This is a genomic window from Streptomyces sp. NPDC054770, assembly GCF_053611985.1.
This window is the reverse complement of the sequence record NZ_JBSHBL010000021.1, coordinates 42062-99732: the sequence shown is the minus strand read 5'-3', so window position 1 is coordinate 99732 and position 57671 is coordinate 42062. Positions and strand designations below refer to the sequence as shown.

General features: G+C 69.0%; 45 protein-coding genes and 2 tRNA genes (1 of these 47 cut by a window edge). 18 read left to right on the top strand and 29 right to left on the bottom strand.

What is annotated here, in order from left to right; all coding sequences use genetic code 11:
• On the top strand, window positions 1–656 hold the final stretch of the coding sequence (locus ACWGKQ_RS20460; RefSeq protein ID WP_453293339.1) for an amidase. 751 nt of this gene lie to the left of the window's left edge; the window shows 656 of its 1407 coding nt (coding positions 752–1407); the start codon falls outside the window, past its left edge; it ends in the stop codon at window positions 654–656.
• A 327-nt stretch (window positions 657–983) separates the two neighbouring features.
• Here ACWGKQ_RS20460 and ACWGKQ_RS20455 read toward each other — a convergent pair whose 3' ends face one another.
• Window positions 984–1478, bottom strand: a complete 495-nt coding sequence (locus ACWGKQ_RS20455) for a DUF3830 family protein (protein WP_453293338.1) — start codon at window positions 1476–1478, stop codon at window positions 984–986.
• Between the two features lie 47 nt (window positions 1479–1525).
• On the opposite strand from ACWGKQ_RS20455, the gene ehuB reads away from it, so the two are divergent.
• The 6 genes from ehuB to ACWGKQ_RS20425 all read left to right on the top strand — a co-directional run bounded on the left by ehuB (window position 1526) and on the right by ACWGKQ_RS20425 (window position 5809).
• Window positions 1526–2464, top strand: a complete 939-nt coding sequence (ehuB, locus tag ACWGKQ_RS20450) for an ectoine/hydroxyectoine ABC transporter substrate-binding protein EhuB (protein WP_453293337.1) — start codon at window positions 1526–1528, stop codon at window positions 2462–2464.
• Window positions 2461–3177, top strand: a complete 717-nt coding sequence (ehuC, locus tag ACWGKQ_RS20445; RefSeq protein WP_453293336.1) for an ectoine/hydroxyectoine ABC transporter permease subunit EhuC — start codon at window positions 2461–2463, stop codon at window positions 3175–3177. Before ehuB ends, ehuC begins: the two co-directional genes overlap by 4 nt.
• Entirely contained in the window at window positions 3174–3824 is a 651-nt protein-coding gene (gene ehuD, locus ACWGKQ_RS20440; protein WP_453293335.1) for an ectoine/hydroxyectoine ABC transporter permease subunit EhuD, read from the top strand. Before ehuC ends, ehuD begins: the two co-directional genes overlap by 4 nt.
• Window positions 3814–4596, top strand: coding sequence for an ectoine/hydroxyectoine ABC transporter ATP-binding protein EhuA (ehuA, locus tag ACWGKQ_RS20435; protein ID WP_453293334.1), 783 nt, complete (start codon window positions 3814–3816; stop codon window positions 4594–4596). The genes ehuD and ehuA overlap by 11 nt, the downstream gene beginning before the upstream one ends.
• Before the next feature lie 270 nt (window positions 4597–4866).
• Entirely contained in the window at window positions 4867–5625 is a 759-nt protein-coding gene (locus ACWGKQ_RS20430; RefSeq protein WP_453293333.1) for an IclR family transcriptional regulator, read from the top strand.
• Between the two features lie 110 nt (window positions 5626–5735).
• Window positions 5736–5809, top strand: a tRNA-Lys gene (locus tag ACWGKQ_RS20425).
• 67 nt (window positions 5810–5876) lie between these two features.
• Here ACWGKQ_RS20425 and ACWGKQ_RS20420 read toward each other — a convergent pair.
• The 6 genes from ACWGKQ_RS20420 to ACWGKQ_RS20395 form a co-directional block, all read right to left on the bottom strand.
• Window positions 5877–6833, bottom strand: coding sequence for a DUF4331 family protein (locus ACWGKQ_RS20420; protein ID WP_453293332.1), 957 nt, complete (start codon window positions 6831–6833; stop codon window positions 5877–5879).
• A gap of 58 nt (window positions 6834–6891) precedes the next feature.
• A complete protein-coding gene (locus ACWGKQ_RS20415) occupies window positions 6892–8544 on the bottom strand; it encodes a long-chain-fatty-acid--CoA ligase (RefSeq protein WP_453293331.1) in 1653 nt (550 codons plus the stop codon).
• Between the two features lie 283 nt (window positions 8545–8827).
• Window positions 8828–9304, bottom strand: coding sequence for a DUF3592 domain-containing protein (locus ACWGKQ_RS20410; RefSeq protein ID WP_453293330.1), 477 nt, complete (start codon window positions 9302–9304; stop codon window positions 8828–8830).
• Between the two features lie 129 nt (window positions 9305–9433).
• On the bottom strand, window positions 9434–10039 hold the full coding sequence (locus tag ACWGKQ_RS20405) for a lytic polysaccharide monooxygenase auxiliary activity family 9 protein (RefSeq protein ID WP_453293329.1): 606 nt from the start codon (window positions 10037–10039) through the stop codon (window positions 9434–9436).
• A gap of 97 nt (window positions 10040–10136) precedes the next feature.
• Window positions 10137–11267 carry an SPFH domain-containing protein gene (locus tag ACWGKQ_RS20400; protein ID WP_453293328.1) on the bottom strand — a complete coding sequence of 377 codons (1131 nt, stop codon included), beginning with the start codon at window positions 11265–11267 and terminating at the stop codon, window positions 10137–10139.
• 64 nt (window positions 11268–11331) lie between these two features.
• Window positions 11332–12630 (bottom strand): peptidoglycan-binding protein, encoded by a 1299-nt coding sequence (locus ACWGKQ_RS20395; protein ID WP_453293327.1) that lies wholly within the window; start codon window positions 12628–12630, stop codon window positions 11332–11334.
• A gap of 186 nt (window positions 12631–12816) precedes the next feature.
• Here ACWGKQ_RS20395 and ACWGKQ_RS20390 point away from each other — a divergent pair.
• The 3 genes from ACWGKQ_RS20390 to ACWGKQ_RS20380 all read left to right on the top strand — a co-directional run bounded on the left by ACWGKQ_RS20390 (window position 12817) and on the right by ACWGKQ_RS20380 (window position 17233).
• Window positions 12817–12890 (top strand) — tRNA-Lys (locus ACWGKQ_RS20390).
• 435 nt (window positions 12891–13325) lie between these two features.
• Window positions 13326–15299, top strand: a complete 1974-nt coding sequence (locus tag ACWGKQ_RS20385) for a glycosyltransferase family 2 protein (protein ID WP_453293326.1) — start codon at window positions 13326–13328, stop codon at window positions 15297–15299.
• The gene (locus ACWGKQ_RS20380; protein WP_453293325.1) at window positions 15296–17233 is read left to right on the top strand and encodes a galactose oxidase-like domain-containing protein; all 1938 of its coding nucleotides are present in this window, start codon (window positions 15296–15298) and stop codon (window positions 17231–17233) included. Before ACWGKQ_RS20385 ends, ACWGKQ_RS20380 begins: the two co-directional genes overlap by 4 nt.
• Before the next feature lie 521 nt (window positions 17234–17754).
• On the opposite strand, the gene ACWGKQ_RS20375 is transcribed toward ACWGKQ_RS20380, so the two are convergent.
• The 9 genes from ACWGKQ_RS20375 to ACWGKQ_RS20335 all read right to left on the bottom strand — a co-directional run bounded on the left by ACWGKQ_RS20375 (window position 17755) and on the right by ACWGKQ_RS20335 (window position 26718).
• Window positions 17755–18792 (bottom strand): glycoside hydrolase family 6 protein, encoded by a 1038-nt coding sequence (locus tag ACWGKQ_RS20375; RefSeq protein ID WP_453293324.1) that lies wholly within the window; start codon window positions 18790–18792, stop codon window positions 17755–17757.
• 344 nt (window positions 18793–19136) lie between these two features.
• A complete protein-coding gene (locus ACWGKQ_RS20370; RefSeq protein ID WP_453293323.1) occupies window positions 19137–19817 on the bottom strand; it encodes a class F sortase in 681 nt (226 codons plus the stop codon).
• Window positions 19818–19830: 13 nt separating this feature from the next.
• Window positions 19831–20373 (bottom strand): hypothetical protein, encoded by a 543-nt coding sequence (locus ACWGKQ_RS20365; RefSeq protein WP_453293322.1) that lies wholly within the window; start codon window positions 20371–20373, stop codon window positions 19831–19833.
• 194 nt (window positions 20374–20567) lie between these two features.
• Window positions 20568–21347 carry an HAD-IIA family hydrolase gene (locus ACWGKQ_RS20360; RefSeq protein ID WP_453293321.1) on the bottom strand — a complete coding sequence of 260 codons (780 nt, stop codon included), beginning with the start codon at window positions 21345–21347 and terminating at the stop codon, window positions 20568–20570.
• A 152-nt stretch (window positions 21348–21499) separates the two neighbouring features.
• On the bottom strand, window positions 21500–22192 hold the full coding sequence (locus ACWGKQ_RS20355) for an HAD family hydrolase (protein WP_453293320.1): 693 nt from the start codon (window positions 22190–22192) through the stop codon (window positions 21500–21502).
• 101 nt (window positions 22193–22293) lie between these two features.
• Window positions 22294–23418, bottom strand: a complete 1125-nt coding sequence (locus ACWGKQ_RS20350) for a TIGR03364 family FAD-dependent oxidoreductase (protein WP_453293319.1) — start codon at window positions 23416–23418, stop codon at window positions 22294–22296.
• A gap of 140 nt (window positions 23419–23558) precedes the next feature.
• On the bottom strand, window positions 23559–24314 hold the full coding sequence (locus tag ACWGKQ_RS20345) for a GntR family transcriptional regulator (RefSeq protein WP_453293318.1): 756 nt from the start codon (window positions 24312–24314) through the stop codon (window positions 23559–23561).
• Between the two features lie 28 nt (window positions 24315–24342).
• Window positions 24343–25311 carry a hypothetical protein gene (locus ACWGKQ_RS20340; RefSeq protein ID WP_453293317.1) on the bottom strand — a complete coding sequence of 323 codons (969 nt, stop codon included), beginning with the start codon at window positions 25309–25311 and terminating at the stop codon, window positions 24343–24345.
• Between the two features lie 288 nt (window positions 25312–25599).
• Window positions 25600–26718 (bottom strand): ROK family transcriptional regulator, encoded by a 1119-nt coding sequence (locus tag ACWGKQ_RS20335; protein WP_453293316.1) that lies wholly within the window; start codon window positions 26716–26718, stop codon window positions 25600–25602.
• A gap of 48 nt (window positions 26719–26766) precedes the next feature.
• On the opposite strand from ACWGKQ_RS20335, the gene ACWGKQ_RS20330 reads away from it, so the two are divergent.
• Both ACWGKQ_RS20330 and ACWGKQ_RS20325 read left to right on the top strand, forming a co-directional pair.
• On the top strand, window positions 26767–27843 hold the full coding sequence (locus ACWGKQ_RS20330) for a Gfo/Idh/MocA family oxidoreductase (protein ID WP_453293315.1): 1077 nt from the start codon (window positions 26767–26769) through the stop codon (window positions 27841–27843).
• On the top strand, window positions 27843–28343 hold the full coding sequence (locus ACWGKQ_RS20325) for a heme-degrading domain-containing protein (protein WP_453293314.1): 501 nt from the start codon (window positions 27843–27845) through the stop codon (window positions 28341–28343). Before ACWGKQ_RS20330 ends, ACWGKQ_RS20325 begins: the two co-directional genes overlap by 1 nt.
• Window positions 28344–28450: 107 nt before the next feature.
• Here the strand turns inward: ACWGKQ_RS20325 and ACWGKQ_RS20320 are convergent, their stop codons facing one another.
• The 4 genes from ACWGKQ_RS20320 to ACWGKQ_RS20305 form a co-directional block, all read right to left on the bottom strand.
• Complete coding sequence (locus ACWGKQ_RS20320) at window positions 28451–29308, bottom strand: fumarylacetoacetate hydrolase family protein (RefSeq protein ID WP_453293313.1); 858 nt, start codon at window positions 29306–29308, stop codon at window positions 28451–28453.
• 129 nt (window positions 29309–29437) lie between these two features.
• The gene (locus ACWGKQ_RS20315) at window positions 29438–30166 is read right to left on the bottom strand and encodes a YidC/Oxa1 family membrane protein insertase (protein WP_453293312.1); all 729 of its coding nucleotides are present in this window, start codon (window positions 30164–30166) and stop codon (window positions 29438–29440) included.
• A 111-nt stretch (window positions 30167–30277) separates the two neighbouring features.
• Window positions 30278–30598, bottom strand: coding sequence for a DUF6412 domain-containing protein (locus ACWGKQ_RS20310; protein WP_453293311.1), 321 nt, complete (start codon window positions 30596–30598; stop codon window positions 30278–30280).
• 32 nt (window positions 30599–30630) lie between these two features.
• Entirely contained in the window at window positions 30631–31158 is a 528-nt protein-coding gene (locus ACWGKQ_RS20305) for a winged helix-turn-helix transcriptional regulator (protein WP_453293310.1), read from the bottom strand.
• 68 nt (window positions 31159–31226) lie between these two features.
• On the opposite strand from ACWGKQ_RS20305, the gene ACWGKQ_RS20300 reads away from it, so the two are divergent.
• The gene (locus ACWGKQ_RS20300) at window positions 31227–32675 is read left to right on the top strand and encodes an MFS transporter (RefSeq protein ID WP_453293309.1); all 1449 of its coding nucleotides are present in this window, start codon (window positions 31227–31229) and stop codon (window positions 32673–32675) included.
• 39 nt (window positions 32676–32714) lie between these two features.
• On the opposite strand, the gene ACWGKQ_RS20295 is transcribed toward ACWGKQ_RS20300, so the two are convergent.
• The 4 genes from ACWGKQ_RS20295 to ACWGKQ_RS20280 form a co-directional block, all read right to left on the bottom strand.
• A complete protein-coding gene (locus ACWGKQ_RS20295; RefSeq protein ID WP_453293308.1) occupies window positions 32715–33737 on the bottom strand; it encodes a hypothetical protein in 1023 nt (340 codons plus the stop codon).
• 47 nt (window positions 33738–33784) lie between these two features.
• On the bottom strand, window positions 33785–38308 hold the full coding sequence (locus ACWGKQ_RS20290) for a DUF6531 domain-containing protein (RefSeq protein WP_453293307.1): 4524 nt from the start codon (window positions 38306–38308) through the stop codon (window positions 33785–33787).
• Window positions 38309–38319: 11 nt separating this feature from the next.
• On the bottom strand, window positions 38320–38631 hold the full coding sequence (locus tag ACWGKQ_RS20285; RefSeq protein WP_453293306.1) for a hypothetical protein: 312 nt from the start codon (window positions 38629–38631) through the stop codon (window positions 38320–38322).
• A gap of 119 nt (window positions 38632–38750) precedes the next feature.
• Window positions 38751–39542, bottom strand: coding sequence for a class E sortase (locus ACWGKQ_RS20280; protein WP_453293305.1), 792 nt, complete (start codon window positions 39540–39542; stop codon window positions 38751–38753).
• A 252-nt stretch (window positions 39543–39794) separates the two neighbouring features.
• Between ACWGKQ_RS20280 and ACWGKQ_RS20275 the strand changes: the two genes are divergently transcribed.
• The gene (locus tag ACWGKQ_RS20275) at window positions 39795–41267 is read left to right on the top strand and encodes a beta-1,6-galactanase (RefSeq protein WP_453293304.1); all 1473 of its coding nucleotides are present in this window, start codon (window positions 39795–39797) and stop codon (window positions 41265–41267) included.
• A 71-nt stretch (window positions 41268–41338) separates the two neighbouring features.
• On the opposite strand, the gene ACWGKQ_RS20270 is transcribed toward ACWGKQ_RS20275, so the two are convergent.
• Window positions 41339–41629 (bottom strand): DUF1905 domain-containing protein, encoded by a 291-nt coding sequence (locus tag ACWGKQ_RS20270; RefSeq protein ID WP_453293374.1) that lies wholly within the window; start codon window positions 41627–41629, stop codon window positions 41339–41341.
• Between the two features lie 75 nt (window positions 41630–41704).
• Between ACWGKQ_RS20270 and ACWGKQ_RS20265 the strand changes: the two genes are divergently transcribed.
• The 3 genes from ACWGKQ_RS20265 to ACWGKQ_RS20255 all read left to right on the top strand — a co-directional run bounded on the left by ACWGKQ_RS20265 (window position 41705) and on the right by ACWGKQ_RS20255 (window position 45542).
• On the top strand, window positions 41705–42715 hold the full coding sequence (locus ACWGKQ_RS20265; RefSeq protein WP_453293303.1) for a hypothetical protein: 1011 nt from the start codon (window positions 41705–41707) through the stop codon (window positions 42713–42715).
• Window positions 42716–43128: 413 nt separating this feature from the next.
• A complete protein-coding gene (locus ACWGKQ_RS20260) occupies window positions 43129–43542 on the top strand; it encodes a very short patch repair endonuclease (protein ID WP_453293302.1) in 414 nt (137 codons plus the stop codon).
• Between the two features lie 428 nt (window positions 43543–43970).
• Window positions 43971–45542 (top strand): DNA cytosine methyltransferase, encoded by a 1572-nt coding sequence (locus ACWGKQ_RS20255; RefSeq protein WP_453293301.1) that lies wholly within the window; start codon window positions 43971–43973, stop codon window positions 45540–45542.
• A 387-nt stretch (window positions 45543–45929) separates the two neighbouring features.
• On the opposite strand, the gene ACWGKQ_RS20250 is transcribed toward ACWGKQ_RS20255, so the two are convergent.
• From ACWGKQ_RS20250 to ACWGKQ_RS20235, 4 genes are read right to left on the bottom strand one after another with little or no spacing between them, the layout of a single operon-like run.
• Window positions 45930–47051: an AAA family ATPase gene (locus ACWGKQ_RS20250; RefSeq protein ID WP_453293300.1), complete on the bottom strand. Its 1122-nt coding sequence runs from the start codon at window positions 47049–47051 to the stop codon at window positions 45930–45932.
• Window positions 47048–48949: a DrmB family protein gene (gene drmB / locus ACWGKQ_RS20245; protein WP_453293299.1), complete on the bottom strand. Its 1902-nt coding sequence runs from the start codon at window positions 48947–48949 to the stop codon at window positions 47048–47050. The genes ACWGKQ_RS20250 and drmB overlap by 4 nt, the downstream gene beginning before the upstream one ends.
• A complete protein-coding gene (locus tag ACWGKQ_RS20240) occupies window positions 48946–52107 on the bottom strand; it encodes a helicase-related protein (RefSeq protein ID WP_453293298.1) in 3162 nt (1053 codons plus the stop codon). The genes drmB and ACWGKQ_RS20240 overlap by 4 nt, the downstream gene beginning before the upstream one ends.
• The gene (locus tag ACWGKQ_RS20235) at window positions 52104–53720 is read right to left on the bottom strand and encodes an NERD domain-containing protein (protein WP_453293297.1); all 1617 of its coding nucleotides are present in this window, start codon (window positions 53718–53720) and stop codon (window positions 52104–52106) included. The genes ACWGKQ_RS20240 and ACWGKQ_RS20235 overlap by 4 nt, the downstream gene beginning before the upstream one ends.
• Before the next feature lie 106 nt (window positions 53721–53826).
• On the opposite strand from ACWGKQ_RS20235, the gene ACWGKQ_RS20230 reads away from it, so the two are divergent.
• Complete coding sequence (locus tag ACWGKQ_RS20230) at window positions 53827–57453, top strand: sigma-70 family RNA polymerase sigma factor (RefSeq protein ID WP_453293296.1); 3627 nt, start codon at window positions 53827–53829, stop codon at window positions 57451–57453.
• Window positions 57454–57671 lie beyond the last annotated feature (218 nt).

Sequence of the window (57671 nt, the reverse complement as noted above, 5' to 3'; positions counted from 1 at the left end):
CCCTGGCCGGTGGCGTCCGCGGCCTCCGGGTGGCCTTCTCGCCCTCCCTGGGCGGCCAGGTGGCGGTACGTCCGGCGGTCGCGGCGGCGGTACGGCGGGCGGTGGCGGGGCTGGCCGCGCTCGGGGCGTACGTCGAGGAGACCGACCCGGACTTCAGCGACCCGGTGGAGGCGTTCCAAGCGCTGTGGTTCGCGGGCGCGGCCCGGGTGACGCAGCGTTTCACCCCCGAGCAGCGGAAGTCGCTCGACCCGGGGCTGCGGGAGATCTGCGGGGTCGGCGGCCGGCTGTCCGCGCTGGACTATCTCGCGGCGGTGGACGTCCGGATGGACCTGGGCCGGCGGATGGGCCGCTTCCACGAGCGCTACGACCTGCTGGTGACACCGACCCTGCCGCTCACGGCGTTCGAGGCGGGGGTGGAGGTGCCGAGGGGGTCGGCCCACCGGCGCTGGACGGGCTGGACCCCCTTCACCTACCCCTTCAACCTGACCCAGCAGCCGGCGGCGACGGTCCCGGTGGGTACCGACGCCGACGGCCTCCCGGTGGGCCTGCAGATCGTGGCCGCCCGCCACCACGACGCCCTCGTCCTACGAGCGGCCCACGCCCTGTACGAGACAGAGACGGCCTCGGCACCGCCGGTCAGCGACGCCGTGACTTAACGCCGTTGCGGCGGAAAACAAGAAACAGCGGCAGCGCGGGAGGAGGACGCGCAGCGCCACGGAAGAAGGACGAGCAGCGCGACGGCGCGGACGAGTTCGGCACCGCCGAGCAGCGCCGTTGTGGCTTAGCGCCGTCGCGGCGGGAAAACAAGAAACAGCGGCAGCGCGGGAGAAGGACGCGCAGCGCCACGGAAGAAGGACGAGCAGCGCGACGGCGCGGACGAGTTCGGCACCGCCGGACGGCGCCGTTGTGGCTGAGCGCCGTCGCGGCGGAGAGGTACGAGAGCGGCAGCAGAAAGCGCCGGAAGCGGGCGATGGAGATCTCGGTCAGAGCGCCCGGAAGGAGAGCCGTTCCCCCGCTGCGCCGTTGCGCCAGAGGTCGTTGCAGGCCTCGGCCAGCTCCGGCAGCCCCTCGACCACCTGCCCCCACACGATCCCGGGCACCCACCCCACGTCCCCGTTGAGCAGGAGGTTGTTGCGTTCGTAGAAGAGGGCCAGGTCGACCAGTGTGGTGCCGGGGCGTACCTCGCGGTCGTAGCCGTAGGCCTTCGTGGCCAACTCCGTGCCGGCGAAGGAGAAGTAGCAGAGGTCGCCGGGGATGGGGGTGACCGTCGGGTTCTCCAGGGGCGGTTCCGTCGGTGCGAATGGCGGGAACAGGGCGTAGATCTCGTTGCGGGCGTACTTGGCGTGGTAGACGTCGCCGGACAGCGGCAGGGCGTCCCAGACGGCGGCGCAGGTCAGCGGTGCGCGGTCGTCCAGGAGCCGGGCCTTGGCGGTGACACCGCGGCTGACCAGCGAGACTTCGATGAATCGTTCGGTCATGCCTTCCATGGTGCATAAGTCGGTTGGGGTCGGGTAGCCGCGCCGCCATGGCTCCACCACACGGGAACGAATCAGACACATCAAGGTATGAATCCAGACACAGTCGGCGGGCCGTGCTCGCGGGTGCCGCCGCGGTCGGCGCACTCGGCGCGCTGGGCGCCGCCGGCTGTACACGCGTGGCCACCGCGTCCGGCACCGACGGCGGTGACCTGCTGCAACGGCTGCGCGCCCAGGGTGTCGTACGGCTCGGCATCGCCGGTGAGATCCCCTTCGGATACATCGACAAGGACGGGCACCTGACCGGTGAGGCGCCGGAGCTGGCGAAGGCGATCTTCAAGCGGCTCGGGGTGGACCGGGTGCAGCCGGTGCCGACCGAGTTCGGTTCGCTGATACCCGGGCTCAACTCGCAGCAGTTCGACGTCGTGGCCGCCGGGATGTACGTCAACCCGGAGCGCTGCCAGCAGGTGATCTTCGCGGATCCGGACTACCAGATGCTCGACTCGTTCATCGTGCGGAAGGGCAATCCCAAGGGGCTGCACGACTACAAGGACGTCGTCGCGAAGAAGGCGAAGTTCGCGACGGGGACCGGGTACGCGGAGATCCAGTACGCGGTCGAGGCCGGGTACAAGGAGAGCGACATCCTGATCGTTCCCGACCAGGTCGCCGGGCTCAACGCGGTGGAGGCGGGGCGCGTCGACGTCTTCGCCGGTACGGCGCTCACCACGCGTTCGGTCGTCAAGAAGTCGGCGAAGGCGGAGGCGACCAAGGCGTTCGCGCCGCTCGTGGGCGGGAAGCCGCACGTGGACGGGGGCGCGTTCGCGTTCCGGTCGGCGGAGACGAGGCTGCGGGACGCCTTCGACGTGGAGCTGCGCAAGCTGAAGAAGAGCGGCGAACTGTTCCGGATCCTGCGGCCGTTCGGCTTCACCGAGGACGAGATGACCGACCTGACGGCGAAGGAGCTGTGCGGGGGAGGGAAGAGCGGATGACCTCCGGACTGTGGGACCTCGTACTCAGGGGCGTCTGGACGACCATTCAACTGCTCGTGCTCAGCGGGTTGTTGATGACGGCCGTGGCCCTGGTGGTGGGCGTGGCGCGGACGAACCGGCACTGGATCGTCCGCTTCCTCGCCGGTTTCTACACCGAGGTGTTCCGCGGCACCTCGGCGCTGGTGATGATCTTCTGGGTGTTCTTCGTGCTGCCGGTCGCCTTCGGCTGGCAGCTGGTGCCGCTGTGGGCGGGCACCCTCGCGCTCGGGCTGACGTACGGCGCGTACGGCTCGGAGATCGTGCGCGGGGCGCTGGGCGCGGTCGACCCGGCGCAGCAGGAGGGCGGGATCGCGCTCAGCTTCACGCCCTGGCAGCGGCTGCGGCTGATCCTGCTGCCGCAGGCGGTGCCGGAGATGATCCCCTCCTACTGCAACCTGCTCGTGGAGCTGCTCAAGGGCACCGCCCTGGTGTCCATCACCGGCATGGGTGACCTGGCGTTCAGCGGGAACCTGGTGCGGCTGGCGCTGCAGGAGAGCGCGCACATCTACACGTATCTGCTGGTCATCTACTTCGCGATCGCCTTCGTCATCACCCGGCTGATGCGCGGTCTGGAGAAGCGGCTGCGGGCCGGGATCGGCAAGGAGCCGGACGACGAGCTCGCGGCACGGACGCGCAAGCGCAGGGAGACGACCGGGGTCGGTGGTGTCGCATGACGTGGGACTGGAGTGCCGTACGGGAGTTCATGCCGCACTTCTGGGACGGCCTGTGGGTCACCCTGGAGGCGCTGGCCCTCGGTTCGCTGATCTCGTTCTCGCTGGGGCTGGTGTGGACGCTGCTGATGCGGACGCCCACGAGGTGGGGGCGCTGGCCGGTCGGGGTGCTGACCGAGTTCGTGCGCAACACCCCGCTGCTGGTGCAGCTGTTCTTCCTCTTCTACGTGCTGCCCGAGTGGGGGCTGACGTTCTCCGCGCTGACCACCGGGGTCTTCGCGATCGGCCTGCACTACTCGACGTACACCATGCAGGTCTACCGGGCCGGTATCGAGGCGGTGCCGGTCGGGCAGTGGGAGGCGGCCACCGCGCTCAGCCTGCCGGCGCGGCGGACCTGGTTCGCGGTCATCCTGCCGCAGGCGCTGCGCCGGGTCGTGCCGCCGCTGGGCAACTACGTGATCTCGATGCTCAAGGACACGCCGATCCTGATGTCGATCACCGTGCTGGAGATGCTCGGCCAGGCCCGGCTCTTCTCCCAGCAGCACTTCCAGTTCACCGAGCCGGTGACGGTGATCGGCGTCGCCTTCATCGTCATCTCCTACCTCGCCTCCCTTCTCCTGCGCACCCTGGAGCGTCGCCTTGTCCGTTGAGACCAGCAAGCAGCCGAGTACGTCCGATACGACGTCCGACGAACTGATCCGCATCGAGGGGGTGACCAAGCGGTTCGGGGACAACACCGTCCTCGACGGCCTCGACCTCACCGTGCAGGCGGGCCGGCACGTCACGCTGATCGGGCCCTCCGGCTCCGGCAAGACCACGATCCTGCGGCTGCTGATGACCCTGACCGAGCCGGACGCGGGCACCATCACCGTGGACGGGCAGCGGCTCTTCCCGGCGTCCGAGAAGGAGGTCCGGGAGGTCCGCAAGCAGATCGGGATGGTGTTCCAGCAGTTCAACCTGTTCCCGAACATGACCGTGCTGCGCAACATCACCGAGGCCCCGGTGACCGTGCTCGGCCTGCCGAAGGAGGAGGCGGAGGCGCGGGCCCGGGAACTGCTCGACCTGGTGGGCCTCGCCGACAAGGCCGACGAGCGGCCGACCCGGCTCTCCGGCGGGCAGCAGCAGCGGGTCGCCATCGCGCGGGCGCTGGCCATGCGGCCCAAGGTGCTGCTCCTGGACGAGGTGACCTCGGCGCTCGACCCGGAGCTGGTCGCGGGCGTCCTCGACCTGCTCAGGGACATCGCCCGCAGCACCGACATCACCATGCTCTGCGTGACCCACGAGATGAACTTCGCCCGGGACATCTCCGACCAGGTCCTGATGTTCGACGCGGGCCGGATCATCGAGGCGGGCCCGCCGGAGCGGATCTTCAGCGAGCCGGAGCACGAGCGGACCCGGGAGTTCCTCAGCGCCGTGCTGTAGATATTTCCACCGCCGGCGCCGTAAAAGTTTCCCCGTGCGGCCGCCCGGCTACAGGAAGTGAACGCTCGATCACCCGAGGTCCGAGCGGCGGGTCATTCCACTGGCATATGCCAGCGGGTCTTCGTCGCAGCTGAGAGGGCCGGAATCTCGCCAACACCCCCTCCGTTTCGGGCGCTTGCCCGTTATCGTGGAGAGGATCCGCCGTCCGGATCGCGGCCCAAGCAGTGCACTGCCGAAGCAGTACCGCCGAGCGAGCGCAGGGGGACCACCGTGGCGCTGATGCACGAGCCGACCGCCCCGTACCACTCCACCCAGGACGCCCTGCGGGTCCTGGAGACGGTGGCGGGGCACCCCACCGGCGTCACCGACACCGAACTGGCCCGCCGCACCGGCCTGGACCCCAACCGGCTGACCGCGCTGCTGCGCATGCTGCGGCGGGAGGGCTATGTCGAGCAGGTCGCCGACGGCGCGTACGTGACCGGCGAGACCCTGCGCCGGCTCGGCTCCGCGCACGAGCGGGAGCAGGCGCTCGGCGATCAGCTCCAGCAGACCCTCGACCGGCTGCGCGACTCGGTCGGCGCCGCGATCTATCTCAGCCGGTACGTCGACGGCGAGGTGAGGATCGGCCAGTACGCGGCCGGCCCGGCCACCCCCGCGGTCAACGAGTGGGTGGACTTCCGCTCCTCCGCGCACGCCACCGCGATCGGCAAGAGCCTGCTCACCCAGCTCGACCACAACGCGCGCCGCGACCACCTCTCCCGGCACAAGATGGCCCGCCTCACCTCGCGCACCATCACCAGCGACAAGCTGCTGCTCTCCCGCCTGGAGGCGCAGCCGCCGACGGTCCCCGTCCTGGACCTCCAGGAGTACGCGATCGGCACGGTGTGCGCGGCGGTGCCGATCACCGCCGGCTCGGCCGTGGGCTGCCTGGCGCTCTCCCTGCCGGTCGAGCACGCGCACCGGCTCCGCCAGGCCGCCGAGACCCTGAACCGCAGCGCGGCTCCGGTCCTGCTGTCGCTGGCCATCTAGCGACCGGTCCGGCGGTGGTCGGAAGCACCCCGCCGGACCAGGTACTATTTTCTTCGTCGCCAGCCGCGAGACACAGTCGAGAGACGATTCGAGCGGTCGGCGGGAGTCATGCGCCGCTAGCTCAGTTGGTTAGAGCAGCTGACTCTTAATCAGCGGGTCCGGGGTTCGAGTCCCTGGCGGCGCACCTACGATGACCTGGGGTTTCACCACCCCGGGTCATTTTTTTTGCAGGCCATGCACGCCCTGGTGCCCTAGTGCGGGTCCCCCAGGAAGGGGAACTCGGAGCGCAGGTCGTCGTGGGGCCGCAGCCCGTCGTGGGGCGCGGCGCCGTTGGTCAGCAGCGCGATCCCCTCGTTGATGACGTCGTCGGTGAGATTGCGGCCGTTCGGGTAGCCCGCGGCGCTGGAGTAGTCGTACGTCACGAGGTCGGGGAGCAGGCCCTCCGCGAGGGCGAGTGCCTGGTCCGCGGAGTAGCCCCCGTGCTCCAGGACGTGCGCGAACTTGTCGAGGAAGAGCTCGCGGTCGTTGTCCGGCTCCTGCTGGTTCCAGACCCGCTTGTCGTCGTCGCTGTGGTTGAAGTTGTTGTCGATCCCGGGCCGCCCCGCCCGGTCGCCCTGGACCAGGCGGCCGTCGTGCGGGACCAGGACCCGGGCCCAGACGCCGACCTGCGGGGTCGGGCCGAGCACGCTGTTCGGGACGTCCAGCACGATCCCGAACACGTTCTTGTCGAGGAAGAAGTCCTTGCCGGTCCACTGGAAGTCGTTCCCGGCCCCGACCGGGTCGGCGAAGAACGGGTCGCTGCGGAGCCCGGCGAAGAACCCGATGCCGCCGGCCGTGGTGATCTCCGGCTCCTTGCCGAAGGTGACCGGGGCGTCCGCGATGACCGTCTCCCCGGCGTCGACGTCGGCCGCGGGGCCCCGGCCGGTCGCCAGCTGCACACTGGCGCTCTGCGTGTCCGCCACCACCGGCGAGAAGCGCACCCGGAAGGCGACGTCGTTGACCGCGTCGCCGTCGTTGTCCACGCCGAACTCGTAGACCGACTCGTGATCGACGGCATCGGCGGTGATCGGCGAGTACGGGTTGATCCCCATCACCAGGATCGTCCGGTCCGCATCACCCGGCTTCTGGAACACGTAGAGGTCGGTGATGTGACTCCTGGGGTCCGCGCTCGTGGGGCTGACACCCAGGCCGGAGACGTGGTGCGCCATGTCGATGGCTCCTCTCGGATGGCCGTCCAGGTCGGCTTTCGCGCACGCTAACACGGGGTCAATTGCCCAAGTGCCCACGTATATAGGGCCCTTCGGGCAGGGCACCGTCGCCCCGGACCGCGGTCAAGGCGTCCTTCGCGGTCAGCCTGCGGTACGTCTGCTCGCCCGGCGGCCGCCACCACACCGGGTCGGCACACCGCACCCCCTCCCGCCGCAGCGCCGCCCGCTGGATCTTGTTGGTCGCCGTCACCGGCATCCGCTCCACCACCCGCACGAACCGGGGCGCCATCTTCGTCCCCAGATCGGGCTGGGCCAGCAGGAACTCGGCGAAGTCCAGGGGCTCGAACCGCCCAGCGACGGTCGCCATCACCTGGTCCCCGGTCACCGGATCCGGCACCCCGTACACGGCGACGGCCTCCGCGCCCTCGTACCGGGCCACGATGTTCTCGATCATCGCGGCGGCCAGGTTCTCCCCGTCGACCCGGATCCGGTCGTCGGTACGCCCCGCGAAGTACAGGTAGCCCTCCCCGTCCCGGTAGAAGAGATCCCCGGTCCAGTACCAGCCGCCCCGCCGCCGCTCCGCCTCCGCCTCCGCGTTCCGCCAGTACCCCTCGAACGGGTTCGGCGCCCGGTTCACCAGCTCCCCTATCGCCCGCTCCCCGTTCAGCAATCGCCCCCCGGAGTCGAAAACAGCAGGCGGGCACTCCTCCCCCGACTCCTGGTCGAGTACGGCGAGCCCCGGCCCGGCCCGCCCCACCGCCCCGGCCGGCGTCCCCGGCGACCACTGGATCGCCGCCCCGCCCTCCGAGGACCCGTACCCCTCCACCAGCCGCACCCCGAACCGCTCCTCGAAGGCCGCCGCGTCCACCGCCCCGGCCTCCGTGCCGAACCCGAGCCGCAGCGGATTGTCCCGGTCGTCGGGGCGCGGCTCGGTGGCGAGGACGTACTGCACGGCCCGGCCGACGTAGGTGAAGTAGGTGGCCCGGTAGCGGCGCACGTCGTCCAGGAACCCGGAGGCCGAGAACCGCCGCCGTAACGCCACCCCGGCGCCCGCCACCAGCGCGGGCGCCCAGTCGGCGATCACGGCGTTGCCGTGGAACATCGGCATGCAGATGTAGTGCACGTCGTCGGGCCCGACCCCGAACTGCCGCACGAGCGACCACCCGGCCGCCGCGAGCCGGCCCTGCGAGCAGAGCGCGGCCTTGGGGGCGCCGGTGGAACCGGACGTGAAGTAGAGCAGCATCCGGTCCCGCGGGGTGGCCCGGAAGGCGTCCGGGAAGGCGCCGAGGTAGGGGGCGAGGAGGTCGTCGTACGCGGGATCGTCGGTGACCAGAACCCGGACGCCGGGCAGCTCCAGCCCCGCGAGCAGAGGCAGCTGGGCCCGCTCGGTGACCAGGACCGGGCACTCGGCATGCAGGATGTCCCGGGCGAGTTCGGCCCCCCGCCGGGTCGGATTGACCCCGGCGACGGCAGCACCGGCGAGCGCGGCGGCCCCCAGCCAGAGCGGGAACTCCGGGGTGTTGTCGAGGAGAACACCGATGTGGGGCGTGGCACCAGGGGGCAAGAGGTCGGCGATCAGCCCCGCCCGAGCAGCAGCCCCGCCGGCCACCTCGTGATGCGTCAGCACCTGCCCCTCGAACCACAACCCGGGCCGATGATCCCCCCACCGGGCGGCGACGGCTTCAGCAACGGTGCGCCCATTGGACTCCATGGAGAAGCAGAGTAATTGACACTCCGTCAGATGTGCAGCGCCCCGTCAGAGGCGCGGGACCGTATCAACCTGCGGCTGCCGCCGCGCAGGCGCGCCCCACAGCACTCCGCAACGCCGCAAGCGCAACCCCCCAGGGGCGCGGGACCGTATCAACCTGCGGCTGCCGCCGCGCAGGCGCGCCCCACAGCACTCCGCAACGCCGCAAGCGCAACCCCCCAGGGGCGCGGGGAACTGCGCGACCAGCCCCCACCGCGCCGCACCCGCCGACGACCTCACCCGGCTCTCACGGACTGACAACCCCGTCCGCCGCCGAAAACATGAAGTGCGCCACCCCCATGAAGGCCAGCGCGAACCCGATGAACACCGCGAAGAACGCCACCATGCACCCGGTCCCCGCGGCCAGCTTCCCCTGCGCGGGCGGCTGCGCCGTCGCCTTCTCCGGGTTCTCCGGCAGGTAGTACACCGTGACGAAGTCCCCCTCGACGACCGTGGACCGCCCGTTCCGCTCGTCGATGCGGACGGTACGCCCCTCGGCCGTCGTGAACTCGAACACATGGTGCAGCGTGGTCGTCACGGACGTGTCCCCGCCGCCCCCGCTGGTCGTCGTGTACGACCGCAGACAGCGGGCCTCGGCGGTACGCCCGTGACGCCACGCCCGGCTGATCTCGCTCGACCGCCGCAGCGTCCTGACCAGCCCGAGGACACCGACGACGACGAAAATGCCGGGAAGGATGTAGAAGAACGCTTCCATCAGGCCCATGAGAGTCCCCCGCCTCCGAACACCGGTCGAACTGACCGGTGTGGCGGGAACGTACCCCCGCGGCCCGCGGCGGGTCCTCAAGCGAAGCTCAGATCAGCCCGGTGTTACCCAGTCGTCGAACGACGCCGGTCAGAACGTGACGTCCGAGCAGGCATAGAACGCGTTGCCCGTGTCGGCGATCGTCCAGACCGCCACGATCACGTGGTGACCGCTCAGCCCCGTCGGCAGGGTGCCGCTGTGGCTGAGGGTGGTCGGCGGGCGCTGGCCGTTGTAGGGGACGGTGAGGAACGGGGTGGTGTTGAGGTCCGAACGGGCGAGGGCGTGGTTCTGGTTCCAGCCCTGCTTGGTGACGTAGTACTTGAAGTCCGTCGTGGCGTGCACCGCCGTGAACTGCCAGCGGAACGTGTACGTCTGGCCGCCGGTCAGCTTCGTCGTCGGCCAGGCACCGCCCGACGGCGTGGTCGGCGAGCTGAGCTGGGCGAACCTGCTCAGCCCCCCGTTGCAGATCTGGCCGTCGGCGGGACCGGCCGCCGGGAAGCCCTTCGGGCCCTCGACGCTCTGCGGCTCGTACTGGATGTCGCCGCAGTTCGTCACCGTGCCGTTGGCGCAGAGCTTCTGCCGGCTGACGGGGAGGTCGGTGTAGCCGTGCCCGCTGGCGCCGCCGGTGGAGAGTGCGAAGGCTCCGGCGGTCGCCACGCCGAGCACGACGGCCGACACCTTGGTCCGTTTACGCATGCTGCCGCTCCTGGTGAACGTGGGGGAAGTTCGATGAGCCGTGCAGGTCTAGACCAAGTCCCAGATTATTGCCATGAATTGAGCATGTCCATACCAATCACGGCGTGGACCCGGTACGCCCCGAGCAGAACGCCACCGTCAGGTCCCGCACCAGCACCTTGCGCTCGTAGTCGTCGAGATCGACGAGTCCGCGCACGGTCAGCCGGGTCACCGTGTCCTCCACCGAGTCCACGACCGAGGTGAGCATGGCGGCCCGCTGCTGCGCGTCGAGCGCGGCGATCCGGCGCCGGTGCATGGCCGCGGCGACCTCCGGGGCGTACTCCACCCGGACCGGCTGCACGGAGAACACCTCCACACCGATGCCCGCCGCGTCCGCCGTGACCAGCCGGGTCAGCGCGTCCGTGGCCATCTCCACCGAACCCCGGGCGGTGCCCGGCGGCTCCACCGGCACCCGGGCCAGCGCGGCCTCCACGCACTCGCGCAGATACGTCTCGTGGTCCTCGACGCCGAGCGCCGCCCGCGCGGTGTCCCGGACCCGCCACACCACCAGGACGACGACCCGCAGCGCGACCCCGTTGCCGTCCGCGGCCGGCATCTCCTCGCTGCGCCAGTGCCGCAGCCGGACGTCGACCCGGCGGCGCAGCAGCAGCGGGTTGACCCAGAGCAGGCCGGTGCGCCGTACCGTCCCCCGGTAGCGGCCGAACAGGCCGAGCACCCAGGCCCGGCCGGTCGCCCCGCGCGCGAGCCCGGCGAAGCCGAACAGGCCGAGCGCACTCGCTCCGGCATACGCGGCCCACTGCGCCGGCCCGAGCCCCGCACCCCCGTGCGCCGGCAGGCGCAGCGCGTGCGCCGCGAACGGCGACAGCACCCCCGCCCACCAGGAGGTGGCGAGCCCCCCGGCCACCCCGCCGAGCCCGGCGCACACGCCGACCGCGCCGGGCAGCACCCGGGCCGGCCGCTCCACCAGCTCGGGGTCGACGGCGGCGACCGGCCGGGGCTTGGCCGGGAGCGGGCGGCGCAGCCGGGGCTGTTCGCCGGTGCCCTGCCGGCGGCCGACCACGGCGGGCCGCAGCGGCACCGACACCGGGTCGGGGTCGTCACGGAACAGCAGGTGGACGGGGATCTCGGTGGTGATCTCGTTCTGGATCAGCCGGGGGACCGGACGGGACGGCGGCCCGCCGTCCGGCGGACCGTCCGAATCAGGGGTGTGTGCGGTGGTCGTACTCATGCCTGCCTCCAGCCTCCGCGCCAGATGCTTCAGGTGATGGTCGATCGTCGGAGTGGTCGGGTGGTCACAGGAACAGGCGGCGCCAGGTCTCCGGCCCCGGGTAGCCGTCGGCCGCGCCGCCGCGCCAGCCCTGAGCCCGCTGGAACGCCTCGACGGCCCTGCGGTCCGCCTCGCCCCAGGCGGGATGCGGGCCGTCGGGATAGAAACGGCCGTAGCCCTTCCTGACCAGCTGTCTGCCGAGCCGGGTGACGTAGTCGCTCGCGGCGCCCGGACGGAAGAGGTTCTTGCCGGGGTAGCCCGGGACCCCGTGCGAGGCGGGGGCGGGCCGGGCCGCGGCGGGCTTGATGCTCTTGCCCCGGCCGGTGGCGAGCAGTTCCCAGGTGCGCGGCCCCGGCAGGCCGTCGGCGGCGGCCCCGGTCCAGCCCTGGGCCCGCTGGAAGGCCTGGGTGGCCCGCTGGTCGGACGGGCCCCAGACCGGCCCCGGGCCCTTGGCGTAGTGGCCGCCGGCGCCCCGGGAGATCAGCAGCTGCCCGAGGAGGGTGACGTACTTGTTGTCGGCGCCGGGCCCGAAGTAGGCCGCCCCCGGGAACGGCACCGACGTCTTCCCGGCCAGCGCGCCCGCCGTGGCCGGGTCCGCGATCAGGCCGTTGTAGCGGTAGGGGACGTACTTGGCCGAGTTGGTCCAGTAGGCGTAGGGCGTGGTCTGGCGGCGGGCGCGCGGGGGCGTCTGCTCGTACGCCGTGTAGTAGGTGTGCGTGTAGTCCGTCCAGCCGCCGAAGATCACCACATGGGAGCCCTTCTCGGGGTTGTCCGGGTTGTGGAAGAGCAGGATGTCGCCGGGCTGCAGCTCCTCCTTGGTGATCTTCGTGCCGAACTGGTCGAGGCTCCCGGTCCACTCGTTGCCGGTCAGCCCCCAGGCCATCGAGACATAGCCGGAGCAGTCCTGCCGGTACCCGTCCGTCCAGTAGAGGGACATGCTGTACGGCACCTGGGCGGCGACCCAGGTCTTGGCCCGGTTGATGATCTGCGTGCGGGTGATGGGGGGCGTGGTGACCGGGCCGCGCGCGGGTTTGCCGCCCGGCCCGTGCAGGGGGGCCCTGGCGCCCTGCGGGTTCTCGGGCTCCGGGTCCACGGGGGCGGCGGACCGGTGCGGGGCGGGCGGGGTGCTGTGGGCGGCGGCCGTCGGGGCGGTCGCGGCGAGGGCGGCGGACGCGGCGGCGGCCACGACCAGGACACCCCGGGCGGCCGGGTGCCCACCGAAGCGGCCGGGCAGCGGGGAGGGACCCACCCGCCGCCAGTGGACGCATCCGGGGCATTCACAGTTGTTCGCGGGGTCGAATTCCTCGAATACCGGGGCCGGCATGCGATTCCCCTCACACTTCGTGTTGATATGTCCGGGACTGTACACATTGATGAGTTTCCCAACTGTCACCCCGGTGCGCATGCTGACGGTCCGAATGATGTACGGCAGGGGTCGGACGGGGGTCGCCCCGGTGCCCCGCGGTCAGGAGCACGGCCCCTCGTCGGGTAGAGTTCTCGATGTCAGCAGGCGCCGCTAGCTCAGTTGGTTAGAGCAGCTGACTCTTAATCAGCGGGTCCGGGGTTCGAGTCCCTGGCGGCGCACAGACACCCAGAAGGCCCTCCGCAGCAGCGGGGGGCCTTCTGTCGTACAGACACCCCGCCGCCCCTTATGTCAACAACCGACACGAACGGTCCACACAATCCCTACACGCTGCGCAATGAACGCCTATGCGCGGTAAACACCGTGTTTCGCTCTTGCGATCATGCTGAGCACCGTAGAACCCTGGATGTCCAAAGTGCTGGTGTTTCGCGGCACTTGGGGGGTAGATAGCCGGTTGCCAGATCTGCGGGGTGAGGGGCCCCGGTCATGACTCGGTGCCGAGGGGGGCACCATGCAACCGGACGGTCACGGTCCGTGTCCATATTCTGTGGGACGACTGTGCCCCGCCATTGACACGCCCGGCAGGGTCGAGGGGGATCCGAGCGGGCGGTCGGACCGATGAAACACGCGCTGATCTGCGTGTGGGGGGATGACTCATGACGTCGACGCCGATGGGCGCCCGGCAGGAACAGGAATACGACCCGTCACGGACCGCACAGCTCCGTATGCCCGCGCACCGCACCGCCACCGCCCTGGGCCGCATCAAGAAGACACTGCCCAGATACGACTACGAACACTACAGCCGGCTCGCGGGCCCCCTCACCCAGCCCGACCCGAGCAGGCCGTACCGGGTGCAGTACCGCTCGCTGCTCTCTCAGGAACCGCACCGCGTCCGCGCCGCCCTGATGCTGGGCGCGGCCCCGCTGCTCTCGCTGGTGCTGCTGACCTGGCTGCTGCAGCCCGAGCACTGGACCCAGCGGGACTACCCGGCGTACGACTTCCTGCCGGCCCTCGACATCGTGATGCTGGTGTCGATCGGCCTGATCGAGTTCTTCCGCTGCATGAACGTGCTGTCCAACGCGCACGCCACCCTGGTCGCCCGCGACCCGGTCCCGGTGGTCCCGGAGACCGGCACCCGGGTCGCCTTCATCACCACGTTCGTGCCCGGCAAGGAACCCCTCGACATGGTCACCCGGACCCTTCAGGCGGCGGTCCGGCTGCGCCACCGCGGGCTGCTGCACGTCTGGCTGCTCGACGAGGGCGACGACCCGGAGGTGAAGGAGGTCTGCGCGCGCCTGGGCGTGCACCACTTCACCCGCAAGGGCGTCGAGAAGTGGAACCAGCCCAAGGGCCCGCACCGCGCGAAGACCAAGCACGGCAACTACAACGCCTGGCTGGAGGCGCACGGCGACGAGTACGACTTCTTCGCCTCCGTCGACACCGACCACGTGCCGCTGCCCAACTACCTGGAGCGGATGCTGGGTTACTTCCGCGACCCGGACGTCGGCTTCGTCATCGGCCCGCAGGTCTACGGCAACTACGACACGTTCGTCACCAAGGCCGCCGAGTCCCAGCAGTTCCTCTTCCACGCCCTGATCCAGCGCGCCGGCAACCGCTACGGCGCCCCCATGTTCGTCGGCACCTCCAACGCCGTACGGATCAGGGCGATCAAGCAGATCGGCGGCCTGTACGACTCGATCACCGAGGACATGGCGACCGGCTTCGAGATGCACCGCGCCAAGAACCCGGCGACGGGCCGGAAATGGCGCTCGGTGTACACCCCGGACGTACTCGCGGTCGGCGAGGGGCCGGGCGCCTGGACCGACTTCTTCACCCAGCAGCTGCGCTGGTCCCGGGGCACGTACGAGACGATCCTCAAGCAGTACTGGAAGGGCCTGTTCAGCCTGGGTCCCGGCAAGCTCTTCAACTACACGATGATGATCATCTTCTATCCGATGTCGGCCCTCAACTGGATCCTGGCAGCGCTGAGTTGCGCGCTGTTCCTGGGCCTGGGCGCCTCGGGCGTGAACATCGACCCCGCCGTGTGGCTGATGCTGTACGGCAACGCCTCCGCGCTCCAGATCGGCCTCTACATCTGGAACCGCCGGCACAACGTCTCCCCGCACGAACCGGAGGGCTCCGGCGGGATCGCCGGCATGGTGATGTCGGCCCTGTCCGCGCCGATCTACGCCCGCTCGCTCATGGACGCGGTCCTGCGCCGCAAGAGCAGGTTCGTCGTCACGCCGAAGGGCGAGTCGACCAGCCCGGACACGCTGTTCGGGACGTTCCGCATCCACTGGTTCTTCATCCTCGTCTTCGGCGGATCGCTCGCCGCCGGTTTCGTCGAGGGCCACTCGCAGCCCGCGATGATCACCTGGGGCACGCTGGCGCTGCTGATCACGGCCGCGCCGATCTTCGCCTGGCAGTACACGCTGCGCAAGGAGCGCGGGGCGCCCGTGGCGGTGGCCGAGCCGGAGGACGCGGTGCCGGCCGGATACGCCCCCGCGGGGCACGCACCGCAGCAGCGGCCGACCTGGACGCCGCCCGCCGGCACCCCCGCGGAGCAGACCATGCGGATCGCGCTCGGCGGACTGGGCGGACGGGGCGGACTGGGGGGACCTGAGGAATGAACGACAGTGCCGGCCGCCGCCGGGCTCGTCGGCTCGCGATCAGTACGGTGGTCGTACTCGCCCTGGCCGGGATGAACGGGCCGTGGCTGTACCGCTTCGGGACCGACCGGTACCACCAGTACAAGATCAACAGACCGGAGTACAAGGCCGAGAACGGCCACTGGGACATCATCGAGTTCCCGAAGGAGTACCGCCAGGACACCATCCACGCGGTACTCCTGCACACCGGAAAGGTGCTGCTGGTCGCGGGCTCGGGCAACAACCAGGACAACTTCGACGCGAAGATCTACGACAGCAGGATCTGGGACCCGGTCAAGGGCACGATCAAGAAGGTGCCCACCCCGGCCGACCTGTTCTGCACCGGGCACACCCAGCTCGCCAACGGAAACATCCTGATCGCGGGCGGCACCAAGCAGTACGAGAAGCTCAAGGGCGACGTCAAGAAGGCCGGCGGCGTCATGATCCTCTACAACGAGAACCCGGACAAGCCGATGACCCTGCCCAAGGGCACGCGGTTCACCGGCAAGCAGAACGGCAAGACGTTCCTCTCCGACGACTCGGCGCTGATCCCGCGCGCGACGAAGGTCTTCGACAAGAAGACCGGCAAGTTCCTGCGCAACAACCCCGGTTACGCGCGGGTCGTCGTGGAGGCGCCCAAGCAGGGCACCAAGTACGAGACCGGCACCCAGGACAACTACAGCATCGCGGGACTGACCGGCGCCGACGCCCGCAACACCTACGGCATCGCCAACAAACTCGGCATGGACAAGCGGGACTTCGAGGGCATCAAGAACGCCTACGAATTCGATCCGGTCGCCGAGAAGTACATCAAGGTCGACCCGATGAACGAGGCCCGCTGGTATCCGACGCTCACCACCCTCTCGGACGGGAAGGTGCTCAGCGTCTCGGGGCTCGACGACATCGGGCAGCTGGTGCCGGGCAAGAACGAGGTCTTCGACCCGAAGACGAAGACCTGGACGTACACGAAGTACAAGCGCCAGTTCCCGACCTATCCCGCGTTGTTCCTGCTCCAGAACGGCAAGCTCTTCTACTCGGGGTCCAACGCCGGGTACGGCCCGGACAACGTGGGGCGTGACCCGGGCATCTGGGACGTCGACACCAATCAGTTCACCAAGCTGTCGGGGCTCAGCGACCCGAACATGCTGGAGACGTCCGGGACCGTGCTGCTGCCGCCGGCGCAGGACGAGAAGTACATGGTGGTCGGCGGCGGCGGGGTCGGCGAGTCCGCGCTGTCAACGAACAGGACGCGGCTGATCGACCTGAAGGACCCCGACCCGAGGTTCACGGACGGTCCGTCGCTGGAGAAGGGGACGCGGTACCCGCAGATCTCGGTACTGCCGGACGACAGCGTCCTGGTCTCGGGCGGCTCCGAGGACTACCGGGGCCGCGGCGCCTCCGACATCAGGCAGGCGCGGATCTACGACACCGCCACCGACTCCTTCAAGCGGGTGGCCGACCCGCTGGTGGGCCGCGACTACCACTCCGGGTCGATCCTGCTGCCGGACGGCCGGGTCATGTTCTTCGGGTCCAACCCGCTCTTCGCGGACAAGGCGAACACCAAGCCGGGCGTCTTCGAGCAGCGCATCGAGATCTACACGCCGCCGTACCTGTACCGGGACTCACGGCCGTCCCTGAGCGGGGGGCCGCAGACCATCGCCCGGGGCGCGTCGGGGACGTTCACGTCACAGCACGCGGCGACCATCAAGAAGGCGCGGCTGATCCGTCCCAGTGCGACCACGCACGTGACGGACGTGGACCAGCGGAGCATCGCGCTGGACTTCAGGACGTCCGGGAACAAGGTCACCGTGACCGTGCCGGGGAATCGGAACCTGGTGCCGTCGGGGTGGTACATGCTGTTCGTGGACGACGACCAGGGAACGCCGAGCGAGGCGCAGTGGGTGAAGGTGCCGTAGCGCTCCCGCGGGTTGGGACTTGGGGTGCGGGAGCGCGGTGGCTGGTCGCGCCCGCGAGGCGGAGCCGCAGACTGGCTCCGCCTCGCGCCCTTAGGCCGGCTGCACCACCGCCACTCCCCCACCTCTCCCGCCACACCCCAACGCTGCCCCTGCGCCCCGGCGCTTACCCCCTTCCGCCGCCACGGCGGCGGTATCCGGCGGTGCCGAACCGGGCGGTGGTCACCTGCGGGCCGGTGGGGGCTGATCGCGCAGTTCCCCGCGCCCCTAGGCCAGTTGCACCACCGCCACTCCCCCGTGCCCCGGCGCCCCTCTTCGCCGCCGCCACGGCGGCGGTATCCGGCGGTGCCGAACCGGGCGGTGGTCACCTGCGGGCCGGTGGGGGCTCGTCGCGCAGTTCCCCGCGCCCCTAGGCCAGTTGCACCACCGCCACTCCCCCGTGCCCCGGCGCTCCTCTTCGCCGCCGCCACGGCGGTGGTCACCTGCGGGCCGGTGGGGGCTCGTCGCGCAGTTCCCCGCGCCCCTTAGGGGGTTGATCCCTGCGCCAGCTTCAGGGCGTAGCTCGGCCACCAATTCCCCGCCTGCGGACCCCCCTTGCACGTGCCGTCCGACTCCCCGGGGCGTTTGACCCACAGGTACGCGTCCACCAGGGGATCCGCCGTCTTCGTCGTCGGCGTCTCCCCCAGGGCCCTGCCCGGCGGGTTGCACCAGCGTTCGTCCGGATCTCCGCCCGCGTACGGGCCGTTGCCGTTTCTGCTGGTGTCGATGACGAAGTGCTTGCCGCCGACCTTTTCCGACAGCTGCTTGCCGTAGGTGATGGAGGCCTGGGTGGAGTAGAAGTTGGAGACGTTGACCGCGAAGCCGTCGGCCTGGCTGACGCCCGCCTCCTGGAGGGGCTGGTAGATCTGGTCGGGGTGGCCCCAGCCGGCGTTGCCCGCGTCCAGGTAGACCTTGGTGTTCTTCAGGGACTTGAGCTTCGTGATCGCGCCGCGCAGCAGGTCGTAGCGTTCCTCGGCGAACCGGGCCGGGGTGCAGCCGTCCACCAGGTGCAGTACCGCGTCCGGTTCCAGGACGATCGTGGCCGGGCGGTCCTGGATGCCGTTCGCGACCCCGTCGATCCAGGCCCGGTAGGCGTCGCCGTCGGCCGCGCCGCCCTGGCTGTACTGGCCGCAGTCGCGGTGCGGGATGTCGTAGAGGACCAGGAGGGCCGTGCGGTCGGACTTCTGGGCGGCCTCGGTGAAGCCGCGCGCCTCCTGCTCCGGGTTCTCCGGGCCGATCCACTCGCCGGTCGGCTGGGCCGCTATCTTGCGGATCTGCCCGGCGTCGCCGTCCTGGCCGGCCTTCGCGTAGGCCTTCACCTGACGGGCCGCGTTGGAGTCCGGGTTGACCCAGAACGGGTCTGCCTCCTTGGGCTGTTGGGTGATCGCCGCCCGTGGGCTCGCGGTCGGCTTGTCCCCGCCGCCGCCTCCGCCGCCGCCCGCGGAGCAGCCGGCGAGCAGCAGTGCCGCCGCCCCCAGCGCTCCGGCCCTGGCCGCCGAGCGGCCCCCCTTGCTGTCGTACATCCAATTCCCCCCTGGGTGCACTGGCCAGAGCCCAATCGTGACATACCCACCGCACTCACCACGAGATCGCCCAACTCTTGTCGGTGAGCCGTTACAGCCCGGGTTGACGGGCGGGTTGACGAGTGGAGAGAGGCTTGGCGAACGCGAACCTAGGCCCGGGCGCCCGTTGCCCTCTAGAGTCGCTTGCGGGCGGCCCGGGCCCCAGCCCGTCCTCCCAGCCTCCCGCGCCTGCCGCCGGGTTACTCCCGCAGCCCGAGCGCGCGCGGTCGAGGACCGGCCCGGTCGGCGGCCTCAGGGGAGCGGGCCGCCGACCGGGCGACAGGTGGGTGCGCGGTGCTCCGGCCCTATACGGCGGTGCCGGTGGTGCCGGTGAGGTACGCCGAGACGACCACGTTCGCCGTGTAGCTGCCGGTCGTCCGGTCGAAGGCGCCGCCGCAGGTGATCAGGCGGAGTTCGGCGCGGCCCGACTCCCGGGTGCCGTACGCCTGTTGGGCGTCGAAGTGGTCGCGGGGCAGGACTCGGACGTCGTCGACGGTGAACTCGGCGACCGTGTTGTCGGCGCGGACCACGCGGATCGTCTCGCCGGGGCGCATCGCGCTGATCTTGTAGAAGACGGCGGGCCGGGTCTCGGTGTCGACGTGCCCGACCAGGACGGCGGTGCCGGCCGCGCCGGGGTCGGTCCCGGAGCCGTACCAGCCGACCACGCCCGGCTGGTCGAAGGGCGGCGGGTCGACCCCGCCGTCCCGGTCGAGGCCGCGGGCGACCACGGGGGCCTGCACGCCCAGTTCCGGTATGTCGACGCGCTCGGGCACGGCCGAGGTCAACGGCTTGGCAGCAGGCGGGAGTTCGGGGTTCGACGGGGGGCGGCCGACGGCGGCCACGTCGCCCGTGGTGGGTCCCGTCATGCCGTCGGGTACCTCGGTCACCCCGCGGCCCCACAGCCACAGCCCGAGCAGCAGAATCGCCCAGGCCACCCCGGTCAGCAGCCGTCCGGTGCCGGGGGAACCTTCGGTGTCTTCGGCCATCGTGGTCCCGTCCTCAGCGCGAGCCGGGGCCGCGGCGGCGGGCACTCAGCAGTCCGACGGCGGCCGCGGCGAACGCGGCGAGGAGCAGGCCGGTCACCGCCTGCGCGGTGTCGGGACCGGTCGAGCGGGACTCCACCGAGGCGAGCGGGGCGGCGCCCCCGCCGCCCGCGTGCACGGGCGCGAACGGCGAAGCGGGCGCGTCCGGTTCGGACGACGACTGCGGTACGACGGTGACGCTGCCGGTGACGGCGCTGCCGGCGCAGCTGACCTGCACGTCGTAGGTGCCGGCGCCGATCGCGGAGCGGACCTGGGCCTGGCCGGTCAGGTCGCCGCCGGTGCCGGCGAGGCGGGCGTCCGAGACGAAGGCCGTCGAGACGGCGGTGCCGGTCGCACCGGAGCAGCCGCTCACCCGGAGCGCCACGACGGACCCGGCGGGCGGCGAAGCCGGGATCACGGTGACGGCCTGGCCGTCCGCCGCGCAGGCGGCGGCCGCCGGGGCGAGGCCGACGGCACAGGCCAGGAGTCCGGTACAGAGAGTGAGGCGAAGTGAGCCCATCGTGAACCTCCAGATATCTGGAGGCTCCCCCGCACCCGGTGCCCCCGCATCCTCGGGGGGCGCCTTGTTGCTCCGTACGGGTGGTGACAGGTTTGGTGGCCGCCGGTCGGAGGCGGTTCGCAGACGGCGCGGCGGCGGTGCGGTGGCGGTTCGACGGCGGTTCGACGGCGGTTCGGCGGCGGTGCGGCGGCGGTTCAGATCCGGTCGACGAGGTCCGCGATCGAGTCCACGACCTCGGAGGGCCGGAACGGGTAACTGTCGACGTCGGCCGGCTGGGTGACGCCGGACAGCACCAGGAAGGTGCGCATCCCGGCCTCCAGGCCCGCGAGGACGTCGGTGTCCATGCGGTCGCCGATCATCGCGGAGTTCTCCGAGTGGGCGCCGATCGCGTTGAGGCCCGCCCGCATCATCAGCGGGTTGGGCTTGCCGACGAAGTACGGCTTCTTGCCGGTCGCGGCGGTGATCAGCGCGGCGACCGAGCCGGTGGCGGGCAGGTCGCCCTCGACGGACGGGCCGACGTTGTCGGGGTTGGTGGCGATGAACCGGGCGCCGTCGTTGATCAGCCGCACCGCCTTGGTGAGCGCCTCGAAGGAGTAGGTGCGGGTCTCGCCGAGGATGACGAAGTCGGGCTCGTGGTCGGTGAGGATGTACCCGATGTCGTGCAGTGCGGTGGTCAGGCCGGCCTCGCCGATGACGTAGGCGCTGCCGCCGGGCCGCTGGTCGTCCAGGAACTGGGCGGTGGCCAGCGCCGAGGTCCAGATGTTCTCCACCGGTACGTCCAGGCCCATCCGGCGCAGCCGTGCGTGCAGGTCACGGGCGGTGTAGATGGAGTTGTTGGTGAGCACCAGGAAGGGCCGTCCGGACTCCCGCAGCTTCTTCAGGAAGGCGTCCGCTCCGGGGATCGGCACCCCCTCGTGGATGAGAACCCCGTCCATGTCGGTGAGCCACGACTCGATGGGCTTGCGCTCTGCCATGTGGTGCGTCTCCTGGCCTGCGGGATGGCGTGGGTGCGGTCATGCGTCAGCTGGGGGGCGCCGGAACCACGGCGTACCGACGCCCCCCAGCCTAGACACAGCGGGGATCACCCGGGAACGCCCTGCTCACCTGCTGGTCGGCGGTCCGCCGGTCACAGGCGAGCGAGCACGTCCGGCAGGCCGGCCACCGAGTCCAGCACCAGGTCCGCCCCGGCCGCCCGCAGCGCGGCCGCGTCGTGCGCCCCGGTCAGGACACCGGCGACCAGCCCCGCCCCCGCACGCACCCCGCTGAGCACGTCGTACGAGGTGTCGCCCACGACGGCGACCTGTCCGACCCCGTCGGCGGCCCGCGTCCGCAGGAACGCCGTGAGGACCATGTCGGGGTACGGCCGTCCGCGGCCCCCGGCGTCGGCGGGGCACAGGGTGAGCGGCACCAGGTCCTGCCAGCCGAGGGCGGCGAGGACGGCGTCCTGGGTGGCGCGGGCGAAACCGGTGGTGAGGACGACGGTACGGCCCTGCCCCTGGAGTTCCTCGATGGCCTCGCGCGCTCCGGGCAGCGCCTCGACCCTGCCCCCGTCGACGAGTTCGGCGTAGGCCGCCTCGAAGGCCCTGTTGGCCTCCCGCGCCTTGTCCTCCGCCCCGAACAGGTGCCGGAAGACGGAGATCTTGGACTCGCCCATGGTGGCGCGGACATGGTCGATCATCCGGTCGGGTTCGGCGCCCAGCCGCAGGGCCGCCGCGGTGAACGCCTGCTCGACGAGGCCGCCGTCCGCGACGGTCGTACCGGCCATGTCGAGCACGACGAGCCGGATGTCTTCGGGCATTCGCCGGATGTCTTCGGTCATGCGGAGGCCTTCGGTCATACGGATGTCTTCGGGCATGCAGAGGCCTTCGGTCATACGGACGTCTTCGGTCATTCGGCTGTCTTCGGTCGAGGTCATGTCTGTCACCAGCCCAGTTCGTCCGCGGTCGTCTCGGCTATCGCGGGCGAGCAGGTCATGCCGCGCCCGCCGGGCCCGGTGACCAGCCACACCCCGTCGGCCACCTGCTGCCGGTGCACGACCCGCGAGGGGTCGGTGCACTGGGCGTACACCCCGGCCCAGCGTCGCCGCACGCGCGGCAGCGGCCGGCCGAGGAGGGCCTCGACGACGCCGGTGAGGTGCTCGTAGGGCTCCTCGACGGTGTCGAAGGCGAAGGGGTGCTCGTACTCGTGGGTGTCGCCGATGGTGAGGCCGCCGTCGGCGCGCTGCACCATGAGCAGCTGCATCCGGTGTTCCCGCGCGGTGGGCGGCTGCGGCCGGCGGGCGTTGAGCTCGTCCAGGGCCGGGGAGGCGTACGCCGGGTAGTAGCGGAAGCTGTCGGCGTCGGCGACCGAGGTGGGGAGGGGTTCGCCGAGCGGGTCGGTCTGCATCATCTGGAGGCGGACCCGGCGTACCGGCAGGCCGGGTCCGGCCAGCTCGCGGACCAGGCCGCCGAGCCAGGCGCCGGTGCACAGGACGACGGCGTCGGCGGCGTGCACGTCGCCGTGGTCGTCCCGGACCGTCCCCGCCGCGACCACCTCGCGCACCTCGCGGCCCGGCAGGAAGGTGTAGTTCGGCGACTTCGACAGCTCGGCGCGGAGGGCGAGTTGGGCGGTGCGCGGCTCGACGGCCGCGTCCCGTTCGCAGTGCAGGGCGGCGTCGAAGGCGCCGCGCAGGGCGGGGTTCAGGGCGCGGGCCTCGGCCGGGGTGAGCAGCCGGTGGCCGCGGGCGACCGCGTCGGCGCGGGCCACGGCGGCCTCGGCGACGGCGAGTTCGTACGCGCCGCGGACCGGGGTCAGCGACCCGTTGGCGCGGAAGCCGAGCGCGGGCACCCGGTTGCCGATCTTCTCCCACAACTCCCTGGCCCGCAGGGCGGTTTCGAGTTCCTCGCCGCCCGCGCGCCCGCTCACCCAGATCTGCCCGAAGTTGCGCAGCGAGGCGCCGCGGGCCTCGGCCTCCCGCTCGATCTGCACCACCTCGTGGCCGCGCTCCACGGCCTGCCAGGCGTGCATGGTGCCCACCACGCCCGCTCCGACGACTGTCACTCTCACGACCGCCACACTCCTCGCGGCTCGGGAACCGGAAGTTCCGGCTGACAACAAGAGCGTGAACCGGTCATCAGATTTGGGCTAGACCCGTTATCTTTTCGTTATATACAAGTGGGCCTAGAAGCAGCTGAAAAGGGCGCTTTTCAGTCACCGAGGTGGGCCGTGAACGAGAACCGGTCCCCCCGGTACAGCGCCCGCACCCGCTCCAGCGGCCGCCCTTCGCTGTCCCGTGACACCCGGTGGATCAGCAGCATCGGAAGGGCCGGCGGGGTGCCGATGAGGAGGGCCTCGCGCGGGGTGGCCAGCACGGTCTCGATGCGTTCGTCGGCGTCCCCGAAGGCGATGCCCTGCTCGTGCAGGTAGCCGTAGAAGGAGGAGTCGGGGCGGAAGCCGGAGTCGAGGTGCGGGACCCGGGCGACGGCGACGTAGGTGCTCTCCAGGCCGACCCGCTCGTCGTCGGCGAGCAGCACGCGCTCCAGGTGCCAGACGGGTTCGCCGCGCTCCAGGCCGGTCTCGTCGGCGAGGGCGGCCGGGCAGGGGAAGCGGTCGAGGGCGACCAGGCTGCGGCCGGGGGTACGGCCCTGCCGCCGGACGCCCTCCGTGTAGCTGGCGAGGGACAGCGGCTGCGCCAGCTTGGGCCCCGCGACGACGGTGCCGCGGCCCTGCCGGCGCAGCTTGCCCTCGAGGACCAGCTCGCGCAGCGCCTGCCGGACGGTCTCGCGGGCGACCCCGTACTCCTCCGACAGATCACGCTCGGTGGGGATGACACTGCCCTCCGCCAGCGCACCGACGACCTGGTCGATCCGCGCCTTCACCGCGTAGTACTTCGGGACCCGGCCGTGCTCGGGAATGCCGGAGCGGACGGGTGCGCCGGGGGCCTGGTCGTTCGGGTAGTCCACGCAGGGATGGTCGCAGACGGCACCGGCCTCAGCGTCGTCGGCGTGCCAGCAGGAACGCGCCCGCTCCTACGGCGAACAGGGCGATGGCGGCCGTGAACAGGCCGTGGGCCAGGCCGAGGCCGGTCCGGGCCAGTTCGCGGGCACGTTCCCCGGCCTCCCAGGCGCCCTCCGCACCCTCTGCGCCCCAGGCTCCCCGGTCGTCCCCGTCCCAGGATTCCCGGCCGCCCCTGGCTTCCCCGGCCTCGTCGGTGAAGGGGCGGCCGCTGCTGCCGGGTGAGGCGGCGGGGGTGGCTCCGGGGCTGGCTTCCGGGCTGCTGTCGGGGGCGGCGGGGTTTTCGGGGCTGCTCTCGGGGGGTGTCCGCGGGCCGGTCTGCGCGCCGCCGGACGGGACGGCGGAAGGGACGGCGGGGGCGGGGCTCGGCAGCGGGGGCGGCTCACCGGCGATGCCGAAGCGGTAGTCGTTCGACTCGCCCACCCACTCGCCGTCCGACCCCTGCCGCTGGACGACGGCCGCGTTGGCGGTGACCCCGTTGCGTACGGCGTCGGAGGTGACGGCGAGTCTCACCTTGATCGAGACGGTCGCCCCGGGTGCCACGGTGAACCCCGGGAAGCCGGTCGCGTCGAACACGCCGACCAGCTCGGACTCGTCGGTCTGCGTCAGCGGGACCGGGCGGGTGCGCGGCCCGTCGTAGAACTCCAGCTCGGTCTGGGACGGCTTGAGGGCACGTTTGTCGTCGACGAGGACGACGACCGGGTGGATGTCGGTGCAGGTGCGGCGGGTGATGTTGGTGAGGTCGAGATACCAGGTGCCGAAGCCGCCGCCGGGCTCGTAGGACGAGGGGCCGTCGTGGAGGCGGGTGGTGAGCGGGAAGCCCTGCTCGTCGGCGCCCGCGCAGGACGCCCCGGCGGGGGCGGCCGTCGCCGACGACGCGGGGGCGAGCACGGTGGCTGCGGCGGCCAGGCAGAGGGACAGGGGGTTGCTCAGTCGCTTGCGCATGGACAGGTGACTCTGCCGGGCACGAGCCACAGTCACCGAACGCCACTCCGCACAACCGCCCCGGCTCCGCCCGATCAGCCGTCCCCTCGCCCGGTTCGACTCCGCCCGATCAGCCTTCCCCGCGCCCGGTTCACCGCCGCCTGTCCGCCGATCCCGCCGGTCTTCGCGGACGGGGCGTGGCACCCTTTTGAGCACCGGCGAGAGCAGCCAACCTCAGGGGCGCGGGGAACTGCGCGACCAGCCCCCACCGACCCGCAGGTGCCCACCGGCCGTCCGACCGGACGGTGATCAGCCGTCCGCGCGCCCGAACAGTGGGGCGAGGAGCAGCTGGGCCGCTCCCTCCGCGACGCCCCGGTCCCCGCCGGGGGCGAGGCGGACGGGGACGGTGGTGCCTAGGTCGCCCTCGCGCCGGGCGCGCTCGTCGAGAACGGCGGCGACCCCTCGTACGAAGCGCTCCGGCGCGGCCGCGATGGTCCGGCCGCCGAGCAGCACCAGGTCGATGTCGAGCAGGCCGGCCAGGTTCGCGGCGCCGACGCCGAGGACCCGCGCGGCCTCGGCCACGTCGCCGCGGGCCACCGCCGCCAGGCACAGCGCCTCGATGCAGCCGCGGTTGCCGCAGTGGCAGGGCGGCCCGTCGAGCTGGACGACCTGGTGCCCGAACTCCCCCGCCCCGGTACGCGCCCCCCGGTGCACGGTGTCGCCGATCACCAGGCCGGCGCCCAGCCCCGTACCGAGGAGCAGGCAGGCGAAGGACCCGCTCTCGCCGCCGACGGCGAGTCCGAGGGCGGCCGCGTTGCTGTCCTTGTCGACGACGACCGGCACCCCGAGCCGCTCCGCGAGCGCGTCCCGCAGCGGGAAGCCGTCCCACTCGGGGAACCCGGTGACCCGGTGCAGCACCCCGTGGATGTGGTCGAGCGGACCGGGCGCCCCGACCCCGACCCCGAGCAGGGTGTCGCCGCCGCGCTCGACCAGCTCCCCGGCCAGCTCCACGACCGCGCCGAGGACAGCCTCCGCCCCCGCTCCCAGGTCCACCGCGGCCTGCCGCGCCGCCACCACCGTGCCGTCGAGATCGACGAGCACCGCACGCAGTTCGTCCCGGTCGAGCTGGATGCCGACCGCGTGCCCGGCGTCCGGCACCAGCCGCAGCACGGTGGCCGGCTTGCCGCCCGTGGACGCGCGCCGCCCGGCCTCCGCGGCGAGGCCCTCCTCCCGCAGCCGGGCGGTGATCTTGCTGACCGCCTGCGGGGTGAGCCCGGTCCGCTCGGCCAGTTCGAGCCGGCTGATGCCGCCCTCGCCCGCCGTGCGCAGCAGATCCAGCACCAGCGCGGTGTTGTGGCTGCGCATGGCCGGCAGATTCGCCCCGGCCGTACCCGGTCGTCCGCTCCTCGTCGTGTTCACGCGACTCATTCTCCCCGCCACTTGCACTTTGGCAACAGCGTTGCGAAAGTAGGACGCATGACAGCTGCCACTCCCCTCCGCGTCGGCCTCGTCGGCTACGGCCTCGCCGGATCCGTCTTCCACGCCCCCCTGATCGCCGCCACCGAGGGCCTCGCCCTGGACACGGTGGTCACCTCGAACCCCGAGCGGCAGGCGCAGGCGAAGGCCGAGTTCCCGGACGTGCGGACCGTCGCCGGCCCCGACGAGCTGTTCGACCGTGCCGCCGACCTCGACCTGGTCGTCATCGCCTCCCCGAACAAGACGCACGTCCCGCTGGCGACGACCGCTCTCAAGGCGGGCCTGCCGGTCGTGGTCGACAAGCCGGTGGCCGGCACCGCCGCCGAGGCGCGCGAGCTGGCCGCCCTCGCCGAGGAGCGCGGGCTGCTGCTCTCGGTCTTCCAGAACCGCCGCTGGGACAACGACTTCCTGACCCTGCGCAAGCTGCTCGCGGAAGGTTCGCTGGGCGACCCCTGGCGCTTCGAGTCCCGCTTCGAACGCTGGCGTCCGCAGCCCAAGGGCGGCTGGCGCGAGTCCGGCGACCCGGCAGAGATCGGAGGTCTCCTCTACGACCTCGGCAGCCATGTCGTCGACCAGGCCCTGGTCCTCTTCGGCCCCGCCACGGAGGTCTACGCCGAGTCGGTGATCCGCCGGGCCGGCGCCGAGACCGACGACGACACCTTCATCGCGCTCACGCACGCGAACGGGGTCCGCTCCCACCTCTACGTCTCGGCGACGACGGCCCAGCTCGGCCCGCGTTTCCGGGTGCTGGGCTCGAAGGCCGGTTACGTCAAGTACGGCCTGGACCCGCAGGAGGACGGCCTGCGCAAGGGCGAGCGCCCGGGCGCCACGGACGCCTGGGGCCAGGAACCGGAGTCCCTCCACGGCCGTATCGGCGCCGGCGAGTCCCCGGTCACCGGCGGCGGCCGTACCGTTCCCACCCTGCCCGGCGACTACCCCGCGTACTACGCGGCCGTGGCCCGTGCCCTGCGGGGCGAGGGCCCCAACCCGGTGACCGCACTGGAGGCGGCCGCCGCCCTGGACGTACTGGAAGCAGCCCGCCGTTCGGCACGAGACAAGGTGACGGTGACCCTCTGATGCAGCACCCGCAGATCACCCCCAGGTTCGCTCCCGAAATCACCCCGTCGGTGGAGGAGTTGGAGAAGCAGGAACGACTCCTGGTCTTCCGGCAGTTCACCTACGACGACGCGTGGGCCCTCGGCTCCCTGCTGGTGGAGATGGCCCGGGAGCGGCAGGCCCCCGTGGCCATCGACATCCACCGCGCGGGCCAGCAGCTCTTCCACGCGGCCCTGCCCGGCTCGACCCCCGACAACGACGCGTGGATCGCGCGCAAGCGCCGAGTGGTGGAGCGCTACGGCTCGGCGTCCTACCTGGTCGGCGCCCGCTTCCGGGCCAAGGGCAGCACCTTCGAGGAGTCCTCCCGCCTGGACCCGGACGAGTACGCGGCCCACGGCGGCTCCTTCCCGATCACCGTGGAGAACGTCGGCGTCATCGGAGCGGTGACGGTCTCGGGCCTGCCCCAACTCGAGGACCACCGCTTCGTGGTGGAGGCCCTGGAGAACTACCTGAAGCTGTAACGCCCTCACTGGAGCGCCCCGTAGGGGCGCGGGGAACTGCGCGACCAGCCACATCCGGCCCGCGGACGACGGACGAGCGCAGTTCCCCGGCTCTCCCAGCGGAGCGGTTACGCGTCCTTGAGCTCCTGCCGCTGACGACCGAGCCCCCCGATCTCCAGCTCCACCACATCCCCGGCCCGCAGGAACGGCTTCGGCTCGGGCGCGCCCAGCGCAACCCCCGCCGGAGTCCCGGTGTTGATGACATCACCCGGATAAAGCACCATGAACCGGCTGACGTACCGCACCACTTCGGCGACCGAGAAGATCTGCTCGGCCGTGGTCCCGTCCTGCTTCAGCTCCCCGTTCACCCAGAGCTTCAGCGAAAGGTCCTGCGGGTCGGCGATCTCGTCGGCCGTCACCAGCCACGGCCCGAGCGGGTTGAACGTCTCGCAGTTCTTCCCCTTGTCCCAGGTCCCGCCCCGCTCGATCTGGAACTCCCGCTCGGAGACGTCGTGCGCGACGGCGTACCCGGCGACATAGGCCAGCGGATCCTCGTCGTCGGCCACGTAACGGGCCGTACGGCCGATGACGACCGCCAGCTCCACCTCCCAGTCGGTCTTCACCGACCCGCGGGGCACCAGCACGGTGTCGTTCGGCCCCACCACCGTGTCCGCGGCCTTGAAGAAGACGACCGGCTCGGCCGGCGGCTCGGCCCCCGTCTCGCGGGCGTGGTCGTGGTAGTTGAGCCCGATGCACACGACCTTCCCGATCCGCCCCAGCGGCGGCCCGATCCGCAGCCCGGTCGCGTCGAGCGCGGGCAGCTCCCCGGCGTCGGCGGCGGCGCGGACGCGCCCGAGCGCCGCGTCGTCGGCGAGCAGCGCCCCGTCGATGTCGTCGACGATCCCCGTCAGGTCCCGCAGGACACCCTCGGCGTCGAGCAGTGCGGGCCGCTCCGCCCCCGCCGTACCGACTCGCAGCAGCTTCATGGTCGTCACCATCTCCCTTGACAGCAGTCGTCCGGCCGATGGGTGCAGCCATCGGAGGACTGGCCGATCCTCCAAGATGAACGTGCAACGGGCAAGAGCCTGTTCACGTACTGGACCGTAGCAACCGCCTCAGCGGTACAGCAGCACGCGCTCCACCGCGCTCCACGTCGTGCTGGTCACCACGTACAGCGCGGCGGCCAGCGGCATCACGGCCACGGTGACCAGTGTGAAGTACGACAGGTAAGGCATCACCTTGGTGACCGCGCCGACCCCGGGCACCTGCTGATCGCCTGCGCCCACCACCGCCTCGCCCACCGGCGCCGTCCGCCTGGCGCGCCGGAAGTTGACGGTGGCGACGGCGGCGACCACGGCGAACAGCGCCAGATAGACCAGCCCGGCACTCCCGAACACCCCGCCGCCCCCGCCGCCTCCACCGGCGAGGACATCGCTCCACCGCCCGCCGAGCGGGGCACCCCACAGCTCGTGGGAGAGCAGGCCGTTGTCGTGGCCGCCGATCGTCGGGTTGGAGAAGAGGTGGTAGAGGACGAAGAACGCGGGCAGTTGCAGCAGCCCCGGCAGGCAGCCGGACAGCGGCGACACCTTTTCCTCGGCATGCAGCTCCAGCACGGCCTTCTGCAACGCCTGCTGGTCCTTGCCGTGCCGCTTGCGCAGTTCGGCGATTCTGGGCTGGAGCGCGGTCCGGGCGCGCTGGCCGCGGGCTGCGGCACGGGACAGGGGATGCACGAGCAGTCGTACGAGCGCGGTGAACAGGACGATCGCGGCGGCGGCCGCGGAGGCGTGGAAGAGCGGCTGGAGCAGGTCGGCGAGATGCTCGACCAGGCCGGCGAAAGCGGACATGAGTACGGACATGGGTGGGGAGCCCTCCGGGGGTCTCGTCGTGCCGTGGGTGAAGAGATGGGACGGCATGACGACCCGCGCGGGGTCACCCGGAACGGGCTCTCGGGTGCCTTACGCGATGGTCGCCGGGAGGGCGTGTCCGGGGGCTCGCGGGCGGCTGCGGCCCTTGGCGTCCGGGTCGCGTTGCGGCAGGAAGGCGGTACGCCGGGCCCGGTCGCGTATCGCCGTACGGACCCGGGTGGGCGGCACGGCGGGCGCGGAGCGGGCCGCACGGAAAGCGGCGACGGCGAGGGCCGAGCCGACGGCGGCGGTCGCGGCGAGCGCGACGGTGGTGAAGAGGCTGCCGGAGTCGAGCAGCAGGAGGTCGAGCAGCAGGAGCAGCAGTACAGCGGCAGGACGGGGCAGCAGCACCCAGCGGCTGTTCACGCGCATGCCCGCTCCCCCCTCCCTGTTGTCACCGCCGTTTATACATGATCGGTTTCCAGCGGCTCCAGGAGCCTCTTGGGCTTCAGAAGCGCCCGGCTGACCGGATCCGCCGGGTCGGGGTCGAGTCCCGGTCCCGGCGTAATAAGAACGTCGGCGACGGGTACGACGGTTCCGCAGGCGGGACATTCGCCGTACGAACCGAGTTCGGTCCCGCAGTCGGCGTGCCGGAAGTAGCGCAGCCGAACGTCCATGAGGTGCTCGCGCCCCCAGACGGCGAGGGCGCGCAGGGCGGGCCACAGCGCGATCCCGCGCTCGGTGACGACGTACTCGTCCCGGGGCGGCGACTCCTGGTACCGGCGCTTCTCCAGGATGCCCTCCTCGGTGAGCGTCTTCAGGCGGGCCGACAGGACGGCGCGCGGGATGCCGAGGTGGAGGAGGAAGTCGTTGTAGCGCCGGACGCCGTAGAGCGCGTCGCGCACGACGAGCAGGGTCCAGCGCTCGCCGACGACCTCCAGCGCGCGGGCGATCGAGCACTCCTGTGTCGCGTAGTCCTTGCCCAGTGCCATGGGGACCACCTTAGCCAGTTTCCCAGTCATGGGTTCAATGAACGAACCAACGATGCTACGGTACCCCCATGACTAGGTTCAATGAAAGAACCATCAAGCGTGCGACTCCCGAGCCGGCCACGGAAGCCGTCCCCGTGAAATCCCCCGCCGACGCCCCCGCCGGCGCCTCCGTCGGCGCCCCCGCCCGGAGCGGCCGCCCCACCCTGGCCCTCACCAGCGCCGCGACCGCCGTGGCCCTGATGACGTACACCGCCCCGATGGTCACGCTCCCGGACACGGCCGCCGCCCTGCACACCCCCCTCTCCGCGCAGGCCTGGCTGCTGAACGGCACCCCGCTCGGCCTCGCCGCGCTCCTCCTGGTGGCGGGCAGCCTGGCCGACGACTACGGCCGCCGCCGCATCTTCGTCGCCGGCACCCTGGCCCTCGGCCTGACCACCGCCCTCGGCGGCCTGACCACCTCCACCTGGGCCTTCACCCTGGCCCGGGTGGCGCAGGGCGCGGCGAGCGCGGCGATCCTGGCGAGCAGCCTGGGCCTGCTGGTGGCCGCGTTCCCGAGCCCGCGCGGCCGGCTGCACGCGACGGGCGTGTGGGGCGCGTTCGTGAGCGGCGGCATCGCGCTCGGCCCGCTGGTCGCCGGCGCAATGCCCAGTTGGCGGGTGGCGTACGCGGTACTGGGCGCGGCCGCGCTGCTGGTGGCCGCACTCTCCTTCCGCACCCTGACGGAGTCCCGCTCACCGCGCGGCGGCCGCCCGGACGTCGCCGGGGCCCTGACCTTCGGCCTGGCGCTGGTCTCCCTGGTGGCGGCCCTGACCCTGGGCCGGGACGGCTGGCTGCGCGCGCCGGTGGCCCTGCTGCTGGCGGCGACGGTCGTCCTGCTGGCGGCCTTCACCCTCGTCGAGCGCCGCTTCTCCGCCACCCCGATGATCGACCTGGCCCTCTTCCGCACCCCCCGCTTCCTGGTCTCCTCCCTCAGCGGCCTGGTCACGGGCCTGACGGTGATAGGCCTGTTCAGCTACCTCCCGGCACTGCTCCAGCAGACGCTGCGGATGTCCGCGATGGACACCGCGTGGCTGTTCCTGCTCTGGTCCGGCCTGTCCTTCACGGTGGCGCTCCAGGCCAAGCGCCTGGCGGGCCGGGTCGCACCCCGCTGGCAACTCGCCGCCGGATTCCTGCTGCACGCGGGCGGCGCGCTGGCCATGCTGGGTGCCCTGGACGCGGGCTCCTGGCCGCGCCTGCTGCCGGGCCTGGTACTGGGCGGCGCGGGCAGCGGCCTCCTCAACGCCGCGCTCCCCCTCCTGGCGGTCGAATCGGTCCCCGCCGCCCGCGCCGCAATGGGCTCGGGCGCCCAGCAGACCTTCCGCTACATCGGCTCCTGCGCGGGCGTGGCCCTCACCATCGCCCTGGCCACGTCGTCCGGCAGCGGCCTGGCCCACGGGGCGGACGTGGCGATGGTCGTGTCGGCGGGCATTGCGGTGCTGGGGGCGGCGGGGGTAGTGGGGGTGCGGGAACGGGGGTGAGCCGTCCGGGCGGCCGGTGCGCGGCCCGGCCCGGGCACCTCACTGAAGACTGACGCGGTGCTCGTGTGCGGGATCATCCGAGCAGACGAAGATCTGAAGCGTGCCCCCGCGCCCGACCACCACGCGCGTGGGCGTCCTGTCACCGTCCCCTCCGGCGCCGGCCGGACCGGCATCCTCGACCGGCATCCAGCTGCCCCGCACGCCCTCCCACTCCGCCGAGCCGATGGCCAGGAGAAGCTCCATGGGGCTGCCGCAGGAACACACCGGTTCCTGGGGGCCGGTCACGCCCCAGCGCGCGAACCCGCCCACCTTCCAGCCGGGGGCCACGGCGAAGTCACCGTCGTAGGACAGGACGTCGTCCGAGTCGTCGCCGTTCTCGTCGGCCTCCTCCCACAGGGCCTCCTCCCACTCCCCGATGCGCAGGAGCAGGTCCTCGGGCAGCAACTCGGCCCACTGGTGTTCCGTGACCCGCTCCGGGGCGAGCACGCAGGGTTCCGGTACGTATCCCTCGTCTCCCACCACCGCCGGCCGCGGCGGCTCGGGGAACGGCGCGCACTCGGCGGCCGTACGCCAGCGCAGGTGGACACCGGGAGCCGCCTGCTCCCCGTGCGCGCTGAACGGACACCACAGGACCTGCAGCAGGTCACGGCCGTCGGGGACGACGAGGCCGGGGACGTCCCGCACGAAGAGCTGGGCGACGGGCAGCAGCGGCACCGGGTCGGTGTCCTGGAGGCCGGGAACCCGGTGCTCCCGCTCGAGTCCGGCGAGCACGGCCAGTTCCTCCTCCGTAGGACCGGCGTCACCCCTGCGCCAGGCTTCGGCGAGTACCCGCCGCTCCTCGTGCACGTCCTCGATCCGCCGGCCCCGGTCACGACGGTGCGGCTCCCGGCAGACGGGCCATGGCTCACCGACGGGCCACAGGAACGGACCGCCGACGGAACTCCCCTCCGGCCCCGGGGCTCCGGCACGCGGATGCAGCCGCGTGGCGTCCTTCCGGTACCCGGCCAGTTCGGGGAACTCCGCCTCGATGTCCAGGGGGCGGGAAGGAGTGGTAGGGGGCATGAGCATCCTTGGTGGAGCGACGATTGCGTGGGAGGGCCGCTGTACGGCTACGGCACCGCGGTCCGGACACCGGCGGCCGGGTTCTCCAGTGGTTCGTGCAGGGAGAACCCACGGTTTCCGTGTGCCGAGATCTCAAGCCGGATCGGGATCGGGTTCGTTCCTTCGTAGATGGGTTTCACCGAGTACTGCACGATCTCACCCTTGTCCACCGCCTTGTAGATCTTGGCCTCGATCGCCTTCATCACCGGGGTGTTCACCGGATTCTGCGTCAGGGTGACCAAGTTCTGCCGGGCGTACGGCCCCTTTCCGGGTCCACCCAGGATATTGGCCAGCAGATGGCCGCGGGCTTCGTTGAAGGCGGTGCCGTCTCCGCGCCAGCCGGGTGTGCGTGTCGTACCCGCCTCGCTTCCGGTGTTCAGCATCTCCTTCCGCAGCGCGGCGAATACCCCGGTGGGACGGTCCAGATCGTCGAGCTTGCCGAAGCGGACACTCCCGTCCCACTTGTAGCGATCCTGCTTGCAGGCCTTCGGCACCAGCCCCAGCGGGTCACTCCACGTCTCGGGATTGTCGACGTAGGCCACCGGATTGGGGGCGGGCGCCAGACCGAGCGGGTCAGGAGTCGCGTAGCGGGCCGTATCGGGGTCGTAGTGGCGGAAGAAGTTGTAGTGCAGGCCGGTCTCATGGTCCGCGTACTGGCCGGGCAGACGCAGTGGTGTGTACGCGGTGGAGTTCCGGTTCCAGGCCGTGGTGCCCCAGATGGTGGCACGCCTGTGCCAGGCGATCTCACCGTCCTCGGAGACGAGTTCGGTGGGGGTGCCCACCAGATCGGTGACGATGGCGAAGAAGCGGGAATCGACGCCGTCCTGGACGCCCGGGGTCTCCGCACCGAGGAACTGCGGGAACGAGCGGCTGCTGCCACGCCGTTCGAGTTGCGCGAGCGGCCGGTCGTCCTCGTATTCCCACGTGATGACGGCGCCAGTGGCGCTGTCGGCCTGCTCGGCCAGCCGGGCCGCGTCCCAGGAGAAGCGGACGCTCTCCACCGGTGTCCGGCCGTCCGGGCCCATGCGGTGCTTGGCCGTGCGCCGGCCCAGCGGGTCGTAGTCGTACCTCCACAGGGTGCCGTCCGGCGTGGTGCAGGAGACCAGACGGTCCTCGGCATCCCACTCGTAGCGCCACGTGTCCGGCTTCCGGGACAGCCGTTTCCGCTGCCTCAGGACCACCCGGCCGGCAGCATCGTGCTCATGGCGGACAGAGCCCGCCTCACGTATTCGGGTCCCGCTGTAGGTCCGCGGGCCACGGGCTTCCGGATGCGGCGCCGTGTCCGGCCACTGGGCGAATGTCTGGTTGCCCGCCGCGTCATAGGCGTACGACTCGTTCCAGTCGGCCGCGGTGACGGCGAGGGGACGCCCTACCGGATCGAGGGTCACTCGGCGGTCCTCGCCGGTCACCGGGTCGGCGACCGAGACGAGACCGCCGTCGGGGCGGTAGCCGTACGAGCGGGAGCGCAGTGTCCGCTGTCCGGCTGCCAGTTGCTGGCCGGTGCGACGGCCGAGAGCATCCCAGGCCTGGGTGAGCACCACCGGTTCGGCGGTCGGACCGAAAGTGCGGGCCGTTTCGCGCCCCATCACGTCACGGGTGACGTGGAGAGCATGTCCGGCCAGCCGCACGACCGTCTGCCGGTCCGCCACGTCGTGTGACAGCACGGTGGCGGCGCCGCTGGGGGTGGTACGGCCGGTTCGGCGGCCTGCGATGTCGTAGGTGTAGCGAGTGGTGCGTCCGTCGACGTTCTCCGCGAGGACACGGCCGACAGGGTCGAGTTCCAGGGCCAGGGTCGAGGCCGCAGTGGCCGCGGCCACCAGGTTGCCCGCCGCGTCGTAGGTGTACGTGGTGCGGTCACCGTCGGCGTCCTTGCCGACGACCCGGCCGGCGGCGTCCAGCTCATAGGTGATGGTGCGGCCCAGCGAGGTGGTGCACGAGCGGAAACGGCCGGCCGCGTCATAGGCGTAACCGAGTGTCCGGCCGTCGAAGTCCGTCTCGGCGGTCAGACGGCCGCCCGCGTCGTAGGTGTACGTCCAGGTCGCCCCCTGCGGATTGGTCACCTCGGTCAGCCGCAGGTCGGTGTCGTGGGCGAATGTGTAGCGGGCACCGTCGGGGTCCGTGCGGACCGTCAGGACGTCGAACGCACCATGGGTGAAATGCGTGACGCCGCCCAGCGCATCCGTGTGGGACGTGCAGTTGCCCTCGGCGTCGTAGGTCCACGACTCACTGCTGCCGTCCGGGCCCGTCGCCTTGACCGGCAAGCCTTCCAGGCTCCACTCCACGTGGATGGTGCTGCCCGCCGGATCGGTGACGGTGCTCTGGCGTCCCAGGGCGTCGTAGGTGTAGGAGGTCACCGCTCCGACGGGATCGGTGACTGTGAGCGGCAGGCCCGCCCGGTTGTAGCGAAAGGCGGTCGTGTGGCCGAGTGCATCGGTCATGGCCGCGATCAGGCCGAGTGAGGTGTAGGTGAAGCGGGTGGTCGCGCCCGCGGGGTCGACAACGGCTGTGCGGTTGCCTTGTTCGTCGTACTCCTGGCGCCAGACTCCTCCGTCAGGTCCCGTGATCGACACGGGGAGACCCCGCGCGTCGTACACGGCGTGTGTCTCCCCGCCGTCGGGCCGACGCACGGACACGAGCTGCCCCCGCTCGTCGTAGTGGTGCCGGGTGGTGTTGCCCAGTGGATCAGTGACCGCGGTCAACCGGTTCTCGGCGTCCCATTCCCAGCGGGTGACGTTGCCCAGCGGGTCGGTCTGCCGGACCAGCCGCAGCCCCTCGTTGTGCTCGTAACGGGTGCTGTGTCCGAGGGCATTGGTGACGACGGTGCAGCGGCTCGCGTCGTCGTAGTCCAGCGTTCCCGTGAGGTAGCCGTCGGTGCCCGCCGTCCGCACCACCCGGCCCCGCTCGTCGTACGAGTACTCGTACCTGTTGGCGTTGCGGTCGGTCCAGGAGGCGATCCGGCCCTCCTCGTCGTACGTGAAACGCAGTGGCCGGCCGGAGCTGTCACCGACCTCGGTGAGCCGGCCGTTCTCGTCGTAGCCGAACGTTTCGAGAAGCGTCCCCCCGGACCGCTCGTTCTCGGCATCCAGCAAGCGCAGCCCCACTATCCGGGGAAGGCGGGGATGTCGGTCGAGGCCGAGGCGGTAGCCGCCCGAGTGGGCGACGCCGACCGGCGTCCCGTCGTCGGCGTACTCGACCGTGATCCGCTGTCCATGGCGGTTCTCGATGATGTGGAGGGGGAGGTCGAGTGCCTCGCGGTCATCGGTGGGACAAGGGCTGTGGAAGACGTAGGACAGCCCGGTGTCCGGGTGGGTGATGCGCAGCGCGCCGTCAGTCTCGTGATCCCAGGACAACGGCAGGCGCGGGCCGTTGGAGGGCAGGACCGGCTCGTCGGAGTCCGGCGGGAGAGGCGGATAGACGAGCCGTGCGCCATCGGGTGCCGCGAAGACGAAACCGGCGTCATCGGCCTGGATGCGTTGATCGAGGGTGGAGGCCCAGGAAGGACCGAACCAGCCGCCGAAGCGGTACGACGACAGGTGCGTGCGTTCCAGTACCAACGGCAGCGAGGCCGGCAGCTCCACATCGGTCTGCGGAAGGATCACAGTGCCGGTGGCCACGTCGATCGGATCGAGCTTGCACTCCTTCTCCGCTGCGGCGATGCCCGCCTCCAGCTCCTCCAGTTCCCCGGGCCGGATCCGCAAGCGGGACAGGCCTCCGCCCGACTCGAACAACCGTGTGAGCTTGGCCAGTTCACTGGGCTTGAGCGCCTTCAGCCCCTTGCCCAGCGCCTTCCCCAGCACCCCGAAGCCGACGCCCATCACCGCGCCCTCGGCCAGGATCCCCGCCAGCTTCTCCGGATCCTTGAACGCCCCCGGATCCTCCAGCAGGGTGCTGAAAGCGGTGAAGGTCGCGCCCTCCTTGGCCAGCTTGGCCGTCTCGGCGACCGCGCGGATCTCCTTGAGCGCCTTCAGCGCCCGCTCCACGCCCCGGATGACCTCCATGATCCCGCGCACCGCGGTCCCGAGAGCGCTGCCCTCCTCCTCGATCCGCCCGACCAGCGCCACCACCTTCAGCGCCCGCTCGCCCGCCATCAAGGTGGCGGCCACGTCCGAGGCACCCGCGGTCAGCACCGACAGCGCCAGGCCCGCGATCTCGAACTCGGCGATCTCCGCGAGCATCACGCCGATCTCGGACAGCAACTCGTGCGCCTGGTCCGCGAAATCGTCCAGCGCCTTCGCGCCCTCCCGCAGCGCGTGCGCCATCTCACCGGCCTGCTTACGGGCCGCCTTCGACCGCTGCCCGAACGCCTTGGCGGCCTTGCCCTCCCACTCCACACCCCGCAACGCGCGCTCCGCCGCGGTCGCGGCGTCCTCCAGCCCGCCCGCCAGCTGCCGCCACTTCTTCGCGATCTCCCGCACCCCGTCCGGATCCACCGCCGGATCCGAGATGCCCAGGAACTCCAGACCACTGGCGACCGAGTCGCCGAACATGTGGTTGAACTTGTTGATGTAGTGGAAGGGGTTGAGGTCGACCATGACGCCGCCGCTCAGCCCTTCTCGTCCTGGGCCGCAGCCGCGATCAGCACGTCCAGCAGGTCGAAGGCGTCGGACACCTCGCCGATCAGCTTGGCCTCCGCCTCCCACTCCTCGTCCAGCTGCCTGGTCAGCCTGGCCAGCGTGGCCATGCCCTCGCGTATCTCGCCGGTGGCGCTGAGCAGCGAGCCGAGTGCGCCCAGCGCGCCCAGGTCATGGGCCTGCGCCTGGAACTGCTGCAACGGCTTCGCCGTGTGCTGCCCCACCCCGCGCAGTCCCGAAGCCGCCTTGTGCATCGACGCGGCTTCCTTCTTCAGGTCCGACATGCCGCCCGCCCCCGAACTTCACTCTGTGCACATGCCAACCCGACGACACTAGGGAGAGCGGTTATGCGAAAGGTATGGGCGAGCCCAAGAGACGGCAAAGATCGGCAGGCGCCGCCGCGCTACGCCCGCGGCCGCATCGACACCAGCTTCCCCCACACCACCATCCGGTACCGCGAGGTGAACTCGGGCGTGCAGGTGGTGAGGGTGATGTAGTAGCCGGGCTCCTTGTACCCGTACGACGGCTTCACGATCGAACGCGGTACGGCCCGGACGACCCCCGAGTCCCGGGACGACGTCTGCGGCAGGATCTGGTCCACGGCGTAGGTGTACGTCGCCGATCCCGTCTCGACCTCGATGGTGTCCTTGCGCCTGAGCCGCGGGAGGTAGCGGAACGGCTCACCGTGCGTGTTGCGGTGCCCGGCGAGCGCGAAGTTCCCGGCCTGGCCCGGCTGTTGGGTGCCGGGATAGTGACCGACGTACCCGTGGTTGAGCACCTTGGGCTTGCTGACGCCCTCGGCGACCGGCACCCGCAGCCCGAGCCGCGGGATGACGAGAACGGCGTACGCCTGGGAGGCGGCGACCCGGGTGGTGTACGACATCCGCTGCCGGCCGGCGCCGGAGGACCCGCTGGACGCCGAGGAGCCCGCCGCACCGGAGCCGCCCTTTCCGCCGCCCCCCGATCCCACCGATCCCCCGGAGTTCCCGGAGTTCCCGGGGTTGCCCCACTCCCGCTCCAGGGCCGCCACCTTCCGCGCGGCCCCCTGTTTGGCCTCCCGGTTGGTCCACCACAGCTGGTGCACGACGAGGAGCATGAGCACCACGCCCACGGTGACGAGGAGTTCGCCTCCGGTCCACAGCACCCGCCGACGCCGGGCCCGCCACCGCCGCTCACCGTGCCCCACGACCCGCACCGCGCACCTCCCGCCGACGCCCAGTCGGCCCCGCACGATAAGGCGATCGCCGCCAAGTCACCAGAGCCGTAGGGATTCCCGTCACCGACCCTCACCACGATCACTTCCTTCACTGGTTTTAGAAAGCACTGTCACAACCCTCGACAACCTCACACGCCACACCTGATGCTTCCTGTTGGCATGCGGGGGGACGAGTCAACGCCGGTTCGGGAACCGGCGCTTGAGCCGCAACGGAGAGGTCGAGAAGCAGCCATGATCCGACGCAGAACACTCCTGGCCGCCGCGGGCGGCGGCCTCCTGGGCAGCGCCCTGGCCACGGGCACCGCCCGCGCCGACGCCACGATCGCCGTCAGCCCGTCGACGTCGTACGGCACCTGGGAGGGCTGGGGCACGTCCCTCGCCTGGTGGGGCAACGTCTTCGGCACCCGCGACGACTTCGCCGACATCTTCTTCACCACCAAGTCGACGACGTACAACAGCACTTCGCTCCCCGGCCTGGGCCTGAACATCGCCCGCTACAACCTGGGCGCGTCCAGCTGGAACAGCGTGAACGGCGAGAGCATGGTCGCCTCCGCCAACATCCCCGCGTTCAAGCAGATCGAGGGCTACTGGCAGGACTGGAACAACGAGGACCCCACCTCCTCGGCCTGGGACTGGACCGCCGACGCCACCCAGCGCGCGATGCTCGTGAAGGCGGTGAACCGCGGCGCGACCGCCGAGCTCTTCGCCAACTCCCCCATGTGGTGGATGTGTCTGAACCACAACCCGTCCGGCGCCTCCGACGGCGGCAACAACCTCCAGTCCTGGAACTACCGCCAGCACGCCTCCCACCTGGCCTCCGTGGCCCTGTACGCGAAGAACAACTGGGGCGTGAACTTCGCGACGGTGGAGGCCTTCAACGAACCGTCGTCCTCCTGGTGGACGGCGACCGGCACCCAGGAGGGCTGCCACATGGACTCGACGGTCCAGGCAGCCGTACTCCCCTATCTCCGTAGCGAGTTGAACAGACGAGGCCTGACCAGCACCAAGATCTCGGCCTCGGACGAGACGAGCTACGACCTGGCCCGCACCACCTGGGCCGCCTTCTCCTCCACCACCAAGGGCTACGTGGACCGCGTGAACGTCCACGGCTACCAGGGCTCCGGCGGCCGACGCGACCTCCTCTACACCGACGTCGTGACGACGGCCGGCAAGGCCCTCTGGAACTCCGAGACCGGCGACAACGACGGCACCGGCTACACCCTGGCCTTCAACCTGCTCTACGACTTCCGCTGGCTGCACCCCACCGCCTGGGTCTACTGGCAGGTCATGGACCCGTCCTCGAACTGGGCGATGATCGCGTACGACGCGAGCACCCTGGCGGCGGGCGCAGTCACCACCAAGTACTACGTGATGGCCCAGTTCAGCCGCCACATCCGCCCCGGCATGAAGATCCTCGACACGGGCGTGAGCAACGCGGTGGCGGCCTACGACTCCTCGGCGAAGCGCCTGGTGATCGTGGCCCTCAACACCGCCACCTCCGCCCAGACCTTCACCTTCAACCTCTCCGGCTTCACGACGGTGACGGGCGGCTCGGGCGGCCTGGTCCCCCGCTGGAACACGGTGACGACGGGCGGCGACGCGTACAAGTCGTACTCGGACACGTACCTGTCCGGGAAGACGGTGGCGGTGTCGGTGGCGGCGAAGGCGGTGCAGACACTGCAGATCGACGGGGTGACGATCTAGAACCACTTGGTGGTGGGGGGCACAGGAACCGTCTGCCCGTGCCCCCGTACCCCCCGTCCCCACCACCACCGCTACTGCAACCGAACCCGCAACTCCACACTCACCTCATCCCCCGCCCCCAACCCCTGCGGCTTGCGCACCGCACTCTTCAGCGGCAGCAGATACCCGCCGTCCTTCGGAAACAGAGAAGTCTCGAACACCACCCCGCCCACCACCGCCTCGACGGGAATGACCCCCCACCCGTAAGAGGCCATGGCGGCGACGGCCCGAATCTCCTCCGACTCCTCCTCGGGCACAGGCACGAAGTAATAGGGAGCGGGCCCCCGCCACTCCACAACACTCCCACCGAACAAAAACCGCATAAGACTCCCCTCCCGCTCGATTACTGCCCCCATCTCTATCTCTCCTTGTCACCGCCGGGCAGTACGGTGTCGTTCATGCGCCCCGACACGCCTGCCGAGAACGTCGACCACACCGCCGAAGCGGCACGCCTGGAGCGGACCGCCGGCCTCTACCCCGAGGACGCCGAGGCCCTGCTGCTCCAGGCCGCGGCCCACCTGGAACTGGCCGACGACCGCCCCGCCGCCACCGCGCTCTACGACCGCCTCCTCTCCACCCCGGACACCCTGGAGAACGCGCCCCTCGTCCGCGCCCTGAAGGCGTCGAACCTGTGGGAGTACGACCACGAGGCAGAGGCGCGGGCGATCATCGACGGTCTCCGCACCACCGGGCCCCGGGACCCGGCCCCCTGGGTGATCATCGCCGAGTCCCTGGAGTCCCACGACGAGCTGGAGGCGGCGCACGACACGTTCACGGAGGCAGCGACCCTCCTCCTCACGGACGTGGCGGAACCCCCCTACGCCACCCACCCCCTGTTGTACGGCCGTCACCGGGTCCGCCGCATGCTCGGCCTCCCCCACGACGACTGGGACGCCCGCGCCGACACCCTCCACTCCTCCCCGGTCTCCCTGGACGAACTCCACGACCCCAAGCGCGTCTGGTCCCTGGGCTCGGACAACCCGGCGGAGCTGGAAGCGGAAATCTCCCGCCTCCGAGCAGAGCTCGGCGCCTACCGCGAGGCCCTCTCCCGCCCCTTCCCGGTAGCGGTCCTGCACTGGCCGACGGCAGAGCTGGCAGAGCTGCTGTCGGCGTACCCGGACCTGACCACCGAGTACCCGTCCCACCCCGAGCACCTCGCGACCATAGAGTCCTCACTGCGCGAGCTCTCCGCCTCCGGCACCCCGAACCTCGGCATCGTGACCGGCACGGTCCCTTCCTACGAGGCCTTCGCCGCCTCGGAGGGCTCATCCCCGGGGGACTCGACGCTGCTGCCGCAGTATGCGACAACGTTGGCTGCGCGGGGGCGGGCGGTGGTTTGGCCACCGCAGAGGACGTCGGAGTGCTGGTGCGGCGGGACCCAGCCGTACGACGCCTGCCACGGCTCGTAGACCACCCACCACCTCCCCGCCGCCGAACCCACCCGGCGTGCCCGGCCGACCCGACGCGCCCCCAACCCCGGCCACGACCGCAGCCACCCTGGGGGCGCACCCCGGAAAGCCGCCCACTTTCCCCGGGCCGCCCGCTCGCTTCTACCCCGTGCCGGAGCGGCCCGGGTCAAGGGTGGCCCGCCCGAAGGGCCATCGGCGCAGCCGACGCGGACGCGGAGCGGAGCGGGAGCGCCCTTGAGGCGGGCGCGCAGGCCCGACACTGACGAAGAGGTAGGCGGCCCCAGCCTGCAGTCTCGCACGCAGCCCTCGGCCCAGACCGGGGGCTCCCACCTAATTGCCCGTCCGTCGCCCCCCACTGGCAAAATGCTTCTGTGTCAGACGTCACCCCGCCCTCCCCAGTCGTTTCCGCCCGCATGAGTAAGCAGGCGAGCAAAGACACTGCTGCCGAGCTAGCCGTACGACGACTGCTGCACGCGGCCGGGCTGCGCTATCGCGTGGAATACCCGGTGCCTGGCATGGCCCGACGTCGAATCGACGTGGCATTCACGTCGATCAAGCTAGCCGTGCTCATCGACGGATGCTTCTGGCACGGATGCCCAGAACACGCGACGCAACCGAAGGCGAACGCAGAGTGGTGGCGTCAGAAGCTAGACCGCAACATGGCTCGAGACACAGAGACCACTGAACACCTCATGGCGGCCGGATGGGAGGTCCTGCGGTTCTGGGAGCACGAGGCGCCCGACGCGGTGGCGTTGCGCGTCGCCGAGACAGTTCAATGTCGCCGCGCAGCCATTAAAGGAAGACAAGCAAGGAGACAGGCTCGATGACCGAGTTCACCTTCGTCGATGTGTACTCGGGATCGATTGGCGTGGCCTCGGGCCCGGAACAGGCAGACTTCGCTCCTCGACTCCTGATGGACTTCGAGCGGCACGCCTGTGACACGCTCACAGCCACCGGCCTCACTGGAGCGTGCTCGATGCGGCTCTCTCGGCTTCGCCCTCATGGATAACCCGGAGGCATACGGCGTCGGCCTGCTGGCCGCTGGCACACCCCTGGCGAGTCGAACGCGACGGTGACGCGTCGATAGCCGGACACCGATCTCCGCCTCGTCAAGACGACCACCTGCCAGGTCCACTCCGTACAGCCACGTTCGCCAGTCGGGTCTGCCGCCGGCTGTAGGCGAGGCGCTGGGTCTCGCGGTGGTAGCGGCATTACAGCAACCATGAACCTCTAACGCCGGCTACACTTCAAGCCCATGAGCCACATCGAAAGGGAACACTCCCCACCTGCGAATTTCCGCATTTTGGACCTATTTGCGGGCCCTGGTGGATTGGATGTGGCGGCACATGTCCTCGGATACGAGGTCACCGGCATCGAATGGGACCCGGAAGCATGCGCCACCCGTGCAGCGGCAGGGATGGACACCTTCCAGGGAGATGTCCGGCACTACCGTGCAGCCTTCTTTCCTCTTGCCCAAGTACTGACCGGCGGACCCCCCTGTCAGACCTTCACCGTAGCCGGGCACGGGGCGGGGCGGCGGGCTCTGGACCAAGTGGTGTCGTACATCGAGCAACTGCACGAAGTCGTGCGTCCCGAGAACGCGGACTGGATGAAGATCTTCCGGACCTGGCGACGGATCTCTGAGGAGCTCCGACGGAAGGAGATCGAGGCCAAGGAAGTCAGGGCCGAGAAACGCAAGGTCGAAGAACTCAGGGCCACGAACCGCAAGGTCATGAAGACCAGGCTGGAAGAGCTTGGACGGTCTTCGAGTCAGGTCAAAACCTTCCTGAAAGGGCTCAGGACCCCAGAGGATCTTGAGGTCCCGGATGACGATGAGGAACTCAGGGGCCTGCTCAAGGAGTTTTGGGATCTTGCTGACAGCCTCAAGATATTGAAGGATAATCTCGAGGAATTGGGCGACGAACGAACAGGGTTGGTCCTGCAACCCCTTTGGTGGGTTATTGAACGGAGCAAGCGCCCCGGCTCGAAGCCTTACGAAGCCGTCGTCCTGGAGCAGGTGCCCGCGGTAATGCCGGTATGGAAGGAGTACGCCAAGGTGCTCGCGTCCCTAGGGTATCGAACCCGAAGGCAGCTGATGCACACCGAGGAATTCGGCGTTCCACAGACTCGACGGCGTGCGGTACTGATGGCCCGTCTCGTTCCGACTGCCCCTCCAAACGGACTCCCCACCGATCTTCTCCTCAGCGTGCCCGAAACTCACGAACGTTACCAGCCCCGGGTACGCTCCACAACGACACCGAAAGAACGCCACTCGGACGCCCTGTTTTGGGAAGCTTCGGAAGAGGTTTTCGAAGGAGCTCCCAGACAGCCCTGGGTATCCATGGAAATGGCACTCAAGAAGGCGCGGAAGATCTCACCGGGGAAGGTATACAAGCGTCCCGCTTTCACTGTTGTCTCGAACTACGGGACCGGTGGGGACCCCGAGGCACGCGGTCGACGCGACCACGACGTCCCTTCTGCAACGATCACCGGGAAGGTGTCACGGAACCGCTTGGTTCACCAGGGAACCGACAATGACCTCGGAGAATTCGACCGCTTCACCCATGCCGAGGCTGGCGTGCTCCAGACATTCCCCGTCAAATACCCTTGGAGCGGCAACGACATTCCTCAACAGATCGGTAACGCCGTGCCTCCCCTGCTCGCACTGCACGTGCTGCAGCACCTCCTTGAACCCGAGCTGAGCGGCAACAAGGCAAGGGGCAGGCTGAAGCGAGCTGCCGAGGAACTTGAGTCCTGGAAGCCTGCCGGCCCGATGAAGCCCCGCAGGCACCTCGGTCTGAAGGGGCACCCGCTCACGGACAGATAACCCTTTCCCGTTCGTTTCCAAAGCGTCCGACCTCTTTGACCGGGGTCGTCTCGAACAACTCCGTGCACTAATCGATGGGTGCGACTACCGACTCCTCCGGGACGAGCTCCTCGCCAGGTCCGGCCCGGAAGGAATGCCGTCACACCAAGGCCGCGGAGGCTCGACCTCCGCGACCCGCTGACGGAGCGCCTTAGGATCGCGCGGCTCCTGGCCCGTCGTAGACCAAGGTCGCGCCAGGGACGCGTCGCCATGAGGGCGACACCGGTCGGGCTGCTGTTCGGGGCACTGAGGGGCGCTGGTCTCAGTAGCCTAGGGTGCGGCTTGGCTCCCAGCAGATGGAGCCGATCGGCCACTGCGACTGCCCTGTCCGCCCATTCTTCACTGGGGTCAAGGTTTACACGATGGCGCTCCACGCTCGCCACGTACCAACACAGATTCTGAGATGTTCGACAAAATGGTGGGTTCATAGGGGCCACGGTAGGCGAAGTGAAGATCGTTGCGGGCGCGTGTACACAAAACGAAAAGTCGAAGACGGGCGCCCACGCTGGTCGGGTCCTCTGCATACGCGTCCAAGTCCGGCACAAAGAGACTGTCAAACTCCAAGCCCTTCATGCTGGCCGTGGTCACGATCCGGATCGGGCGGGCCGAGAAGTCGATGGCATCTCGGTAGGGATCATCGTGAGCATACGCCTGGGTGTACTTCGCCAGACCGAGGTGCGTGAGTCTGCTCTGGATTTCCCGCAGCAGTTTCGTCGACCTGCAAATGACTCCGATGCTTCGCTCCGGATGCGTTTTGAATCGCTGGGAAACCCTCGCGAGAAAATGCTCCACGGATGGAACCTTCAGGACGGTGGGAGTGGGACCGACACGCGTCGGCAAGGACATATTATCCGGCGATTCCATTTGAAATTCTGATGCCAGGATCGCGATCTCCCTACTGCATCGACGGTTCTCCCGCAGCACGAACGGAACGTCCGGTACGCCAAGGAACCGTCGCATCTCGGACAAGCTACTGTCGTCGTCATCGATCCGCTGGTTTTCGTCTGCGAAAACGGTGACGCCGACACCTATGATGCGACACAACTGGTAGAAGGCGACGGGCAATTTCTGTCCCTCGTCGATCACAAGATGCGCGTTAGATGCCACCCTTTGCCTGATGCATTCTCGCTGTATCCCGATCCAGTCGTAGCCAAAGGCATCTTCCCCACTCAGCGGAGGATCGGTCCCGAAACGCTTCTTCCAGAAGTCCTTGAACCACCGATGGTAGGTAGTGACATTCAGGGCCTCCGTGAGGTCCGGTGCCAATTGTGCGAGGTACTGATGCAGCAGATTGGAGTACGTGAAGAGGGCTACGTCGCGGCCAGCAACTGTCAACGCCCAAGCCCGATAAACGGCCATCACGGTCTTTCCGGTACCGGGTGCCCCCGTGACGACGTGGTTTCCGTGGAACGGAAGGTCGAGGACTGCCCGTTGCTCTGCGTCAAGGTCGAGAAGGGACGGGATCTTCACGGCACATCGACGGCTCTTGCCGACTCCTCGAGTGCGGCCTGGACGACTCCGCGAAAGAACCCTGGGACCTCACCGTCGCCGATCAACAGTGTCCTGTCCAAGAGGGAGTTATCAATCTCGCAGCACGTCTCAGGAAGCAGCGTGCAGGCATGGCAGGCGGCACGGTTGAGGTTGGCCAGCGACCTACCAGTCGAGTCGGCACAGAGTGGGTCCTGGGAGCACCACTGCGCCGATTCGAGCAGTCGGATCAAAGTCTCGACAAGGTTTGGTGGCTGCCCCTGACGTACGAGCCCTCCCAACGTTCCCTCGGCGTCCCCGGCGGCCGTGTAGATGAATACGCCGGCCTGAGGCGGAAGTTCACTTCCTGGCGGGTGGCTCCGAGCGTAGACACGCTCGCGTAGTGACGCTGCATTGTATCCACTGTCATAGGAGAGTTGGCGGATGAATTGATGGGCCAGGGTGTGCAGCATCACGAATCTCGGAAGAAGGTCCGGCCCCGTCTTCTCCCTGAGGCGGTCGGCCTTGAAAGAGGCTTCCATGTTGCGCATGATGCGTCGTGTCCAGCCGCGCACCGAATCAAGCTTCTCCCAGTCGCTCACGCGTTGCTCGTCGACGGCGATGAAGATGCCTTCGCCGTAGGTCTCGATGGCAGGCAGCCATCGGGCCCGGGTCTGCGTGTTGACCGACACCACCCGCCCGCCCTCGCCCTCTTCGTCATCACCCGAGCTGGGCTCGTACCGCGAGAAGCCCTGCAGCGCACGAACTTCGCGTACCCGATCGGCGACGACCACCGCGGTTATGCCTGCGGCCAGCTCCTCCATGGATCCTGGGGCGTCGTGGCCGACCCCGAGATGAGTCCGACGCACGGAAAACGTCTTGGAATCAGCAACGGATTCCGGCGCGGAGAAGGCCGCCCACTCGGCGATGCTGAGGTCCTCGTCCTGACCGACAACAGGTGACATCGATGATGCTTCGTCGGCATGGCGCCGTCGCACAGTTTCCACGAACTCCTCTGTGACCTCACATTGGTTGGCGATCACAGTCCTGAGGGCCTCCGAGATCGGGCTGCCGTACTCGTTGTTGAAGTCTGGCCACAAAGAGTTATTGATGACCTTCTGGGTCGATTCATCTTCCTCGGAAAGGCCCGCCGGCGCCGGGATGTCGATCGCCGAGTGAGTGATCGGGAAGTACACGTTCGAAGCACCTCGCTGTACCGCTTGCGGCGTTTCTTCACAGGAATCCGCCTCGTCGGTCTCGTATTGCCAGGGGTGCGTTCCCGCGCACTCCACACCTGTCTGCTTGAGGATGTTCTTCTGGCTGATTCCTGCCAGATTTCGACCGGCTCGACAAACGGCACAGACGACGCGCAGTGCCTCCAGTCCGGAGGACTCAGGAGTGGCGAGAAACCGGAGCCGGCGAACCTGACATTGACGCTGAGCATGACCCTCGCCCCTGGAATGGGCCCATCTACGCCAATCGATGTCGGCCATATGGCCTGCCCTGCATACCTGAATGAAACGCATCGGAGCCAGCTGCGGCCTACCGGCACAGTGCCCACAGGTTGGCTGCTTGTCCCGTTGCTCGCGCTCCAGGCGCCAGTACTCCATTTCCCTGCACTGAGGGCAGAACAGCCACTTGGGGAACCGCACGTACGAGGGCCCACTGCGGCTCGCGTAAGCGGCCTTTCCGGAAGGGATGACGGGGGCCGACCGGAAGCCTTCGACTCCCAATTTCCTCGCAAGCCGTGGCGAATCAACCCGCTCGGCATTGGCTGCCCAACTACGGATGTCGGCAGCTACGAACGATTCGCCTCGCAGATCGAGGATTCCACCGACACCGAACGGGACAATAGTCTGCGATCTGCGAACTTTGCGTCGAATGTCCTTCACGGCCCTCATGTTCCTTTCACGCTGACGAGGCATTCACGGTCGACATTTCGCATCGACTGCGCCGTCTCCCACAGGCCACCCTGCTTGCCGAAGTCCCTGAGGAGCGACTGGTGCAGTCGTCCTTGAGGCTGGTAATACAGCCGGCTGCCCTCACCGCGCGCGATCTCGGCCTCCTGCATCCAGGCTTCGATCAGGGAGTCCAGCTGCTCGGCTGCGGCATCGGCCTCTTCCAGATCGGCTCGCCGCGCGTGATCCACCACGAGGTCGCGGATACGGGCGACTTCATCCGCGTGATCGAGGATGTCTCCGGCCCTGTTCTCCGCGTCCAGCCCGATTCGGTGTCGCACAAGGATGGTCAGCACCGCATGAAGAGCCCGTTTACGAGAGGGCATGGACCATGGAGTGACGCTGGTGGGTTCGACATGCCGATAGAGCGAGCGGTGGTACACGCCGAACGACTCGTAGTGCGATCTGTCACGCGGTTTGGTCGAGCGGAAGAGTGTGACGATCAGTCCCGGTACATGACGACGACCTACTCGGCTGGTGGCTTGGATGTATTCCGAAGTCGTCTTGGGCTGTCCGTTCATGAGCATGAGGCCGAGCCGAGGAACATCGACGCCTACGGACAGCATGTTGGTCGTGGCAAGGAAGGAAACACTGCCGGCTTCCTTGAAGCTCTTGCCGAGACGCTCGAGCAATCGTGGTTGAGCGGCACGCGGAATATTGCTCGTGAGCTCGACAACCGCATCGTCGTTCAGCCCGCGTCGCTGCGTGTCGTCCTTCGTCAGATGCTCGAGGCGCGCGGGGATGTCGTCCCGCGCGATCGTGACAGTTCTGCCGAGTTCTCGAAGGCTGTTGTGATAGGCGACCGTGGTCCAGTAGGCGTCACGGAGGTTGTCGTCGTCACAGATCTCCTTCGGGGCTTGGAGCGCGGCGGCCCCCACATGCACGGTCGACGTCGAGGCAGTGTGCCCCTGTGCCATGACACCCACGTACAGACGTCCGGGCTTGTCGTTGTCTGGCGAGGCGAAATAGGAGTGACCAGCGTTGATCCCTGCCGGAGGGAAGAGCTGTGCGGGTCGACCGTAGAGGCTACGAATCTGGTCCTGCGAGCGTCGGATCGTCGCTGTGGACGCGATCACCTTCGGCATGGTGCCGCCGCGGGTGCAGAGTTCGAGGACGGCTGCTTCGTACAGACCGACCGTGGTTCCCAGAGGTCCGGCCAGGAGGTGGAGCTCGTCCTGGATGACCAGCGAGGGCGCACGTTTGCCGTTCCCACCGAAAAGTTTGCCCGCTTCTGATTCCCAGGCCAGTCGCGCGAACTTGTCCACGGTGCCCAGGACGAACGTCGGAGGCTCTTTGTACATCTGCTCGTCCACGACGGACACAGGGAGCAGCTCGTGGAAGACGCATGCGTCGCGCGGGCAGAAGAACGAAGTGGTGACTCCGTCCGCCCGGATACCGAAGTCGCGATCCCGTCCCTGCCGTTCCGGGACGATCTCGGTGCCGCACCAAGGGCAACGCTCGAGCAGGAAGCGATCATCGGGGTTGTTCATCTGCTTCAGGGCATCCAGCTCGTCCTGCGCAGCCGAGATCTTGTTCGGCGTCGTCTCCTTACCTACCCAAAGACCGATGGAAAATGGTTCCTGCCCCAGCTCATGGGACAACGCTCCGTCGTGCCCTCTCCTGATGTACTCCAGGGCACAGACTGCCGTTGCAGTGCGCTGGAACTGCTGTGTGGTGAGGAGACTCAGCGTGTACCGACTCAGAACAGCCGTGCCACCCCCAGCGGCACCGAACGTCAACCGGCGCCAGAGGATCTCGAAGCAGGCGGTAAGGAGGTAGGCCTCCGTCTTGCCTCCGCCTGTCGGGAACCAGATGAGGTCGACCGTCCTCCGACTCTCGTGCTCGGGCTTCATCAGCCCCTCGATCACTATGAGGAAAAAGGCAAGCTGAAACGGGTGCCATGCATAGTCGCCGTCGGGCTCGGACAGTTCGAGCACTTCACTGTTTCTGCGGCGACGGCTGCCCGCCAGCTCTTTGCGACTGTGGAGCATCTGGAGCGCCATGGCGCGGTTGGCCAGCCGGAAGGCCTCACGTGCCCTGGCTCCTGCTGGGGTCGATGCGGTGAGGGCTTCCACTCCAGACGACATGCGGTCGACTGCTGTCCCGATGCGTTCCAGGATGCGCGCAGTGGGCGCGACAGCCCACGTCGGCAGGGAATCCGCATCCGACCGCTGGGTGCCGAACCACTCTCGATAGCCCCGGACGAAGGAGAGCAGTTCAGCCTTCAAGTCGTCCACGGTGACATCCGGCTGGGAAAGATACGCGAGGTTGAGCACCGGTAGGTCCTTGGGACCGTCGGGCTTGATGTGCTCGACCACCTGTTGTGGCATGACCTCTGCCCGCACGGTGGTCACGGGGTCGGATCGGTAGTCCCACTCGACGGCGCATCCGTGTCCCACGGCTCTGGTCACGATGTCCCGGTACTGGACCCGGAGTTCCTGCTCCTCCTCGTCGCGGCTGTTGAGGCGGGTACTCGGGTACTCCAGGATGAAGGATCCATCGAGTGTCGTCGCCTGTAGTTGAGCCTGGAAGAGCATCAGTTCGCGGTCCTTGTGCGTACTTTCCTCCTCGTCGTGTGCGTTCGCCAACACACAGGTGATGAGATGTCCGTTACCGAAAGGGCGCCACCGGACATGGAGAAGACCATGACCGTCCAGGATGCCAATCGGCGTAGTTCGTTCGGCGGACACGATCTCGGTCGTGGAGAGTCGCGGTTGTCTCCGCCAACTGCGACGCCCACCCTCCCGGAGTGTCAGATAGCGGGACGCCCCACATGTCACCTCAATGTGGCGAGCATTGGTGAAGAAGGAGAAGCCGAGCGAGGACGGAAGCCATGCGTTCGCCTCGGCCACCGGATCGTCGGCGAAGCTGTCCTCCTCCCCGTTTCCCGCCTCCGTCTCGCTGAAATCCTGCTCGCCGTCGTCCTGCGCCTGCTCCAGCAAGGAGGCACCCCGCGGGTACAACGTGCCCATCAGGTAACGCCGGTCGGGCGGGTCGACGAGCGTCTCGTCCTCAGGACCTGCCGGCCCGACCAATTGCTTGCGGAGGTACGTCACGAAGTCGGAGCGGTAGTTCGAGAGTTGTGATGCGGAGTTGTTCACTGGAGACGTCCCTCCCGCATGAGCACGGTTATACCCAATTCTCTGAGTGCCCGGCGGGTTCCGGGGCGGCAAGCGACCCAGAGCTGGGCTCGAGCCCTGGTCAGGGCGACGTAAAGTGCGTCCAGACGGCCTCCGAGATGTTCGGGCTCGAGATCGATCACACAGACCACGTGGTTCTCGTGGCCTTTGAAGTCGGTGACAGAAGACCAGGTGAGACGGTGTTTCGTGCGGTCGGTTCCGACTACGTCGGAGAATCGCTCGATCTTCGAAGCTCGTTGTGTCAGGCGGGCCGAGCTCGGTTCCCACTCCCCGGCCGCGGACAGCAGCGTGATGTCACGGAGTGAGACACCCTCCCGTACGAGTTCGTTGACATAGGCGTCGAGCACCACCGCCTCCTCGCGGACGTCTTGCGCGTCGACGAAGAGGACCGGCTCGCCCTCACCTGCGGACGCTACTCCCAGGTCGGCGCCCGTGTAGTGATGGACCTGCTTGACGATCTGCACGGTGTTACGGCAGTTGCGCTTCATAGGTCCGTACATGAGGCCCAGGGGGCGCAGGTAGTCCCAGGCGTCGGGGTCGAACGCTTCCGGTGCCAGTACCTGGTTGTTCTGATCGAGCATAAAGAGCCAATGGCCTTCTGCAAGGCCGCCCGAGACGAGTTTCTCCAGGGAGTCCAGATGCTCGAAGGTCATCAGATCCTGTGCCTCGTCCACGATCAGCTGGTCGAAGGTGCGACCTCGAACTTCGTCCAGCCGGTCGAAGGGCAGGACCGTGATCGAGTCGTCCGTCAGGATCCGGTCCATGTGGGCAGCCAGCGTGGTGCTCGCACAGGTGAACAGGACGCTGCCGGTGACGGCCTTGCGGCGGGCCGCCTCGGCGGCGAGGAAGGTCTTGCCGGTGCCGGCACCCCCTGTCCAGACGAGGCGCGCGTTGGACTCCAACTCGTCGAGCCTGTCGATCTGTTCGCTTGTGAGGCGCTCGAAGACGACGTCGAGATGCGTCAGCCGGGACCGCAAATTGGGCACGAGGTCGAACTCCGGGCGGACAGCCTCAACCATCCTCTTGCGAAGGGAAGCGGAGACGGGGGTGCGGGCCCACCCATTCCGAGCCAGCCAGAAGCGAGTGGCTCGTTCGATGCCCTGTGCAAGACCACGTCCGCCGTCGTACGCAGTGGCGCCCAGATATTGTTGGGGCTCGAACTCGGTCGTACGTTGGATGTCGACGTCCGTGGTGATCACGAGGTATCCGCTGGGGACTCCGTGGTCCCTCAAGTTCCCGACCAAGGCGCCGAGCTCCCGCTCGAGCTCGTGCATGCCTCCGCTGGCCTGGGCGAAGGGGCTCTCCTTGGGGCCATCTTCACGACCTGGAGGCCCGTAGTACCACTCACCGTCGCGGTGGTGGACCCTACCGCCCTTGACCTCGATGAAGAGCAGGATGTCGGGCATGATGACGACGAAGTCGATCTCGCCAACACGCTTCTTGTGGTGCTTGGGAAGATGAACCGTGTGCAGGGCGACGCTCTGGTCATCGGGGATCGCCTTGAGTGCCATGAACACACTGCGCTCGGCCTGGCTCCTCGTGCTGCTCGAGATTTCGCTCGGAATGATTCGCATCAACTCTCCCCATGGTCACACCCAGACGTCATCAAAATACCGAGCGACAGATCCTCGGCGCGCCGCCTCTGGCGAGGAAGTACTGGCAGCGACGGCCCGTTGAGTGATGGACTACGACGGAGCAGTGACGAAGCAGGGGCGCGGGGGCGTGATGACCACTGAGCGGGGCGATGCATCCGGGATGCGGCTGGATCGAACCGGTCGGGATCTGCTCGTCCGGCTCGTACGTCGATTCACGGACGAAGGGGTTGAACACAGCGCAGCCCTGATGCAAGTGATAAGGGCCTCACGCCTCGAGCCGCACGAGTCCCAGGCCTTGTACGAAGCCGTGGCGGCCGCACAGGAGGAGGCCGAACAGGAAGCAGACGCATCGGACGTCACGGAGAGCCCGGCTCCCGAGGAGGGGACCGGTCCCGACGAGGTGGTCGACGACCTAGATCCCTTCGACGAAGGAGATGGGGCCCCGGACCTCGAGTCTCTTCGAGGGACGGTACGTGTTGGTGACATGTCGGCTGCCCGTCGCGCCGCTCTACACCTGCTCGAGACCGATCGACGACGAGTGCACCCGCACCGACGCCTGCTGAGCGCCGAGGAAGAGGTCGGGCTCTGCCTTCTCTTTCGAGGAACAAGAAACTCCTCGGAAGAGTTGCCTCATGGCTACCTGGGGACGCTTCCGCGAGACAGCGAGTCCTATAGAGCCGCTTCTGCCATGGTCATCCACAATCAGCGGCTAGTACACAAGATCCTACGCAGCATGGGGCGCTGGACAGGTGATCCCATGTACGAAGACCTTGCGCAGCACGGCATGGTTGGACTCATTCGTGCCATGGAGAAGTTCGACGTCTCGATGGGGTGCAAGTTTTCCACTTATGCCACCTGGTGGGTTCGGCAACGCATCACGAGAGCCGTGATCAACGAAGAGGCCGCGATTCGGCTTCCGGTTCACGTCTGGAACGATGTGGAGAAGGTACGGAAGCGGGAGCGAGCCTTTCTTGACCAGGGGAGAATACCCAACGTGGATGATCTGTCCTTGGCATGTAAACTCAGTCCCGCAAAGGTGACGGAGTATTTAAAGTTGTCGCATCGGGTGGTTCTGTCGCTCGACCAACCTGTCGGCCAGAAGACGTCTCTCGGGGAATTGGCCGTCGACGAGTTTCAGCCCGTTCCGAGTCCGGAACAGGAGCTGTGGTCAGAATTTGAACGCGAGGAACTTTTCCAGTTTTTCGATGCCTGCATGTTCACGGAGAGAACCCGGAATGTTCTCCTGTTGCGGCATGGCTTCATCGACGGCACGGCCCGGACGTTGGAGGAGATCGGGAAGAAGTTCGAGATCACGCGCGAACGTGTCCGGCAGATCGAGAAGCGGGCTCTGGAGGAGCTGAGGATCCAGATGGGACTGGATCCCGACAACCCCGATGCGGAACGCCGTCGGAGGAAGGCTGCCCGGAAGATTGCTCAGGAGGTCGCCGAGATGTCCGAGCAGCGCAATCGGACGGGGCGAGCAGAGGTGGGGGCAGGCGCATCACTGCAGAAGGGCAGTCCGGGCAAGCCGGAGACAGCGGGCGGTTCCGATGAGAAAGAGGGAGCAGTGGCCTCGAAGGAGATGGAGTTCGGTCGGTGGTTGGCCGAGCGGATGCGGGACGAGGGGATCGACGAAGGTCAACTGGCACACCGGTTGACAGTGACACAGGCGCTTGTCGAAGCCTGGCTCGATGGTCGTTCCATGCCTGGCCCCGACCTTTTGGCCAGGGTGCAGAAGAACCTCGGAGTTGACGCGAAAGTTGGACAGGACTTCGCGGGTGGTGCGGAACGATCAGACGCGTCCTCGGAGACGTCGGTCGTGTGGTACCACCGACCCGGGCACGACGACGGTGGGCGAGAATTCGGCAACGCGGCGGCTTTCGCCTTCGAGGCCGATCTGGAAGTTCTGGCTCGTGAGGCGACGCAGAACAGCCTCGACGAGCGCGACAGAAGGAACGATCGCCCGGTGAGGATCCGCTACACGCTGCACGAATTGACCGGTGAGGCCCTGGAACTGTTCCGCACTGCGATCCACTGGCACGACCTCCACCCGCACTATCAGGCTGCTGCCGCACAGGACCAGAAGGTCGGGCGGGTCATCGGCGCCGGCTTGCGGGAGATGTTGGAGCGAGATCGGCTGGTCCTGCTTCGCGTCGACGACTACAACGCCAACGGGCTTACCGGTGACGACTATGACGACGGCCGCTTCGCCGCCGTGGTGCGACGCCAGCTCGAAAGCCGCAAGTCGGATGCGGCGGCCGGCGGCTCGTACGGACTGGGAAAGGCCACGCTCTGGGCGACGAGCCGACTAGGGCTCGTTCTCATCAATTCGACGCTTTCAGAACCCCATGAGGGGCACACGCAGCGGCGACTGATTGGACGACTCGATCTGCCCTGGCGTGAAGTGGACGGCAAGAGATTTGCCGGGCCCGCTTGGTTCGGGCAGCCGGATCCAGCTGCCGACAACAGTGAGGTCGTCCGTTCCTGGTGGGCTGACGAAAAGACGGCAGAGGAGTTGCATCTCAACCGTGAGGGCGATGACCCCGGTACATCGTTCTTGATCGTTGGAGCACATGATGTAGCCAGCCTCGCCGGGGCCGGGCAGGACCTCGAAGGCGATGCGGGTGATGACGAGGACAGCCTGGAGCGCATGCACCAGAGGCTGGTTCGTGCGCTCGGTCGTAATTTCTGGGCTGCTATGACAGCAGGAGGGGACCGCCGGCCCCTGCTGGAAGCATCCGTGCGCACGTTGCGCAACGGAGTGGAATACGTGGAGGAGGAGCGGGTCGAGCCGGAAGTGCATCAACCCGCGCGCTCGCGTGCTCTTCAGGCATTTCTGAGCGGCACTACGGTGGACCGGCTCACCGAGGCCGGTCAAGTAGCCCTCGTCACTGTGCCATTGAAGGTACCAGAGAGGGATGGCTTGACCGTAACGGCCGGTGAGCACAGGGCCGTACTCCTTGTCACGGAAGCAACGGACGCCGATGGCAAGATCAACCAGGTGACTGCGATGCGCGGCAACCGCATGACGGTCAAGACCAGCTGGGTTCCTGGCCTCCCTGTGGGAACCAATCCGTTCCAGGCAGTTCTGCTTGTGGGCCGGGCGGCGGGCGACAACGCGCCCTTCGCAGCTGAAGCTGAGGAGTTTCTTCGATCCTCCGAGCCGCCGGAGCACAACAAGTGGGGTCAGACCGAGGAGTTGCGGATGCGCTACTCGCCTTCGGCCCATCGGCGGATCTCGGCGTTGACGTCGGAGACCAACAGGGCCGTGCACGAACTCGTAGCGGTCCCTAAGGAGAAGAAGTCCGACGGACCCGGCAGGGTGAGTAAACGCCTCAAGATCTCCGGCAAGCCCGTCGGCAAGGTCAGGGGGGCTGTGACGCCTCCTAAACTGGATGACCTGGATGCAGTTGTCGACGCTTCCGGTGCATGGCAGATCACTGCCGAGGTCAAGGTGCCGGCTGGGGGCGACCCTTGGAAAATGAGCCCCGTCGCCAAGCTGGAGGTTCGATCCGGCCCTCGACCAGTGGTCAAATGGGCCGAACTTGTTGCCGTCAGCAATTGCGAAGTGGTCGACGGCGTAGTGCATTTCCCACCCGGTAGTCGTCGTGCGGTATTTCGAGGCGTCACCGACGTGTCCACGCACCCGGTGAGGGCCGCACTGAGCGGTCTCGTTGTCGAACTCCACGAGAGCAAGGGAGGCCTCGCGTGAGGGTTTATCCGTACCCACGGCTGACCGGTGCCGTAACGGCGCGCGTCACGGCCGTCCGGTTGCGAGGCCCCGGAGACGTCCGTGAACAGTTGGAATCCAAGGGATACTCCGTCGTCGAGCAGGTCGTGGGGGGGCGCCCGGGAGGGGGGCCGGCCGACGGCCCAAGAGCGCGCGGCCAGCGAGACGCCGACCCGCCCCAGAGCAAAAAAAACAAAGAG

Bases quoted from the DNA above. Each gene is read 5' to 3' on its own strand.
- ACWGKQ_RS20455 (WP_453293338.1), bottom strand. From the start codon at position 1,478: ATGACCGAACGATTCATCGAAGTCTCGCTGGTCAGCCGCGGTGTCACC.
- ehuB (WP_453293337.1), top strand. From the start codon at position 1,526: ATGGCTCCACCACACGGGAACGAATCAGACACATCAAGGTATGAATCC.
- ehuC (WP_453293336.1), top strand. From the start codon at position 2,461: ATGACCTCCGGACTGTGGGACCTCGTACTCAGGGGCGTCTGGACGACC.
- ehuD (WP_453293335.1), top strand. From the start codon at position 3,174: ATGACGTGGGACTGGAGTGCCGTACGGGAGTTCATGCCGCACTTCTGG.
- ACWGKQ_RS20420 (WP_453293332.1), bottom strand. From the start codon at position 6,833: ATGGCGCACCACGTCTCCGGCCTGGGTGTCAGCCCCACGAGCGCGGAC.
- ACWGKQ_RS20415 (WP_453293331.1), bottom strand. From the start codon at position 8,544: ATGGAGTCCAATGGGCGCACCGTTGCTGAAGCCGTCGCCGCCCGGTGG.
- ACWGKQ_RS20410 (WP_453293330.1), bottom strand. From the start codon at position 9,304: ATGGGCCTGATGGAAGCGTTCTTCTACATCCTTCCCGGCATTTTCGTC.
- ACWGKQ_RS20405 (WP_453293329.1), bottom strand. From the start codon at position 10,039: ATGCGTAAACGGACCAAGGTGTCGGCCGTCGTGCTCGGCGTGGCGACC.
- ACWGKQ_RS20400 (WP_453293328.1), bottom strand. From the start codon at position 11,267: ATGAGTACGACCACCGCACACACCCCTGATTCGGACGGTCCGCCGGAC.
- ACWGKQ_RS20395 (WP_453293327.1), bottom strand. From the start codon at position 12,630: ATGCCGGCCCCGGTATTCGAGGAATTCGACCCCGCGAACAACTGTGAA.
- ACWGKQ_RS20385 (WP_453293326.1), top strand. From the start codon at position 13,326: ATGACGTCGACGCCGATGGGCGCCCGGCAGGAACAGGAATACGACCCG.
- ACWGKQ_RS20380 (WP_453293325.1), top strand. From the start codon at position 15,296: ATGAACGACAGTGCCGGCCGCCGCCGGGCTCGTCGGCTCGCGATCAGT.
- ACWGKQ_RS20375 (WP_453293324.1), bottom strand. From the start codon at position 18,792: ATGTACGACAGCAAGGGGGGCCGCTCGGCGGCCAGGGCCGGAGCGCTG.
- ACWGKQ_RS20370 (WP_453293323.1), bottom strand. From the start codon at position 19,817: ATGGCCGAAGACACCGAAGGTTCCCCCGGCACCGGACGGCTGCTGACC.
- ACWGKQ_RS20365 (WP_453293322.1), bottom strand. From the start codon at position 20,373: ATGGGCTCACTTCGCCTCACTCTCTGTACCGGACTCCTGGCCTGTGCC.
- ACWGKQ_RS20360 (WP_453293321.1), bottom strand. From the start codon at position 21,347: ATGGCAGAGCGCAAGCCCATCGAGTCGTGGCTCACCGACATGGACGGG.
- ACWGKQ_RS20355 (WP_453293320.1), bottom strand. From the start codon at position 22,192: ATGACCGAAGACATCCGGCGAATGCCCGAAGACATCCGGCTCGTCGTG.
- ACWGKQ_RS20340 (WP_453293317.1), bottom strand. From the start codon at position 25,311: ATGCGCAAGCGACTGAGCAACCCCCTGTCCCTCTGCCTGGCCGCCGCA.
- ACWGKQ_RS20335 (WP_453293316.1), bottom strand. From the start codon at position 26,718: ATGAGTCGCGTGAACACGACGAGGAGCGGACGACCGGGTACGGCCGGG.
- ACWGKQ_RS20330 (WP_453293315.1), top strand. From the start codon at position 26,767: ATGACAGCTGCCACTCCCCTCCGCGTCGGCCTCGTCGGCTACGGCCTC.
- ACWGKQ_RS20325 (WP_453293314.1), top strand. From the start codon at position 27,843: ATGCAGCACCCGCAGATCACCCCCAGGTTCGCTCCCGAAATCACCCCG.
- ACWGKQ_RS20320 (WP_453293313.1), bottom strand. From the start codon at position 29,308: ATGAAGCTGCTGCGAGTCGGTACGGCGGGGGCGGAGCGGCCCGCACTG.
- ACWGKQ_RS20315 (WP_453293312.1), bottom strand. From the start codon at position 30,166: ATGTCCGCTTTCGCCGGCCTGGTCGAGCATCTCGCCGACCTGCTCCAG.
- ACWGKQ_RS20310 (WP_453293311.1), bottom strand. From the start codon at position 30,598: ATGCGCGTGAACAGCCGCTGGGTGCTGCTGCCCCGTCCTGCCGCTGTA.
- ACWGKQ_RS20305 (WP_453293310.1), bottom strand. From the start codon at position 31,158: ATGGCACTGGGCAAGGACTACGCGACACAGGAGTGCTCGATCGCCCGC.
- ACWGKQ_RS20300 (WP_453293309.1), top strand. From the start codon at position 31,227: ATGACTAGGTTCAATGAAAGAACCATCAAGCGTGCGACTCCCGAGCCG.
- ACWGKQ_RS20295 (WP_453293308.1), bottom strand. From the start codon at position 33,737: ATGCCCCCTACCACTCCTTCCCGCCCCCTGGACATCGAGGCGGAGTTC.
- ACWGKQ_RS20290 (WP_453293307.1), bottom strand. From the start codon at position 38,308: ATGGTCGACCTCAACCCCTTCCACTACATCAACAAGTTCAACCACATG.
- ACWGKQ_RS20285 (WP_453293306.1), bottom strand. From the start codon at position 38,631: ATGTCGGACCTGAAGAAGGAAGCCGCGTCGATGCACAAGGCGGCTTCG.
- ACWGKQ_RS20275 (WP_453293304.1), top strand. From the start codon at position 39,795: ATGATCCGACGCAGAACACTCCTGGCCGCCGCGGGCGGCGGCCTCCTG.
- ACWGKQ_RS20270 (WP_453293374.1), bottom strand. From the start codon at position 41,629: ATGCGGTTTTTGTTCGGTGGGAGTGTTGTGGAGTGGCGGGGGCCCGCT.
- ACWGKQ_RS20265 (WP_453293303.1), top strand. From the start codon at position 41,705: ATGCGCCCCGACACGCCTGCCGAGAACGTCGACCACACCGCCGAAGCG.
- ACWGKQ_RS20260 (WP_453293302.1), top strand. From the start codon at position 43,129: ATGAGTAAGCAGGCGAGCAAAGACACTGCTGCCGAGCTAGCCGTACGA.
- ACWGKQ_RS20255 (WP_453293301.1), top strand. From the start codon at position 43,971: ATGAGCCACATCGAAAGGGAACACTCCCCACCTGCGAATTTCCGCATT.
- drmB (WP_453293299.1), bottom strand. From the start codon at position 48,949: ATGAGGGCCGTGAAGGACATTCGACGCAAAGTTCGCAGATCGCAGACT.
- ACWGKQ_RS20235 (WP_453293297.1), bottom strand. From the start codon at position 53,720: ATGCGAATCATTCCGAGCGAAATCTCGAGCAGCACGAGGAGCCAGGCC.
- ACWGKQ_RS20230 (WP_453293296.1), top strand. From the start codon at position 53,827: ATGGACTACGACGGAGCAGTGACGAAGCAGGGGCGCGGGGGCGTGATG.